General features: G+C 33.7%; 45 protein-coding genes (1 of these 45 running past the window's edge). 20 read left to right on the forward strand and 25 right to left on the reverse strand.

The annotated features are described in order from the left end of the window. Nucleotides 1-42: 42 nt before the first annotated feature. The 9 genes from rpsS to rpsL form a co-directional block, all read right to left on the reverse strand. Entirely contained in the window at nucleotides 43-321 is a 279-nt protein-coding gene (gene rpsS, locus FUA24_RS21010; RefSeq protein WP_013869040.1) for a 30S ribosomal protein S19, read from the reverse strand. Nucleotides 322-324: 3 nt separating this feature from the next. Continuing rightward, nucleotides 325-1,152 (reverse strand): 50S ribosomal protein L2, encoded by an 828-nt coding sequence (rplB, locus tag FUA24_RS21015; protein WP_148545048.1) that lies wholly within the window; start codon nucleotides 1,150-1,152, stop codon nucleotides 325-327. 10 nt (nucleotides 1,153-1,162) lie between these two features. Continuing rightward, nucleotides 1,163-1,453: a 50S ribosomal protein L23 gene (rplW, locus tag FUA24_RS21020; protein ID WP_148545049.1), complete on the reverse strand. Its 291-nt coding sequence runs from the start codon at nucleotides 1,451-1,453 to the stop codon at nucleotides 1,163-1,165. 7 nt (nucleotides 1,454-1,460) lie between these two features. Further along, nucleotides 1,461-2,090: a 50S ribosomal protein L4 gene (rplD, locus tag FUA24_RS21025; protein WP_148545050.1), complete on the reverse strand. Its 630-nt coding sequence runs from the start codon at nucleotides 2,088-2,090 to the stop codon at nucleotides 1,461-1,463. After that, the gene (gene rplC, locus FUA24_RS21030; RefSeq protein WP_148545051.1) at nucleotides 2,090-2,707 is read right to left on the reverse strand and encodes a 50S ribosomal protein L3; all 618 of its coding nucleotides are present in this window, start codon (nucleotides 2,705-2,707) and stop codon (nucleotides 2,090-2,092) included. The genes rplD and rplC overlap by 1 nt, the downstream gene beginning before the upstream one ends. 194 nt (nucleotides 2,708-2,901) lie before the next feature. After that, nucleotides 2,902-3,207: a 30S ribosomal protein S10 gene (gene rpsJ, locus FUA24_RS21035; protein ID WP_007650482.1), complete on the reverse strand. Its 306-nt coding sequence runs from the start codon at nucleotides 3,205-3,207 to the stop codon at nucleotides 2,902-2,904. An 11-nt stretch (nucleotides 3,208-3,218) separates the two neighbouring features. After that, the gene (gene fusA / locus FUA24_RS21040) at nucleotides 3,219-5,345 is read right to left on the reverse strand and encodes an elongation factor G (protein WP_148545052.1); all 2,127 of its coding nucleotides are present in this window, start codon (nucleotides 5,343-5,345) and stop codon (nucleotides 3,219-3,221) included. Between the two features lie 6 nt (nucleotides 5,346-5,351). Then, nucleotides 5,352-5,828 carry a 30S ribosomal protein S7 gene (gene rpsG / locus FUA24_RS21045; protein WP_148545053.1) on the reverse strand — a complete coding sequence of 159 codons (477 nt, stop codon included), beginning with the start codon at nucleotides 5,826-5,828 and terminating at the stop codon, nucleotides 5,352-5,354. Nucleotides 5,829-5,851: 23 nt separating this feature from the next. Next, entirely contained in the window at nucleotides 5,852-6,226 is a 375-nt protein-coding gene (gene rpsL, locus FUA24_RS21050; protein WP_148545054.1) for a 30S ribosomal protein S12, read from the reverse strand. Between the two features lie 179 nt (nucleotides 6,227-6,405). Here rpsL and FUA24_RS21055 point away from each other — a divergent pair, with 179 nt between their 5' ends. From FUA24_RS21055 to rlmB, 6 genes are all read left to right on the forward strand, one after another. After that, nucleotides 6,406-8,097, forward strand: coding sequence for a POTRA domain-containing protein (locus FUA24_RS21055; RefSeq protein WP_148545055.1), 1,692 nt, complete (start codon nucleotides 6,406-6,408; stop codon nucleotides 8,095-8,097). Nucleotides 8,098-8,245: 148 nt separating this feature from the next. Then, a complete protein-coding gene (locus tag FUA24_RS21060; protein WP_148545056.1) occupies nucleotides 8,246-11,422 on the forward strand; it encodes a SusC/RagA family TonB-linked outer membrane protein in 3,177 nt (1,058 codons plus the stop codon). Nucleotides 11,423-11,428: 6 nt separating this feature from the next. Beyond that, nucleotides 11,429-12,883: a RagB/SusD family nutrient uptake outer membrane protein gene (locus FUA24_RS21065; protein WP_148545057.1), complete on the forward strand. Its 1,455-nt coding sequence runs from the start codon at nucleotides 11,429-11,431 to the stop codon at nucleotides 12,881-12,883. Between the two features lie 389 nt (nucleotides 12,884-13,272). Beyond that, nucleotides 13,273-16,476: a SusC/RagA family TonB-linked outer membrane protein gene (locus tag FUA24_RS21070; RefSeq protein WP_148545058.1), complete on the forward strand. Its 3,204-nt coding sequence runs from the start codon at nucleotides 13,273-13,275 to the stop codon at nucleotides 16,474-16,476. Nucleotides 16,477-16,490: 14 nt separating this feature from the next. Further along, nucleotides 16,491-17,972 (forward strand): RagB/SusD family nutrient uptake outer membrane protein, encoded by a 1,482-nt coding sequence (locus tag FUA24_RS21075; protein ID WP_246147130.1) that lies wholly within the window; start codon nucleotides 16,491-16,493, stop codon nucleotides 17,970-17,972. 114 nt (nucleotides 17,973-18,086) lie between these two features. Continuing rightward, on the forward strand, nucleotides 18,087-18,827 hold the full coding sequence (gene rlmB, locus FUA24_RS21080) for a 23S rRNA (guanosine(2251)-2'-O)-methyltransferase RlmB (protein ID WP_148545060.1): 741 nt from the start codon (nucleotides 18,087-18,089) through the stop codon (nucleotides 18,825-18,827). 10 nt (nucleotides 18,828-18,837) lie between these two features. Here rlmB and FUA24_RS21085 read toward each other — a convergent pair whose 3' ends face one another. Then, nucleotides 18,838-19,563 carry a rhomboid family intramembrane serine protease gene (locus FUA24_RS21085; RefSeq protein ID WP_148545061.1) on the reverse strand — a complete coding sequence of 242 codons (726 nt, stop codon included), beginning with the start codon at nucleotides 19,561-19,563 and terminating at the stop codon, nucleotides 18,838-18,840. Between the two features lie 144 nt (nucleotides 19,564-19,707). On the opposite strand from FUA24_RS21085, the gene FUA24_RS21090 reads away from it, so the two are divergent. Next, nucleotides 19,708-20,985, forward strand: a complete 1,278-nt coding sequence (locus FUA24_RS21090; RefSeq protein WP_148545062.1) for a replication-associated recombination protein A — start codon at nucleotides 19,708-19,710, stop codon at nucleotides 20,983-20,985. A 3-nt stretch (nucleotides 20,986-20,988) separates the two neighbouring features. On the opposite strand, the gene FUA24_RS21095 is transcribed toward FUA24_RS21090, so the two are convergent. The 8 genes from FUA24_RS21095 to FUA24_RS21130 all read right to left on the reverse strand — a co-directional run bounded on the left by FUA24_RS21095 (nucleotide 20,989) and on the right by FUA24_RS21130 (nucleotide 29,458). Continuing rightward, a complete protein-coding gene (locus tag FUA24_RS21095) occupies nucleotides 20,989-21,864 on the reverse strand; it encodes a hypothetical protein (RefSeq protein ID WP_148545063.1) in 876 nt (291 codons plus the stop codon). Then, entirely contained in the window at nucleotides 21,854-23,269 is a 1,416-nt protein-coding gene (locus FUA24_RS21100; RefSeq protein ID WP_246147131.1) for a DUF5723 family protein, read from the reverse strand. The genes FUA24_RS21095 and FUA24_RS21100 overlap by 11 nt, the downstream gene beginning before the upstream one ends. A 1-nt stretch (nucleotide 23,270) precedes the next feature. Then, nucleotides 23,271-23,801 (reverse strand): hypothetical protein, encoded by a 531-nt coding sequence (locus FUA24_RS21105; RefSeq protein WP_148545064.1) that lies wholly within the window; start codon nucleotides 23,799-23,801, stop codon nucleotides 23,271-23,273. Between the two features lie 48 nt (nucleotides 23,802-23,849). After that, nucleotides 23,850-24,536 carry a YjjG family noncanonical pyrimidine nucleotidase gene (locus FUA24_RS21110; protein WP_148545065.1) on the reverse strand — a complete coding sequence of 229 codons (687 nt, stop codon included), beginning with the start codon at nucleotides 24,534-24,536 and terminating at the stop codon, nucleotides 23,850-23,852. Further along, entirely contained in the window at nucleotides 24,529-25,830 is a 1,302-nt protein-coding gene (locus FUA24_RS21115) for a polysaccharide deacetylase family protein (protein WP_148545066.1), read from the reverse strand. Before FUA24_RS21115 ends, FUA24_RS21110 begins: the two co-directional genes overlap by 8 nt. Next, nucleotides 25,831-26,529, reverse strand: coding sequence for a RadC family protein (gene radC, locus FUA24_RS21120; RefSeq protein WP_148545067.1), 699 nt, complete (start codon nucleotides 26,527-26,529; stop codon nucleotides 25,831-25,833). A gap of 68 nt (nucleotides 26,530-26,597) precedes the next feature. After that, nucleotides 26,598-28,340, reverse strand: coding sequence for a PAS domain-containing hybrid sensor histidine kinase/response regulator (locus FUA24_RS21125; RefSeq protein WP_148545068.1), 1,743 nt, complete (start codon nucleotides 28,338-28,340; stop codon nucleotides 26,598-26,600). Continuing rightward, nucleotides 28,334-29,458, reverse strand: a complete 1,125-nt coding sequence (locus FUA24_RS21130; RefSeq protein ID WP_148545069.1) for an FIST signal transduction protein — start codon at nucleotides 29,456-29,458, stop codon at nucleotides 28,334-28,336. The genes FUA24_RS21125 and FUA24_RS21130 overlap by 7 nt, the downstream gene beginning before the upstream one ends. 191 nt (nucleotides 29,459-29,649) lie before the next feature. Between FUA24_RS21130 and FUA24_RS21135 the strand changes: the two genes are divergently transcribed. After that, entirely contained in the window at nucleotides 29,650-30,102 is a 453-nt protein-coding gene (locus FUA24_RS21135) for a DUF1569 domain-containing protein (RefSeq protein ID WP_148545070.1), read from the forward strand. 72 nt (nucleotides 30,103-30,174) lie between these two features. Next, the gene (locus FUA24_RS21140; RefSeq protein WP_148545071.1) at nucleotides 30,175-31,335 is read left to right on the forward strand and encodes a vWA domain-containing protein; all 1,161 of its coding nucleotides are present in this window, start codon (nucleotides 30,175-30,177) and stop codon (nucleotides 31,333-31,335) included. A 9-nt stretch (nucleotides 31,336-31,344) separates the two neighbouring features. On the opposite strand, the gene FUA24_RS21145 is transcribed toward FUA24_RS21140, so the two are convergent. Continuing rightward, nucleotides 31,345-32,802: a hypothetical protein gene (locus FUA24_RS21145; protein ID WP_148545072.1), complete on the reverse strand. Its 1,458-nt coding sequence runs from the start codon at nucleotides 32,800-32,802 to the stop codon at nucleotides 31,345-31,347. A 56-nt stretch (nucleotides 32,803-32,858) separates the two neighbouring features. After that, nucleotides 32,859-34,013: a helix-turn-helix domain-containing protein gene (locus FUA24_RS21150; RefSeq protein WP_148545073.1), complete on the reverse strand. Its 1,155-nt coding sequence runs from the start codon at nucleotides 34,011-34,013 to the stop codon at nucleotides 32,859-32,861. Between the two features lie 206 nt (nucleotides 34,014-34,219). Here FUA24_RS21150 and FUA24_RS21155 point away from each other — a divergent pair, with 206 nt between their 5' ends. From FUA24_RS21155 to FUA24_RS21175, 5 genes are all read left to right on the forward strand, one after another. After that, nucleotides 34,220-37,831 carry a glycosyl hydrolase 115 family protein gene (locus FUA24_RS21155; protein WP_148545074.1) on the forward strand — a complete coding sequence of 1,204 codons (3,612 nt, stop codon included), beginning with the start codon at nucleotides 34,220-34,222 and terminating at the stop codon, nucleotides 37,829-37,831. Nucleotides 37,832-38,026: 195 nt separating this feature from the next. Then, a complete protein-coding gene (locus tag FUA24_RS21160; protein WP_148545075.1) occupies nucleotides 38,027-38,692 on the forward strand; it encodes a hypothetical protein in 666 nt (221 codons plus the stop codon). Between the two features lie 161 nt (nucleotides 38,693-38,853). Beyond that, the gene (locus tag FUA24_RS21165; protein ID WP_148545076.1) at nucleotides 38,854-39,486 is read left to right on the forward strand and encodes a hypothetical protein; all 633 of its coding nucleotides are present in this window, start codon (nucleotides 38,854-38,856) and stop codon (nucleotides 39,484-39,486) included. Nucleotides 39,487-39,712: 226 nt separating this feature from the next. Next, nucleotides 39,713-40,258, forward strand: a complete 546-nt coding sequence (locus FUA24_RS21170) for a TPM domain-containing protein (protein ID WP_148545077.1) — start codon at nucleotides 39,713-39,715, stop codon at nucleotides 40,256-40,258. A 68-nt stretch (nucleotides 40,259-40,326) separates the two neighbouring features. Beyond that, nucleotides 40,327-40,560, forward strand: a complete 234-nt coding sequence (locus FUA24_RS21175) for a hypothetical protein (protein WP_148545078.1) — start codon at nucleotides 40,327-40,329, stop codon at nucleotides 40,558-40,560. Here FUA24_RS21175 and FUA24_RS21180 read toward each other — a convergent pair. Continuing rightward, nucleotides 40,550-41,908, reverse strand: coding sequence for a UDP-N-acetylmuramate--L-alanine ligase (locus FUA24_RS21180; RefSeq protein ID WP_148545079.1), 1,359 nt, complete (start codon nucleotides 41,906-41,908; stop codon nucleotides 40,550-40,552). The genes FUA24_RS21175 and FUA24_RS21180 overlap by 11 nt on opposite strands. 182 nt (nucleotides 41,909-42,090) lie before the next feature. After that, nucleotides 42,091-43,044, reverse strand: a complete 954-nt coding sequence (locus FUA24_RS21185; protein WP_148545080.1) for a tetratricopeptide repeat protein — start codon at nucleotides 43,042-43,044, stop codon at nucleotides 42,091-42,093. Between the two features lie 143 nt (nucleotides 43,045-43,187). Here FUA24_RS21185 and FUA24_RS21190 point away from each other — a divergent pair, with 143 nt between their 5' ends. Together FUA24_RS21190 and FUA24_RS21195 are read left to right on the forward strand one after the other, a co-directional pair. Further along, the gene (locus tag FUA24_RS21190) at nucleotides 43,188-49,754 is read left to right on the forward strand and encodes an alpha-2-macroglobulin family protein (protein ID WP_246147132.1); all 6,567 of its coding nucleotides are present in this window, start codon (nucleotides 43,188-43,190) and stop codon (nucleotides 49,752-49,754) included. Nucleotides 49,755-49,853: 99 nt separating this feature from the next. Next, a complete protein-coding gene (locus FUA24_RS21195; RefSeq protein WP_148545081.1) occupies nucleotides 49,854-50,225 on the forward strand; it encodes a DoxX family membrane protein in 372 nt (123 codons plus the stop codon). Nucleotides 50,226-50,305: 80 nt separating this feature from the next. On the opposite strand, the gene FUA24_RS21200 is transcribed toward FUA24_RS21195, so the two are convergent. Continuing rightward, on the reverse strand, nucleotides 50,306-50,827 hold the full coding sequence (locus FUA24_RS21200; RefSeq protein ID WP_148545082.1) for a DUF4136 domain-containing protein: 522 nt from the start codon (nucleotides 50,825-50,827) through the stop codon (nucleotides 50,306-50,308). A 61-nt stretch (nucleotides 50,828-50,888) separates the two neighbouring features. Here FUA24_RS21200 and FUA24_RS21205 point away from each other — a divergent pair, with 61 nt between their 5' ends. Then, nucleotides 50,889-51,989, forward strand: coding sequence for an alpha/beta hydrolase family protein (locus tag FUA24_RS21205; protein WP_187388356.1), 1,101 nt, complete (start codon nucleotides 50,889-50,891; stop codon nucleotides 51,987-51,989). An 80-nt stretch (nucleotides 51,990-52,069) separates the two neighbouring features. Here FUA24_RS21205 and obgE read toward each other — a convergent pair whose 3' ends face one another. Together obgE and FUA24_RS21215 are read right to left on the reverse strand one after the other, a co-directional pair. Further along, nucleotides 52,070-53,068 (reverse strand): GTPase ObgE, encoded by a 999-nt coding sequence (gene obgE, locus FUA24_RS21210; protein WP_148545084.1) that lies wholly within the window; start codon nucleotides 53,066-53,068, stop codon nucleotides 52,070-52,072. Nucleotides 53,069-53,157: 89 nt separating this feature from the next. Further along, a complete protein-coding gene (locus tag FUA24_RS21215) occupies nucleotides 53,158-54,267 on the reverse strand; it encodes an adenylate kinase (RefSeq protein ID WP_148545085.1) in 1,110 nt (369 codons plus the stop codon). A 136-nt stretch (nucleotides 54,268-54,403) separates the two neighbouring features. Between FUA24_RS21215 and FUA24_RS21220 the strand changes: the two genes are divergently transcribed. From FUA24_RS21220 to FUA24_RS21230, 3 genes are all read left to right on the forward strand, one after another. After that, entirely contained in the window at nucleotides 54,404-55,558 is a 1,155-nt protein-coding gene (locus FUA24_RS21220) for a 5-(carboxyamino)imidazole ribonucleotide synthase (protein ID WP_148545086.1), read from the forward strand. 83 nt (nucleotides 55,559-55,641) lie between these two features. Then, entirely contained in the window at nucleotides 55,642-56,127 is a 486-nt protein-coding gene (gene purE / locus FUA24_RS21225; protein ID WP_148545087.1) for a 5-(carboxyamino)imidazole ribonucleotide mutase, read from the forward strand. Between the two features lie 151 nt (nucleotides 56,128-56,278). Next, nucleotides 56,279-57,671 carry the 5' portion of a M3 family metallopeptidase gene (locus tag FUA24_RS21230; RefSeq protein WP_148545088.1) on the forward strand. 647 nt of this gene lie beyond the right edge of the window, so 1,393 of the gene's 2,040 nt are visible here — the first part of the coding sequence; it begins with the start codon at nucleotides 56,279-56,281; its stop codon lies beyond the right edge, outside the window.

Consider the following 57,671-nt stretch of genomic DNA (forward strand, 5'->3'; position numbering starts at 1 on the left):
TAATAGCGTCTGCCATTTGTTTTTTACGACTTCCCATAGCTCTTATTTTTTACCTTTATTTTTTGCACCTGCATGTCCACGGAATGAACGCGTTGGTGAAAATTCTCCTAATTTATGACCTACCATGTTCTCAGTTACATATACAGGAACAAATTGACGGCCATTGTGTACCGCTATAGTTTGTCCAACAAAATCAGGAGTAATCATACTTGCTCTAGACCAAGTTTTGATAACAGTCTTTTTGTTAGCTTCAACGTTTGCAGCAACTTTTCTTTCTAATTTATAATGAACGTAAGGTCCTTTTTTTAATGATCTTGCCATGTCTTATTTCTTTCTACGTTCTACAATATATTTATTACTAGCTTTAGTTTTAGAACGGGTTCTAAATCCTTTAGCAGGAATACCGTTTCTAGAACGTGGGTGACCACCTGAAGCACGACCTTCACCACCACCCATTGGGTGATCTACTGGGTTCATTCTAACAGGGTTTGTTCTAGGTCTTCTACCTAACCATCTTGTTCTACCGGCTTTACCAGATACTAATAACTGGTGATCAGAGTTAGATACAACTCCTACCGTAGCCATACATGTAGTTAGTATTAAACGTGTTTCACCAGAAGGTAATTTTACTGTTGCAAATTTACCATCTCTTGCCATTAACTGAGCAAATGCTCCAGCACTACGTGCCATAACTGCACCTTGACCTGGACGTAACTCTAAACAAGAAATAATAGTTCCTAATGGAATTTGGCTTAATGGCATTGCATTACCAATTTCTGGAGCAATTCCTTCTTTACCAGATACAACATTTTGCCCTACTTGTAAACCATTTTGAGCAATAATGTATCTTTTCTCACCATCTTGATAGTTCAATAAAGCAATAAAAGCTGATCTGTTTGGATCGTATTCAATTGTTTTAACTTCAGCAGGAATTCCTGCTTTGTCTCTTTTAAAATCAATGATACGATACTTTTTCTTATGACCACCACCTTTGTAGCGCATGGTCATTCTTCCTTGACTGTTTCTACCACCAGTACGTTTTTTCGGAGCTAATAAACTTTTCTCCGGCTTATCAGTAGTAATGGCGTCAAATCCATTTACTACTCTAAATCGCTGTCCTGGTGTGATTGGTTTTAATTTTCTTACTGACATTTTTGTCTAATTACATATTAGCGTATAAATCAATCATCTCACCTTCCGCCAGTTGTACAATTGCCTTTTTAACAGCATTTGTTTTACCATGTTGAATACCCGTTTTAGTATAACGCGTTCTTCTATCTGGACGGACATTTATAGTACGAACTTTTTCAACAGAAACACCGTAAGTTGCCTCAACAGCTTTTTTGATTTCCACCTTGTTCGCCTTAGTATTCACCGCGAATGTATAGCAGTTTCTTAACTCGCTATCCGTAGTCGCTTTTTCCGTGATTATAGGTTTAATTAAGATACTCATCTGTTTCTTATTTACTTAAGTTAGATTCAATTCCTTCAATAGCACCTTCTAAAAGCACTATTTGATTCGCGTTTAAAACCTTATAAGTGCTTAATTCTGAAGAAGTTACAACCTCAGAACCTTTTAAATTGCGCGATGACAAATATACATTATTATTTGCCCCGCCCAACACGAATAAAGACTTTTTGTTTTCTAGGTCTAACGCCTTTAAAACTGCAGTAAAGTTTTTAGTTTTAGGAGCATCAAAACTGAAGTCCTCTAAAACCGTAATTGCCTTTTCACTGGCTTTAATACTTAATGCAGATTTACGCGCTAAACGCTTAACATTCTTGTTTAATTTGAAACCATAGTTTCTTGGTCTAGGACCAAAAATTCTACCTCCTCCTCTAAACACAGGAGATTTGATAGAACCTGCACGAGCAGTACCAGTTCCTTTTTGCTTCTTAATCTTACGAGTACTTCCAGCAATCTCACCTCTTTCTTTAGACTTGTGAGTACCTTGACGTTGATTAGCTAAATATTGCTTAACGTCTAGATATACCGCATGATCATTTGGCTCAATAGCAAACACATCTTTAGAAAGCTCCGCTTGTCTACCTGTGTCTTTTCCGTTTATATCTAAAACTGCTACTTTCATTACTTCTGAATAATTACATAAGCGTTTTTGTGTCCAGGAACACATCCTTTAACAACAAGTAAGTTCTTTTCTGGAACTACTTTTAACACTCTTAAGTTTTGTACTTTCACTTTTTCACCACCCATTCTTCCGGCCATTTTCATTCCTTTAAATACTCTTGCAGGATATGAAGCAGCACCAATAGAACCTGGAGCTCTTAAACGGTTATGTTGACCGTGAGTAGCTTGACCTACACCACCAAAACCGTGACGTTTTACAACCCCTTGAAATCCTTTTCCTTTTGATGTTCCAGAGATATCAACAAATTCTCCTTCAGCAAAATGATCAACAGTGATTGCATCTCCTAATTTGTACTCCTCATCAAAACCTTTAAATTCCGCGACTTTGCGTTTTACAGAAGTACCTGCTTTCTTAGCATGACCTAAGTCTGCTTTAGTAGCACTTTTTTCTGTCGCGTCATCGAAACCTAATTGAACAGCTTCATAACCGTCAACTTCTTCAGTTCTGACTTGGGTAACGATACATGGTCCAGCTTCGATTACTGTACAAGGAATATTTTTCCCGTTTTCATCAAAGATGCTGGTCATACCGATTTTCTTTCCAATTAACCCAGACATAATTTAATTATTAATTTATTTATTACTTATTTAAAAAATTTCAGGGACAAAATACGTTTCGTCCCTGAAATGTATTTTATCCGTTTTTCCCGCGACCGCATCGGTGGGACATGAATGCCCTGATATTGTTTCAGGGTCTTTTTTACCTTTTTCCTGAGATCCTGAAACAAGTTCAGGATTTCGATAAAAGTCTATTAGACTTTTATCTCAACCTCAACACCACTTGGTAACTCAAGCTTCATTAACGCATCAATAGTTTTTGATGACGAAGAGTAGATATCCAATAATCTCTTATAAGAACTTAATTGGAATTGTTCTCTTGACTTCTTGTTTACGTGTGGAGAACGTAATACAGTAAAAATCTTTTTGTGCGTTGGTAATGGAATTGGTCCAGTTACAACAGCACCAGTACTCTTTACTGTTTTTACAATCTTATCTGCAGACTTGTCTACTAAATTGTGATCGTAAGATTTTAATTTTATTCTGATTTTTTGACTCATTTTCCTAATTTTTAAGCTTCAACACCTTTAGCCGCCTTAATCACTTCTTCAGAAATATTTGAAGGAGTTTCAGCATAATGTGAAAATTCCATTGTAGAAGTTGCTCTACCCGAAGATAATGTACGTAATGCAGTTACATAACCAAACATCTCTGATAAAGGAACATTAGCTTTAACAACTTTTGAACCAGCTCTATCACTCATGTCATTAACCTGACCACGACGTCTGTTTAAGTCACCTACTATATCACCCATGTTTTCTTCTGGAGTAAGTACTTCTAATTTCATAATAGGCTCCATAATTACTGCTTTTGCAGCTTTAGAAGCAGCTTTAAATCCTAATTTAGCAGCTAATTCGAACGATAACTGATCAGAATCCACATCATGGTAAGATCCATCTGTTAAAGTTACTTTCATAGCGTCTATCTCATATCCAGCTAAAGGACCATTTTGCATAGCCATTTTAAATCCTTTCTCAACTGAAGGGATAAATTCTTTAGGAACGTTACCACCTTTAATCTCAGAAACAAATTCTAAACCTTGTTTACCTTCTTCAGCAGGCTCTACAGTAAATACAATATCTGCGAATTTACCACGTCCACCAGATTGTTTCTTATAAACTTCTCTGTGCTCAGCACGTTGTGTAATATTCTCTTTGTACTCTACTTGAGGTTGACCTTGGTTTACTTCAACTTTAAACTCACGTTTTAAACGGTCTACAATTACATCTAAGTGAAGCTCACCCATACCTGAAATAATAGTTTGACCAGAAGCCTCATCTGAACGCACTGTGAAAGTTGGATCTTCTTCAGCTAACTTAGCTAAACCAACACCTAACTTATCAACGTCAGCTTTAGTTTTAGGTTCAACAGCAATACCGATTACTGGATCAGGGAATTCCATAGATTCTAAAACTATTGGTGCTTTTTCATCTGATAAAGTATCACCTGTTTTAATAGATTTAAATCCTACTGCAGCTCCAATATCTCCAGCTTCAATAAATTCAATTGCATTTTGTTTGTTAGCATGCATTTGGTAAATACGAGAAATACGCTCCTTTTTACCAGAACGGTTATTCAACACATAAGAACCTGCATCTAAACGACCAGAATAAGCTCTAAAGAATGCTAAACGACCAACAAAAGGATCTGTAGCAATTTTAAATGCTAAAGCAGCAAATGGCTCATTTACATCTGGTTTACGTAAAATATCTTCTCCTGAATTTGGATCAGTACCTACGATACCTTCTTTATCCGTTGGAGAAGGTAAGTAACGACATACAGCATCTAATAAGAACTGTACACCTTTATTTTTAAAAGCAGAACCACAAATCATTGGAATGATAGCCATATCCATTACAGCAGCTCTAAGTGCAGCATGCACCTCTTCTTCTGTAATAGAATCTTCATCTTCCATGAATTTTTCTAATAAGTTCTCATCGTAAGTTGCAACTTCTTCAATTAAAAGCGCACGGTACTTACGAGCTTCTTCTTTCATATCTTCTGGAATGTCAATAACATCAAAAGTAGCACCTTGTGTTTCATCATGCCACACAATAGCTCTATTCTTAACTAAATCTACAATTCCTTTAAAATCTGCCTCATCACCAATATTTAATACAATTGGCACTGCGTTAGACTTTAACATATCTTTTACCTGTTGACAAACACCTAAAAAGTTAGATCCTTGACGGTCCATTTTGTTTACGAAACCAATTCTAGGAACTTTATAGTTATCCGCTAATCTCCAGTTAGTCTCAGATTGAGGCTCAACACCATCAACCGCAGAAAACAAGAATACTAAACCATCAAGTACACGTAACGAACGATTTACTTCTACCGTAAAATCAACGTGACCTGGAGTATCAATAATATTAAAATGATACCCTTTAGCATCTGGAGTTGGCTGTCCATTCTCAGTTGGGAAATGCCAAGTACAAGTTGTAGCAGCAGAAGTAATTGTAATACCTCTTTCTTGCTCTTGCTCCATCCAGTCCATAGTTGCAGCACCATCATGCACTTCACCTATTTTATGAGACACTCCCGTATAATATAATATACGCTCTGTAGTTGTAGTTTTACCTGCATCAATATGAGCAGCAATACCAATGTTTCTAGTGTATTTTAAATCTCTAGCCATTTCTTATTAAAATCTAAAGTGTGAGAATGCTTTATTTGCTTCAGCCATTTTATGAGTATCAACTCTTTTCTTAACAGCAGCACCTTCTTCTTTGGCAGCAGCTAAAATTTCAGCAGCTAACTTTTGAGCCATTGATTTTTCATTACGCTTACGCGCAAAACCAATTAACCATTTCATTGCTGTAGAAATTTTTCTATCTGGACGTATTTGCATTGGAATTTGAAAAGTAGCACCACCAACACGACGACTACGTACTTCTACGTGAGGCATCACATTTGATAAAGCATCTTTCCAAAGCTCTAAAGCAGTTTTTTCTTCATCTGTTTTTTTAGCATCTACAATATCAATTGCATCATAGAATACTTTGAACGCTACAGACTTCTTTCCATCCCACATTAAGTTGTTCACAAAACGCGTTACCAATTGATCGTTAAATCTTGGATCTGGTAAAAGAGGTCTTTTTTTCGCTTGTCTTTTTCTCATGTCTTCTTGTTACAAAGTTTTAATTACTTCTTAGGGCGTTTAGCACCGTACTTAGATCTACGTTGCGTTCTACCTTGCACACCTGCTGTATCCAAAGCACCACGAACAACATGATATCTAACACCTGGTAAATCTTTTACCCTTCCACCTCTAACCAATACTATCGAGTGCTCTTGTAAATTATGTCCTTCACCACCGATATATGCATTAACCTCGTTACCGTTTGTTAAACGAACCCTAGCAACCTTCCTCATTGCTGAGTTTGGTTTTTTAGGCGTTGTTGTGTAAACACGAGTACATACACCACGTCTTTGCGGACAAGAATCTAAAGCAGCCGATTTACTCTTCTTGGTTATTTTGGCTCTTCCTGTTCTTACTAATTGTGAAATTGTTGGCATATAAATTATTATATAAATTTAAAATCCTCTTCTTAGAGGGCTGCAAAGGTAGTAATTAAAATGAATAATTCAAATCCTAATTCATTAATTTTCAGAAGAATTTAATTTTAAACTCATCCCGCATATTAGGTCTATTTATTTTCCGTTAGATTTACATAAAAAATCAAGCTGTCTTTTCTGTGAGGAAATCCTTTTTTCTATACCTTATTATATATGCTATTTTTTCATCTGAAAGTTTTAGCCAAAATTTTAGATTAAAAATTAACGGAAACAACGCTATCGAAACCAAAATTATAGATTCGTTAGAATATAAAAAGTTTCATAAAGATTTGCTTTCCATAAAAGCCGAAACAGATTCAGTGCAGCAATTACTTTTTAAAAAAGGATTCGTTGAATCTAAAGTTATTCATATAAACAAGATTAACGATTCGGTTTTCAATGCGAAACTCCATTTAAAAAGAAGACTTAAAACCATAACCGTTTATTATGACAAAAATAGTATTGAAAAATCTGTTTTAACTAAAATCACACCTATTACAAATGAAGATTTTTTTGTGGTAGAATTTTCGAAGATTGAAAACATCCTAAACAACCTTAATCAAGAAATCTCAAAAGAAGGGCTCCCTTTTTTAAAACTTAAACTAGACCATATAAAGATAACAAACAACAACACGCTAACCGCCGAATTAGTACTAGACCGCCCAAAAAAAAAGAGAACAATTAATGACATTATTATAAAAGGTTACGAAAAGTTCCCAAGATCTTACCTTAAGCATTTCTTAAAAATCAAGACAAATAGTTTATTTAGCCTAAATGAAATTAAAACTAAAACCAAAAATTTACAAAACTTAAGATTTGCAAATGAAATTAAGTCTCCCGAGGTTCTATTTTCTCAAGACTCAACCACCCTATACTTATATCTTAAGAAAGCACAGAGTAATGCCTTTGATGGCTTTCTAGGATTTGGTTCCAATGAAGAAACGAGTAAGATCCAATTTGATGGCTACCTAAACCTAAACCTCACAAACAACTTAAACTTTGGAGAGTCTTTTAAATTATTGTACAAGAGTGATGAAAACGACCAAAAAACGTTCCAAGCAAACCTCACGCTTCCCTACATATTAAAGTCGCCAGTTGGTCTAGATTTTTCATTAAACATCTTTAGAAAAGACTCTACCTTTTCTACCGTAAACCAATCAGCAAAGCTTCATTATCAAATAAATGCTAAACACAAAATTTTTGGTGGTATCATAAACGAAGAATCCAACAATCTACTTAACAACAGCTCCAGTTTACAAATAGCAGACTATACGAAAACCCTGTTTACCTTATCCTATGAATTTAATCGACCTCAAACAAACAATCTTTTCCCAGCAAAGACATATTTAAATGTAGCAGTGAATTCAGGAAACAGAAAAGATTCGAACCGAACAGAACAACAAAACATCCTGCGTTTTAAAGCTTTTAACATATTTAATTTCAATAGAAAGAATAGCATCTATTTAAACGTGGATGCCAATTACATGAGTTCCGATACTTTTTACGATAATGAATTATTTAGGTTTGGAGGTATTAACTCGATTAGAGGTTTTGAAGAAAACAGCTTGTTCGCTAACCTATTTGGAGTCATAAATTCAGAATACAGATTTCAACTTAATAATGCAATTTACTTACATACTGTAATTGACGCTGCTTATTACGAAAACAACATATCAAATACAACTCAGAAACTTTTCGGATACGGCTTTGGTTTTGGTGTTTTAACCAAATCAGGCTTATTTAAACTGACTTTTGCCAATGGCAAGAATGAAAACCAGAAGTTTAAGTTATCAAACTCAAAGCTTCACATAAGCCTAACTACATATTTTTAAAAAACGTTATTTAAAAATTCCAATTATCAATTAAAATTTAAATTTTCATTGCTTTTTTTCAGGTTAAAGACAAATTTTAACCATTATTTATTGTTTTATTAACTTTTTATTATGATTTTTGACATTGACTAATTCAAATAATTATAAAATGAAAACAAAGTTTAGTGGAATTCTAACGCTAATACTAGCGTTTGTTGTGCATTTTTCTTTTGCACAAGAAAAGACTATTTCTGGTACGGTTATGGACGAATCGGGTTTACCTCTGCCAGGAACAACAGTCTTGGTAAAAGGTACCTCAACTGGTACTTCATCAGATTTTGACGGTAAATACTCAATTAGCGCTAAGCAAGGCGATGTTCTTGTATTTAGTTTTGTTGGGTATACAACACAAGAAATCACAGTAGGATCTTCTAGTACGGTAAATGCTACAATGAGTGAAGATGCATCAGCTCTTGAAGAGGTTATTGTTGTTGCTTATGGTACTCAGAAAAAAGAAGAAATTACGGGATCTGTTACAACCATAAAGACTGAAGAACTAAATCAAGTGCAAGCAAGTAGTATTGCTCAAGGTTTAGTTGGTAAAGTTTCTGGTGTACAGATTATTAATCAATCTGGTCAACCTGGAGAAGATCCTTCAGTAAGATTTAGAGGTATTGGTTCTATCAACTCATCGAGCGCTCCGCTTTATGTTGTTGATGGTGTTGTTTTTAACGGTAATATAAACTCTATTGCAACTCAAGATATTGAGTCTATGACTTTCCTTAAAGATGCTTCTGCAAATGCATTATACGGTAGTAGAGGTGCAAACGGTGTAATTATTGTAACTACAAAAAAAGGGAAAAAAGAAGGTGTTGAAATTACTTTAGATAGTAGAATTGGTTTCAACAGAAGGGCAGTTCCAGAATATAGTGTTATTAGAGAACCAGGTCGTTATTATGAAGCTTGGTACAACGCTTGGAGAGTTGGTTTAATAGACCAAGGAAGCACTCCTGCCGATGCCGCTGCTGCAGCTAATGCAGGGTTAATTTCTAATGGAGATTTTTCATTAAACTACAACAGCTACAACGTAGCTAACGATGCTTTAATAGACACTGCTACTGGTCGTATTAACCCAAGTGCACAACTTCTATATCAAGATGATTGGGACGATGCTTCTTTTAGCACAGGAGTTAGAACTGAAAACTATTTAAGCTTAAGAACAAGAAGTGAAAAATCTAATTCATTCTTTTCTTTAGGTCACTTAAAAGATGAAGGATACGCTTTAAAATCTGGATTCGAAAGAATTACAGGACGTTTATCTACAGAGTACACACCAAACGAATGGTTAAAGGTTGGAGGTAACGTAAATTATGCTCACACTTCTCAGGATTCTCCTATTCAAGGCTTAGGAAGTACAACTCTTAGTAATTTATTCTATTGGGCAAGAAGTGTAGCTCCTATTTATCCTATATATGGAAGAGATGCTAATGGCGGATTAGTTTTAGATAATGCTGGCAACAGACAATACGACTATGGTGATGGTACTTTTGGTCAAAGACCAGCGTTTGTTTCTAACACAAACCCAATAGGAACATTAAACCTAGGACTAGACGAAAATGTTGTGGACAACATTTCTAGTAGAGTTTTTGCTACGGTTAATTTCTTAAAAGATTTCTCTTTTACTTATAACTTCTCAGCAGATATTACTCTTGGTAATTTATCACAATTTGATACTGGTGAAGGTGGATCTGCTGCAAATGCCAATGGTAGAATCACAACAAGATCAAACAGAGGTATCACTACTACTAACCAACAGTTATTAAATTGGAGTAGAGATTTCGGCGATCATTCATTCTCTGTTTTAGTAGGTCATGAAAGCTTCGATTACAACTTCAAATTACTTGGTGGTGAAGTTACTGAAACAGTAATTGGAGACCTACCTGTTTTAGATAACGGTGTTAATATTCAAGAAGTAATTGGATATAGAAAAGATTATAAAGTAGAAGGCTATTTATCTAGACTAACTTATGACTATGCTGATAAGTACTTCATAAATGCAAGTTTTAGAAGAGATGGTTCTTCTGTTTTTCATCCAGATAACAGATGGGGTAACTTTTACGGTTTAGGTTTTGCTTGGTCTGTTCACAAAGAGAACTTTTTAAGCAACGTAGATTGGTTAAGCAACTTACGTATAAAAGCTAGTACAGGTCAACAAGGTAATGATGCCTTATTATATGAAGACAACAGAACAAGAAATCCTGGCGATAGAGATAACAGAAACTACATTGCTTACCTAGATCAGTTTGACATCGTAAATGCAGGTGGAAACACTCCTGGTGTTACATTCTTCCAATTAGGTAACGAAGATTTGGTTTGGGAAACTTCAACAAATACAAATGCTGGTTTTGAAATTGGATTATTTAACAACAGAATTAACATTAACGCAGAGTATTTTGAAAGAAAAGTAGAAGATTTATTATTCTACAACCCTGTACCAACATCTATAGGAGTAGGTTCTAAACCTGAAAATATTGGTGATATGGAAAACAAAGGTTTTGAAATTGAACTTAATGCAGGCATCATAGAAACCGAAGATTTCCAATGGAACTTTAGCATTAATGCTACTCACTATAAAAATGAAATTACAAGTCTGCCAGACGAATTCATCGACGACCCTATTTTAGCTAACTTCAGATTAACTAAAGGACGCTCAAGATATGATTATTTTATGAGAGAATGGGCTGGTGTTGATGAAGCAACAGGTAACGGACAATGGTATGTGGTTGATCCTGATACAGGTGAAAAAACAACAACTAGTGTACATTCGGATGCAACCGAAGTATTTGTAGACAAATCTGCAATTCCTGATGTTTATGGTGGTTTTAACACGTCTTTTGCCTACAAAGGCTTTAGCTTAAATGTAGGTTTTGCTTATCAAATTGGCGGATATGGTTATGATGGTGTTTACCAAGGATTATTATCTGCATCGTCTCCAGGTAGTAACTTCCATACAGATATTTTCGATTCATGGACTCCAGAAAACACTTCTGCTACCATTCCTAGAATAGATGTCTTTAAAAGCGACCAAAATGACACTTCGGATTATTTCTTAGTTGACGCTTCTTATTTAAGTCTTAATGATATTACACTTGGATATGATTTTGATAAGAAATTTACAGATATGTTAGGCATTACTTCACTAAGACTTTATGCTTCTGCAAACAATGTAGCATTATGGTCTAAAGCTAGAGAAGGTTACGACCCAAGACTTAGCGTTTCTGGTAATGCTACAAACGAGTATTCTTTAATAAGTACAACTTCTTTCGGATTAACTCTTAAATTTTAAAAAGCTATGAAAAACACAAGATTTTTATTAACATTTATTTTTGCACTTGCAATGTTTGTAAGTTGTGAAAAAGATTTTCTTGACACCGAACCAGGTGGTGCTATTTCCTCAGAACAAGTTGCCACTTCTGCAGCTGCCAATGAAGCTTTAGTAAATGGTATTTATGCTAGTATGAGAACTTGGCAGATAGGTGGAACTACAGGTCATACTGATTTTGGACATAAGTGTTTAATGGGTGCCTATGATATGATGGGGCATGACATAGTTCTAAACAACTTTAACTGGTATATCTTTTATTATAATTTCCAAGGACGTGTTGAATCTTCTTCTAGAACAGGAATAATTTGGACAACCTATTACACTTTTATTGCTGATGCAAATATTGTAATTAACGGTTTAAGAAGTCTAGAAACTTTAACAGATGAACAAGAAGCTTTATTAGGACAAGCGCTTGCTATTAAAAGTTTCTCTTTATTCAATCTAGTAAGAGTATATTCGGATACGTATAGAGGAAATGAATCATCTCCTGGTATACCTTCCCCTGATAGATTGAACTTTGATGGCGCACCTAGAGGTACTGTTCAAGAGGTTTATGATGTTATTATTCCAGGATTACAGGAAGCTGTAACTTTATTGGAAGGATACTCTAGATCTAGTAAACAACAAATCGACCAAAGTGTTGCTCAAGGCTTACTTGCTCGAGTTTATTTAGAAACAGGAAACTGGCAAGGAGCAGCCGATATGGCAAATGCTGCTAAAGCATCATACGCCCTGATGACTGGAGATGAATGGGTTGCTGACGGATTTAGTGATATCAGTAACAAAGAATGGATGTGGGGAGCAGATATAGATAGTGAATCTACAACTGTTTTCGCTTCTTTCTTCTCTCACTTTGACAGCACAAATGGTGGATATGCCGGAGCTCTTGGAGGTTATAAGTTAATTGATTCTAGACTTTATGATATGATTCCTGCAACAGACTCTAGAAAAGATGCTTTTGTAGACCCAGTAAATGGTAATGCAACTTACCCAGACATTCCTGCTTACGCTAACCTAAAGTTTGTTGACCCTTCATTCTTAGAAGGAGATTACTCTTATATGAGAGCATCAGAAATGCATTTAATTGAGGCTGAAGCTTTAGCTAGACTAGGAAACAACTCTGCCGCTCAAGTTCTTTTTGACTTGGTTAGTTTAAGAGATTCAGGATACACTCTTTCTGCTAATACTGGTAACGATTTAGTTGAAGAAATCTACACTCAAAGACGTATTGAACTTTGGGGTGAAGGATTTGGTTATTTTGACCTAAAACGTTTAGGTAAGCCTTTACAAAGAACAGGAGGTAACCATAAAGGATTTGGGCTTCAGGATGAAGTTGTTGGAGGTCCATTATTTAAATGGCAGATTCCAGACGACGAAATAAACTCTAATCCAATGATTAACGCAGAAAATCAAAACGATTAAAATAGGTTACATTTTATAATTAAAAAAAGAGACTGTTTTTCACGGTCTCTTTTTTTTACAACAAAAAACGATACAATTTCAGCTAAATCATACTTTAAAGTTTCCCTAAAGCATATTTTTTTATTTTTTTTAAAAATTTTCCTTCTTAACATATTTACATTTATTTGATTTTAAGTAAAATCCAAATTACCCCTCAAATTAGCAGCATATATAACCTTTTGTTAAAAATTAATTTATAGCTAAAAAGATACTTTTCAAATTCAATTATTCTCAGTTTACCATCTTTTGATTACTGATTTTGGTAAATCCTGCGAATTTTAACCCTAATTTATTGTTTTATTAACTTTTTATTATGATTTTTGGATTTGACTAATTCAAACAATTATAAAATGAAAACAAAGTTTAGTGGATTTCTAACGCTAATCCTAGCGTTAGTTGTGCATATTTCTTTTGCACAAGAAAAGACGATTTCTGGTACCATTATTGACGAATCAGGACTACCCCTTCCGGGAACTACTGTCTTGGTTAAAGGATCATCTTCTGGTACTTCTTCAGATTTCGATGGTAAATATTCTATTAAAGCTAAACAAGGCGATGTTCTTGTGTTTAGTTTTGTTGGATATACAACCAAAGAAGCTACAGTAGGATCTTCTAGTATACTTAATGTAACTATGAAAGAAGATGCATCTGCACTTGAAGAGGTAGTTGTAGTAGCCTACGGTACTCAGAAAAAAGAGTCTATTACAGGATCTGTTAGTGTTATCAACGCAGAACAAATTGAAAATGCTACTTTCTCCAACCCCGTTAAAAGTCTTGAAGGTTTAGTTTCTGGTCTTAGAGTAATTCAAGCAAACGGACAACCAGGTTCTGATCCAATTATACGAATTAGAGGTTTTGGTTCTATTAATGCAGATAGTGCACCTCTTATTGTTTTAGATGGAGTTCCTTATACAGGAAGTTTAAGTAGTATAAACCCACAGGATATTGAATCTACTACGGTTCTTAAAGATGCATCGTCCACTTCTCTATTTGGTAATAAAGCATCTAACGGTGTTTTATTAATTACTACGAAAAAAGGTAAGAAAAACAGAAAACCTAGTATCAGTGTAGATACAAGATATGGTATAACTCAAAGAGCTACCAAAGAGTATAATATCATAGACTCTCCTGGTAAGTTTTACGAGTCTTATCATAGTGTACTTGCAAACTCTGAGTTTAATAGACAAAATGAAGCTGGTACACCTATTACTATTGCTCAAGCAAGACAATTTGCTTCAGATAATTTAATTGACAGGTTAGGATACAACGTTTACGATGTTCCAGACACAGAATTAATTGACCCTACAACTGGTTTACTAAATAGCTCTGCTACCTTATTAATGAATGATAAATGGGAAGATGAGTTATTTAGAGATTCTGCAGACTTTACTTCTACCAACCTAAATATTTCAGGTGGATCTGAGAATATAGATTACTACTTTTCTTTAGGTACTGAAGAGAACAACGGATATACTGTTAGAAGTAACTTTAAAAGACATACAGCTCGTTTAAAAGTTAATGCGAGTAATATTGCAAAAGTAATAACTTTAGGAGGAGATGTTTCATATGCAAAATCTAATAGCCAGGCAGTACCTAGTACTTTAAGTGCAGCAGGGGTACCTACAACAAACTTTGCAAACGCATTCTTTTGGAATAGAAGAATTGCTCCTATTTATCCAGTTTACAGATACGACCAAAACTGGAACCCTATTCTAGACCCTAATGTCCCAGGAGGTCGTGCTTTTGATTTTGGTTCTCCTCAAATTTTTGACGACGGATCATCAAGAGGTCCTAGAAACTATGCGGTAGGTGAGCATCCTCTTGCAGTAATTCGTAATACTACTGAAACAAACGAAAGAGACAATTTTAACACGGCTTTAAGAGCGTCAGTAGACTTACCACTTGGTTTCAAGTTCCAATATGTTATGAACTATTTAACAGAAATAGATCAAGGTATTGATTTTACAAAACCGGGAGCAGGTGCATTCGCTGCAGCTAATAACGGTTTATTAACTAACAATAAAGACAATTTTTCTGCTTTTACGAATCAGCAGTTATTAACTTGGAAAAAAGAAAATGACCGTCATAGTTTTGATGTTCTTTTAGGGCATGAGACTTACACTGAAAAGTTTAACACGTTATCTCTATCTAAAAGAAATATTATTGGAAACTTTAGTCCAATCTTAGATAATACATCTGTATATGCAAGTGCAAGTAATTATAACACTAAATATACTACAGAAGGTTATTTCTCTAGATTCATTTATGGCTTAGATAATACCTACTACTTAAACCTTACGGGTAGGTATGATGCTTCATCTGTTTTCCACCCAGACGAGCGTTGGGGAGCATTTTGGTCTGCTGGTGCTTCGTGGATTCTAAGTAACGAAGACTTTATGAGTAATATAGATGCCATAAACTATGCTAAACTTGCAGTGAACTACGGTACTACGGGTAATGATAGAATATTCTACGAAGGTACTACAACTAGAAACCTTGTAGCGTATGAAAATCAATATCAAATTGGAGAAAATAATGGTGAATTAACTCAAACATTATTTAGTTTAGGAGGAAGAGATATCACTTGGGAGAAAGCTGCCAGTCTTGATATTGCTTATGAAATGAGCTTATGGAATAAAATAAACCTTTCTCTTGGTTACTATAGAAAAAGCTCTGAAGATTTACTATTTAACAATCCTTTACAGTTATCTACAGGACAAGCTTCTAGACCTGAAAACTTTGGATCTATGGTAAATAGCGGATTTGAAGCAGAATTATCTGTAAATGCAGTACAGAAAGAAAATCTTAATATATCTTTTAACGCTAACGTCTCTACATTACACAATGAGATTACTGAATTACCTAGAGATTCCATCCAAGTTGGAAACTTTAGAAGAGTAGTTGGTAAGAGTATTTTTGACTATTTCATGGTTCAATCTGCTGGTGTTAATCCTGATAATGGAAACGCTCAATACTACACAAAAGACCCAAGCACAGGAGAAAAAATTATTACGGAAGATTACGCTACTGCAGTAAGAGAAGGACGTGAATTCCTTGGTAAAAGAGCTATTCCTGATGTAACAGGTGGTTTTGGAACTAACATCCAAGTTGGAAACTTTTCTTTAGGACTTCAATTTGCTTACCAAATTGGTGGTTATGGAATTGATAACGAATATTTTGGACTTTTAAGTGCAACTCAAAATGTTACTAATTTCCCAGATTACAACAAAACTTGGACAGTAGACAATCCTACAGCTAGTCTACCTAGAGTAGATCCACTTAGCCCAGATCAATATAGACTTTCTGACCTTTGGTTAGTTGACCAAAGTTACTTGAGTTTAAATAATATTAACTTTGGTTATCTATTACAAAATGATGCATTACAAAAATACCATATAGACAGTATAAGAATATATGGAACTGTAAATAACGCATTCTTATTATACAGAGCTAGACAAGGTTACGATCCTCGTCTTAATTCAGTGGGAAGTTCTTCCGCAGAATATGGTGCCAATAGAACTATTGCTTTTGGTGTTAATATTAACCTTAATTAAAAAAAACTATGAAAATGAATAAATTTATTAACTTAAGACTAGACAAATACTTTGTCTTTATCTTAACAATAGCGCTTTTTGCGTCTTGTTCTGATATAGATGACAGAGATTTTGAAGATGAAAGATATTTAACCGAATCACACGCAGCTGCTATTAATGAAGCTGGAGGTACAATTGGTTTACAAGCTTTAGACGGTGCTATCTTATCATATTTAAGAGATGGTGAAAACGGTGCTGGAAGTACTGATGAATTTGGCTTAAAAGCAGTAGATTTAGGTATGGACCTAAGAGGTAATGACATGGACATGAGTAGAAATACTTGGTTTGGTGCATATAACAATTATGATAATGTTATCTTAACATCAAACGATAATGACTTTATCTGGGAGTTCTTCTACAAAGTTATTAATAACGCTAATGGAATAATAAATACAATTCCTGATACCTCTCCTGAAGAGACACTTGTATTTAAATATAAGTCTCATGCGTACAGAGCAATTGCTTATTTCTATTTAATTAGAATCTATCAGCACACTAGAGCAGATGATTCTACGGAGGCTATTCCTATTGATTTTGGAGATTTCGTAGGTCAGCCTAACTCAACAGTAGGTCAAGTAAAACAACAAATAATTGACGATTTACTTATAGCTTACAATGGTTTAGATGGTTATGCAAGAGCTTCTAAACAAGAAGTTGACGCTAGTGTGGTAGCAGCTTATTTAGCGCGTTACTATCTAACTTATGAAAACTGGGTTGAAGCAGAAAGATTTGCAGACATAGCCATGTCTGTTGGAAGTATTGAAAGTGATGTAACTCATGGATATGACGAACTTTCTCTTTCTGAAGTAATCTGGGGTTCTGAAGTTACAGAAGCTACTAGTGAGGTATACGCATCTTTCTTCTCGCATATGAGTCAAATTAATGATGGCTATAGTGGATGGAATCACTTTAAAACGGTTAATTCTAACCTATATGATATGATTCCTGCAACGGATAAAAGATTAGCTTGGTTCGCAGATCAACAGTATGGGCCAGGAGTTATATTAGTTCCTGACACATGGGGTCACTATAACATTACACCTAAGTACACTAGTTTGAAATTTATCTCTCAACCTGGTCCAGGAGTATTTATTGGTGATTATATTTACTTGAGAAACACAGAATTCTACTTGACAAAAGCTGAAGCTTTAGCTAGACAAAATAAAGATTCTGAAGCACAACAAGTTTTATACGATTTAAATAGTGTTAGAGATGACAGCTATACTTTATCAACTAATACTGGTCAAGATTTAATTGATGAAATTTTAATGTACAGACGTATTGAGCTATGGGGAGATGGTGTTGCATCTTTTGACATGGCAAGATTAGGTGTAGGTCTTAATAGAAAAGACGGAAGAGAAAACTTAGTTATGCCAGGTGCAGATTTAGATATTGCTCCTATGGATGCTAGAATGATCTTTCAGATTCCAATTAGAGAAATTGATGCCGCTAACTAAGCCTATGGCATAGTAGTTTTCAATAATATATAAAAAACCAGAGAAGTAGTTCTTCTCTGGTTTTTTTGTTTTAATTGGTTGTCATGATAATCAAAAAACATTTAATTTAGCTCTATGAAACAAGAAACAACAGTTTTTGGAATAAGAGCTATTATTGAAGCTATAAACTCCAATGAAAGTATAGACAAAGTATTTCTACAGAAAGGACTAAAAGGAGAACTATTCTCTGAACTTGAAACTCTAATAAGAAAGAATGGTATTAATAGTTCCTATGTTCCTGTTGAAAAATTAAATAGACTTACTAATAAAAATCATCAAGGTGCAGTTGCCAATATTTCACCTATAGCTTTCTATAATATTGAAGACTTAGTTATAAGCGCGTTAGAATCAGAAAAGACACCACTTTTTCTATTACTGGATCAACTGAGTGATGTTCGAAATTTTGGTGCCATAATTAGAACTGCTGAATGTACCGGTGTTACTGGTATTATAATTCAAAAAAAGGGAGGCGCTCCTGTAAACGGAGATACCATAAAAACTAGTGCAGGAGCAGTTTTTAAAGTTCCTCTTTGTAAAGTAGACCATATAAAAGACGCTGTATTCCACATGCAAGCTTCTGGAATTAAAGTTATTGCTGCCACCGAAAAAACAGACAATACATTATATGATGTTTCCTTTAAAGAACCTTGTGCGATTATAATGGGATCTGAAGGTAGAGGGATAAACCCTTCTACATTGAAAGTTGTAGACGAAAAGGCCAAATTACCTTTACTTGGGGAGATAGAATCCTTAAATGTGTCTGTAGCCTGTGGTGCATTTTTGTATGAAGCCATCAGACAAAGATTTGAAGGTTGAGAATAAACAATTAATCCCCGTTTTCTTTATATATGTAATTTATTTCTGTTCTGCTCTCTTCATCTTCCGATTCAATAGTTTCAATAAAATTACCGTTTTCATCAAAATGCTTTAAAAAAGGATCATCTTCCTCATTATAGGTATCCTCTTGCCATTCATACTTTTTCGGTTTGGCAATTCTATTTTTGAATAAAAAAGCGAATAACAGTCCCGTTATTAGTCCTGCTAAATGACCTTCCCAAGACATTCCTTCTTTAATTGGCAACACATACCAAACCATACTTCCATAAAGAAAAATAACCAGCAGTGATAAAGCTATAAGGCGAAAGTGTTTTGCCATTACTCCCTTAAAAAAGGTAAAACTTACTAAAACATAAATTAATCCACTGGCTCCAATATGATACGAAGGCCTTCCCATGCACCAAGTTAAAAAACCAGAGACCAATATTCCTAATATTAAAATTTTCCAAGCTATTGCACGGTAGAAATAAAAAAGCGCCATGGTTAATACAAAAAGAGGTACTGTATTATGGTAAAGGTGCTCTATACTACCATGAATAAAAGGACTTAAAAAAACACCTCTTAACCCTTTTAAAGTTAATGGATATATACCATACTCATTGAAGTTAACATTAAACTTAATTTCAAAGGAAAGCACAGACCATATTATTAACACAAAAAATACGGGATAAATTACAACCTCTGGTGTAAACTTAAAATGTTCCTCTTTCTTCATATAACTAGAAGTAGCAAATAATCATCCAAACTTACTCAAAATGCTAAATTGGCAGTCTATAAGTTAGAAAACAGATCAAAATTTGGTGGTTCTTATCAGTTAATTTAACACACTTAAAACAAAAAATACGTTAATTTTACACATATGAATGAACCCTTAGCCGAAAGATTACGTCCAAAGACCTTAAGCGATTATGTTAGTCAAAAGCATTTAATTGGTGAAAATGGCGCATTAACACAAAGCTTAAAGCAAGGCCTTATTCCATCTATGATCTTTTGGGGACCTCCTGGAACTGGAAAAACAACTTTGGCTAATATCATTGCAACCGAATCTGGCAGACCTTTTTACACTTTAAGTGCCATTAGTTCTGGCGTAAAAGATGTTAGAGATGTTATTAACAAAGCAAAAGAAAGTGGAGGATTGTTTACTACAAAAAACCCTATTCTTTTTATTGATGAAATTCATAGATTCAGCAAATCTCAACAAGATTCTTTATTACAAGCTGTAGAAAAGGGTTGGGTAACGTTAATTGGAGCAACTACAGAGAATCCAAGTTTTGAGGTTATTTCAGCATTACTATCACGTTGTCAAGTTTATATCTTAAATGCCTTTAATAAAGAGGATTTAGAGACACTTTTAAAAAGGGCAATTGAAAATGACGAGTTAATCTCTAAGAAAAATGTAAAACTAAAAGAAACAAGTGCTCTTTTAAGGATTTCTGGTGGTGATGCTAGAAAACTTCTTAATGTTTTCGAACTATTAATTAGCTCTTTTGAAGAAGATAACATTGTAATTACTGACGAAATAGTACTGGATAAAATTCAAAATAATACTGTTCGTTACGATAAAACCGGAGAACAACATTATGATATTATTTCAGCATTCATAAAGTCAATTAGAGGAAGTGACCCAAATGGTGCCGTATATTGGCTAGCAAGAATGATTGAAGGCGGAGAAGACTTAAAATTTATTGCCAGAAGACTTTTAATTTCGGCAAGCGAAGATATTGGTAATGCAAACCCCACTGCCCTAGTAATAGCAAATAATACATTTCAGGCTGTCTCAACAATTGGGTATCCTGAATCCAGAATTGTTCTAAGTCAATGTGCTACCTATTTAGCATGTTCCCCTAAAAGTAATGCTGCCTATACAGCCATTAATAGCGCACAACAAACTGTAAGAGAAACGGGAGATTTAAGTGTACCTCTTGAGATTAGAAATGCTCCAACAAAGTTAATGAAAGAACTTGGTTATGGCGATAATTACAAGTACGCTCACAATTATGCAAATAATTTTGCCGAACAAGAATTTCTGCCTGAAGGTTTAAAAAACACAACATTTTATGAACCTGGCAATAACGCTAGAGAAAATGCGCAGCGCGATTTTTTAAAACAACGTTGGAAAGATAAATATAATTACTAGCCGTTAAAACTTGACTTTTACTATTTCTTTTTGGGCTTTTCCGTTTACATAAAACTCCAAAACCCAATCAGATTCTTTTTTGTATAAAATGGCGCTCTTACCTTCAACTAAAAACACATTATCCAAACCTGTCTTCTTAACTCTGTAAACTACTTTAGGTGTGTTATCAACTAACTGAAATCCGTTTTCGATTTCCTGGGCGTAAAGCACTTTTGATTTTTCTGTTTCCTTAATAGGTTCTATTTCCTTTTCAGGGACAACCTCCTTTACAGGCTCTGGCTTTTGTTCAGCTACTAATACTTTAGGTTCTTTTGCTTTAACCTTTTCTTTCTTTAAATTCTCAATTTCAGCCTTAAGCTCTTCAATTTCTTTAGATACTTTTTCATTATTTCCAGCATTAGCTTGAGTTCTAGTTCCAGAGGAGAGCCCAATAATATTATCGTCTGGCACATAGGAGTAATTTAACCCTTCTAAATAGCCAAAAGCTTGTCTAAGTGCTAAATTATAAGCCTTCTTATATTCTTTTTCTCTACTCTCTCCCATGGCAGAAGTATAAACTACTTTATCATTACAATCTTTAAGTTGCACTTGCAATTTAGTTTTAAACATTCCAGACTCCTTTAAAACATCGGAGCGTAAAGCCAAACACCTATTATTTAGTAAATCTTCAGGATAATCGTCTCCTTCCATTAAGGCAGTAAAACCATATTTTTTAAAAAGAAATTGAGCCAATCCATTTAACTGATACTGATTCTTTTCTTTAAGAAAATCAAACTTGTTAGGTACAATGACGTATTTGTAACTATTTAAATTAGTTTGTGCAAATAGGTTGGAAATTATTAAAAAGAATACTCCTGTAAATATTAGTTTAATTTTCATTTTTATTAAAGATATAATTAATGCCTAATTGTAAAGATACGCTTTGTGCATCATATAGATTCTTAAAATTAAGAAAATTATCGGCCATTACATAAATATTAAGTCCACCCATATTTGCAGAGATACCAGCACCAATATTACTAAAAGAAAAAGAGTCTATAGTATACGTAGCCTTAATATCTAAGCCTCTAAACAACCTCCTGTAGTAATATGTTGTTAAGGCCAATTGCGGTCCTTTAGGTCTGGCTATACCATAAAGTTGAGCGCCAACAGCATTTAGGTATCCACTATCTTCCTTTATACAATTGCAATCTTCTTCTTGTTTTTTACCAAAAGAATAATTTAATGATGTATTAAATTTAATTGGTCTCATTGTGGTATACTTGGTACTTGTGGTGTCAATGCTAAATAACTCATCAAAATCGTCTTCAATTTCGGTCCAGTACTCATCAGCACTTCTTCCTGCGTTATCTGGAAATAAAGGATCAATTCCTTCAAAAACATAATCACCTTTTAACTCGTAATTCTCAATATCTTTTCTATGTGAAATAAACCCAATATCAATTAAAGAGGCATCCCAATACCATTGATCATTCAACTGATAAGTAAACCCAATATCTAGACCAAGACCCATATTTCCACCGAAAAGGATATTCTTCTTTAACGAAGAGATGTCTTCTTCTTCAGTACTGGGATCATCATCACTATACATTTGTGCCAACCCCGAACTTCTAACACCTCCATCTAAGCTAAAAACGTGCCTTAATAGATTATCATCACCAGGCTCTGTTACAAATCCGCCTTTATTATTTGTAGAATTTATATTAGCTATACTAGAATATAACTTTCCTCTAAAACCATAAGTAAAGTCCTTGTTAACCTTTTTATTAAAGCCAACATGTAAAACGGAAATTACTTCCGCATTAAAATTTAAATGATTTGCTTTAAACAGTCTACTGGTATTGTTAAAATTCCCTTCGTAAGCTAAAATGGCATAATCCTTCGGGAAATAGCCTATAAAATCAAGCTCTTGATAAAACCCAAAACTTATATATTTATTCTTTTCATAGCTATCTCCATAAGCAAAACCACCAGATAATATCTCCAATTGTTGATTAACTGTAAAGAAATCATTTGGCTGCATTCTATAAATGGCCTGTCTAAGTTTTTGATTAAAATCTATATTATCATTTGCAAAAAGATCATATACAGTTAACTCTGAAGATCCGATATTTGCATGAATATGAGAAAGTAAAGGCACTCCAAAATACCAATCATTGTTCACTTTACCTCCTGGATTTAACATTAGAGATTGGGGTAAATCCTTAAATCCATAAAGCACCTGTTTATTCTGAGCAAAACTTAAGCATGAAATGAATATGATTAAAGCACTATATTTCTTCATTCTAAGCCTCAATATTTAAATAAAACACTCCTTTAGATTTTAGTGTAACCTCACCAGTACTAGATGATGTTAAAGGAACACCCGAGGAGGTTATCAGTTGAATGGTATAGGACAATGACGAAATAGTTTTAAGCAACTCTAAATCAGCACCCTCAAAAGTTATTATATGCGGTGATGAATCTGCCGTAGAAAAGGAAAAGGTTTCAAATTCAATTAAAGCATCATTAATAAAACCTATTGTAAATTGGAAGTCTCTTGACAATGTATTTTCTGTTTCAAAAACTAAATCTACTCTAGTTATATTGTCATTAAACGATTCATCATTAAAAATGTCGATGTCTATAGCATCGAATGTTGGTGCAGTTATTTCAAAACCATTTATAAGAAAATCACTGGCATTAGCAGATGTAAATGCTAAACTAGCTTCGGCCGTTGGTGTTAATATTATATTATTTGCTTGATCAAAATCTACATCTTTTGTGCAGCTAAATAGAAAAAAAAGAGACAATAAGATGGGGCTTAATATTCTCATAGACTAAGTTTTATTATATAAACGCTAAAAAAAACATTTATTACTACATTACAAAAATTCTTTCAACATTAAAAGGTTATTAATTTTTTTAACTCCGTTTGACTGGACTGAATTCCTCAGATCAAAAAATATGGCATCCATACCAAAATCTAAGGCTCCCAAAACGTCTGCTTCATAGCTATCGCCTATCATTATGCTATTTTCAATATTAGCACCTGCTAGATTTATAGCAAAATCAAAAATTTTAGGATTTGGCTTTTTAACACCTACCATTTCTGAATTAGTTACAGTTTTAAAAAAACCATCAATACCGGATCTCACCAGTTTTTTATGCTGCACTTCTTCGAATCCGTTTGTAATAATATGAAGTGTATACTTATCTTTTAGATAATTTAAAATGTCCTTAGTGTCATCAAATAAATGATTGAAGGTAGTTAAATAGGTAATGTAATCATCCGATAACTTAAGTATAATATCTTTGTCTATTTTTACTCCAATTGCAAGAAAAGCGTCGTTCAATCTTCCAAATCTAAGAGATTCTTTATCTATTTTATCTTCCCTATATAATCTCCAATATTCTAAATTTATAGGTTTATAATACTCGAGAAATTTATCTACATCTACTTCTAACGTATTGAGATTAAATATCTTTTTAAAAGTAAGCGCTGAGTTCCTATCAAAATCCCAAAGCGTATGATCTAAATCAAAAAATACATCGGTAATTCTATTATTCATTATGAGCCGATTCTAAAATTATATTGAATAGTTCCTTAAACCCCTTCCAGCGTAAATTATCTGAAAAGGTATAATTATGAAAAACTGGTATAAATTCACCATTTACTTTTCTAACCTGATAAATTATTTCATTTAGGGCCTTCTTTTTATCTAAAAGCGATTTATTTTTTAAGAGCGCATAGTCCATTAAATGATACGAGTTTATCATTAAAGGTGTTTGCACCTCATAATCTAAATCATAAAATAGAAATGGCGTGCAAGAGCCAGCTCTAAAGCCTATGTGGTTTACATAGCCCATAGTATAATCTTCTTTTATCTCTAAATCTATTAAACTTCTATAGGATTCTGGTAAATTTAGTTTAGAGAAAGATTGTCTTGAAGCTTTTAAAGGTCTATTAATAATATCCTCAATTCTATTTCTCTCCTTTTTTAGCGTTTCTTCATTTTCTATAGCAAAAAAGGACACTTTTAACCCTACAAAACAATAGTCTGCAACATGTTTAATTAGTGAAATAAAATTCTTCTTATTGGCGTTAATACCTTTGTCGTAGGTTGAATAATCTCCTATTAAAAAGAAAAACAAAAATTTAAATTTACTATGTCTTTGCCTATTTATGATATACTTGAATGTATCATGAGGATCATGTTTAAAACCGAGTAAAACAGCAAATCTAAAGTACAAACCCCTAAATCTAAATCTGGCTAGATCTTTTAAAGTCCCGCCAAAAGTCCTCATAATTCCCTTAAGTTTATAGGCATAAGCACTTGGAACATCTATAAGCGGTTTTATACGATAGGTTTTAGTAGGAAATTCAAATTCTGGAAACTGTTTTTGCAAGGCATCTTTAAATTTATATGCCCAAATATCAACAACTGGTTGATGCAAAAAACCGTACTTATAAGCTATACTTTCGGATGCTGGGAAACGCCCATATTCATCTTTTACATGAGGTAAGTATTCTTCATAACGCGAAAGCAAATAAAATGAGGCCGAAAAAATATCAAAAGGTAGTGCACTTTTCTCTCCAGTAGAAAAGAAACATTTGGTATCTCCCCAATCTTGTACATTAACATCTACATCAGATAGACCTTGTTCAAACATAATCTCATTGCTTTTTATAAAAAATTCATTACCTAACTGTTGTTTGGTATAAGACATTTTTAAGCTATCATGAGCAATGAAATTTTCAATGGTTGTTGTAAAACCAACCTCTATACCTAAAATTCTAGTACAAATATGTCTGAATGCATACTTAACTCTTGGTGAAATTTTATGGGTATATACTAATAGCATTTACAAAATAGATTCATCTGCAAAACTAAAATAGGCTTTTTCGGTTATAATTAGGTGATCTAGAACTTTAATATCTAAACTTTCTGCAGCATTTTTTAATCTATTGGTAATTTGCTTATCGGCGGTGCTTGGTTTTAGTGTACCAGATGGGTGGTTATGTGCTAAAATTAATGATGTAGCCCCAACCTCTAAGGCTTGTTTAAATACCAAACGAACATCCACTAAAGTACCTGTTATGCCTCCTTTACTAAGTTGAATTTTTTGAAGTACTTTATTAGAATTATTCAAATAAATAATCCAGAATTCTTCGTGATTAAGCTCTCCAATAATTGGTTGCATTAACTCAAATGCTGATCTACTTGAAGTTATTCGCTTTTTTTGTAAAGCCTCTTCTCCTCTTCGCCTTCTACCCAACTCTAATGCCGCAGCAATGGTAATGGCTTTTGCCTCTCCAATTCCCTTGAATTCTAAAAGTTGCTTTATGGATAGTTTTCCTAATTCGCTTAAATTATTATCTACACTGCGTAAAATACGTTTACAAAGTGCAACGGCACTTTCATTTCTATTACCCGAACCAATTAATATAGCTACCAACTCGGCATCGCTTAGTGTTTCCTTTCCTTTATACAGGAGTTTCTCTCTGGGCTTATCATCTATTGACCAGTTTTTAATTGAGAATGAAGTGCTTTTTTCTGACATTTTGTAAATATAAATATTACAAGTATACGAATCAAGCTACACACCTCTAAGCCTTATAAAAATCTAAGTTAAACACATTTATTTATTGACTGATCTTTGTAAAACCTTAGTAGATTATAGAGTTTAGCGGGATCAAAGGGTTTGCTCATAAAACCATTCATTTTATATAACTGTGTCTTCTCTTTAACATCGGTTTGCGCAAAGGCAGTTAAAGCAATAATAGGGACTGTAGATTTAAATTGATCTTTAAGATTTCTGATTTTTTTTGTGGTTTCGTAGCCATTTAATACGGGCATTTGAAGATCCATTAGGATGAGATCAAAGTCTTTTTCTTCAATAATATCAAGCACTTCTTGACCATTATTGGCAATGGTTAAATCAATATTCCATTTAGCGAAAATTTTCTTAACAATTAAAACATTCATTTTATTGTCTTCGGCTACTAAAACCTTCAAATTTAGTGGCTCAAATTTAGTTTGCATTTGCACCATTTCGGGTTCATATTGACAAAGTCTATTACTCAGTTTAAATTGTAATTTAAATGAAAACGTTGCGCCTTGCCCCAAGGTACTTTTCACCTTTAAGTCACTGTTTTGAATACCCAATAGTTGTTTGCAAATGGAAAGCCCTAGTCCGGTTCCTCCGTACTTAACGGAGATATCTGAATTGGCCTGCACAAAACTTTCAAAAATGGACTTTTGTTTTGCTTTAGAAATACCAATTCCAGTGTCAATAACCTTAAATCTTAGAGTAACTTTGTTATTCTCGGTTTGAAGCTTTTTAATTTTTAAAATAATACTCCCCTTTTCCGTAAACTTTAAAGAATTACTCAATAGGTTTTTTATAACCTGAGTAAGTTTTAATTGATCTCCAATAATATATTCTGGTAAATCATTCTCTTTAATAACATTAAAAATAATGCCATTTTTTTCCGCTCTAATTATAAAATGAGACTTAATGTTTTCTAATAATGCAGTAAGATTGAAGTCTTTCTCATTAAGTTTTATTTTACCAGATTTAATTTTATCAAAGTCTAACAAATCATTAATTAGACCCAATAAGTGCTCACCGGAATACTTTAATGCTTTTAGATTTTCCAATTGATCTGGAAGATGTTCTTCCATTAACAAAATATTAGTCAATCCCGTAACTGCATTTAAGGGCGTTCTTATTTCATGAGACATTGTGGAAAGAAAAGCATCTTTGGCCTTACTAGCTTTATGCAACTCAATTTCTGTTTCTTTTAAATTAGTCACTTCAGAAATGGTACCAATATAACCTGTAAATCTACCAACTTCATTTTCTATGGATTTGGCCTTTAACTCAAACCACATAAGTTTGTCTTTATTTTTATGCTTGAAGATAAACTTTATTTTATTCCGTTTTTTTCCAAAAATCTGCCTAATGCTTTTATCGCCATCAATATCCTCTTCCTTTAAAAAATCTAAAAAGTTCTTTCCAATGGTTTCATTGATTGAATATCCGGAGTAGGTTTCCCAAGCATGATTAACAAAAGTAAAATTCCCGATAGGGTCAGTTTCAAAAATTACACCACCAATATTATCAACTAAATTTGCTAGTTTATTTTTTGTCTTATCCCTTTCTATGATAAGTTGTTTGTTAGCGATTACTAACTCCTTAGAACTTTGTTCTAAAATATTCTCAATACGGTTTAAATCTCTATCAAAACTAAAATAAGCACTATTAATAAACTCCAAAAATTTGGCAAAATTAGGATCACTACTTAAATGTTCTAAATTAGATTTTTTAAGTTGCCTTTTAAGGAGTCTATGTTCCGGATTGTTTAACATTCTAACAGTGTTGTTATAGTCATTGTTTGATTGTGCAATTCACAGGGAGAAAACTCTTGAAAAGGAGCAATTTCACCATATGAATAAAATCCTGTAATATTAGGAATATCCCCTATTGTTTCACGAATAACCTCAACCTCTTCTTCCACAAGTTGTTTTAAGACCAAGCGCCTACCCACACAACTAATCAATATAGCTAATTGCGCTTTCTTGGCAGACTTTAACGCAGACTCAGCAGAGTCTTTTGCTCCGTCAATCAACCTATCTGCATTAGCCTTCATTAATCTTACATAAGACCCCTCCGGAATATTTCCGGCAAAAGTTAAACTTTGGTCATCCTCATCTACATTAAGTATAGATCTTACCAAAGGTTCTTCTCTTCCTAAAGTTCTCATGCTTAAAGGAAATAATAAGCCCGAACCTGGTAAATTTTTGGCCTCTTCTCCTAAATACGACTTATAAATTTTAAGTGCTGGTTGTCCATCTAGCTCATATAATACATTGTCTTTAGATTTGGTTACAAGTCTTTCAATACCAAAACTGTCCCAGCCCCCTTTTGAGCTAAAACCAACTTTAAGACTCTCTCCATACAGGCCTAAGCCTACTATAGTTTTATCAAATAAGCCTTCATTATCTATAACAAAAGTTTCATTAAAATCTGCGCCATCGGCGGCTAAACCACCCGTTATACTAACATCTGGAATTTTAGATTTTAGACCAGAAACCAATTCGGCTCCATTAACATTTAGGCCATCACTCAATACAATTACATGTTTTAAATTGTCTTTTTTTAGCTTACTTGCTATGGTCTTACCTGCTTTGAAGCTACATTCTTTATCTTGTACTTTTACTGATACTTTTTTTAGCTGCGTTTTTTCGAATTCAATAGCTGTTAAAGAAACGGTTTCATCTTTAACTGTGACTCCAGATATTTCGCCAGCAGTAGAGCAACCAATAAAAATGGCATCAGGAAAACTCTTATTTAAGAAGTCTAAAACTTCGTTTTTTCTAGTAAAATGTGGTGAGATGAAAAGAATGCATAGATTGGGTTTTATATCTATAGTAGATAATGATTCTTTCCATCCAACAGTGGTTAGGGATAGTTGGATTGTCTTCATGGTTGTAATTTAGGGACTACTAATATATGTATTTTATCTGACATTTTATACATTTTGACGATAAAAAATTCAATAAAAGTTATTTTTACCTACAAAACGTTTGCGATAATCCTATTTTTTTTAATCAAATACAACCTTGATATTAGTTCAAAATACACTACTTTTCAGAAACAATTTAAACCATATTTTCCATGAAATCTTTATTTGAATCGGAAGCGTTAGAGGAAGTATTACTTCGTATTAATAAACTTAAGTCAAGCTCAAAACCAAAATGGGGTTCTATGAATGCTAGTCAGATGGTAAAACATTGTCATGGCCCTATTGAAGTTGCCATGGGCACCAAACAGTTAGATGCGAATATTGGCTTTATGAAAAAACTAGTTTTTAGATTATTTAAATCTGCACTTTATAATGATAGGTCCTACAAACAAGGCATTCCAACAGCACCGGAATATGTAGTGCGAGACACCCCTGTTTTTAAAACAGAAAAAGATCAGCTAATTACTTTGGTTAAAGCATTTAATGGCTTAAAAGACAAGAAAGAGTGGAATACTCACCCGCTGTTTGGAAAACTTACCGCAGAACAATGGGCAAAATCTCAATACAAACACCTTGACCATCATTTACGACAATTTGGTGTTTAAAATTTATACAGAAGTAACGCAACCCAATTCTTAAAATAGCATCTTTTCTTAAAACACCTCAATAAAAAGACTATGAAAACTATTTTAAGATTAACGCTATTACAGATTTCACTATTTCTTTTTGCCTGTACTGGCGATGGTACATCGGAATCAGGCCCAACAGATTTTGCTTCATCAGAAGACGCTTCGGGAGGTGGAGGTGGCGGACAGCAAGGACAAGCTGGATTAGTAACCGCTGGAGAATGGAATGATTTAACCAATTGGGACTTCTGGAATAATATCTTAAATGAGAAAGATTACTCAGAAATGCCTGCTTATTGGAGTTTTTACCATAAAAACAGAATTTCTTTTATTGTTCAGAATAACAATACACCGATTAACAACGCAACAATAGAGCTTATTAGGAATGATGCCGTTATTTGGGCAGCCAAAACCGATAACTTTGGGAAAGCCGAGTTATGGGCTGGAATTTTTCAAGATGAACACCTAACCGATCTGAATAATCTTAGTCTAAAAATTAATGGTGTTCTAATCAATCAAAATTTAGTTTTGTTTAAAGATGGCATAAATGAAATTGACATTACACCCAATACTCAAAATTTAAATAACGTTGAGTTGTCTTTTATTGTTGATGCAACAGGATCAATGGGAGACGAACTTGAGTTTTTAAAAGAAGATTTAAAAAGTGTTATTAATAAAGTAAAGCAAGACGACGCTAATCTTGATATTTTTACATCAACAGTATTTTATAGAGATGAAGGTGATGCTTATGTAACTAAAGCTTCGCATTTCACTAACGATTTAGACGAAACTATTGCATTTATAAATGAACAAAGCGCAAACGGTGGCGGCGATTTCCCAGAAGCAGTTCATAGTGCTTTAGATTTAGCAATTAATGACTTACAATGGTCCGATAGTGCAAAAACAAGAATTGCATTTCTATTATTAGATGCACCTCCACATTATACACCAGTTATTGTAGAAAATATTCAAAACACCATTAAGGCAGCTGCTAAGAAAGGTATAAAAGTTATCCCTATTACGGCTAGTGGTATTGATAAAAACACAGAATTCTTAATGCGGTTTATGGCCATTTCTACAAATGCAACTTATGTATTCATAACCAACGATAGTGGCATTGGAAATGATCATTTAGAACCAAGTGTTGGACAATATGAGGTTGAAAAATTAAACGATTTAATGGTACGATTGATTAAAAAGTACTCTGAATAGAATCATATTTTAAGGTTCTTTCGATACAATAACATATACGGGGTATTTTCGTCTTAATCGTATTTGTTCATTTCTATAAGCCTTATAACAACTTTCATCAAAACAATCTTGATCAGATGAAATAGTTTGTTCTTGTTTCCTTAATTCAGAAACGGCTGTATTATGTACAGTAAGCATATTTATATAATCTTGGTACGTTGCTCCTTTAGTAATTTTATATAGGTACACCGTTTTAGTATTAATGTTTTTACTAAACTTCTTTTGAATTGCAGATAAGCGCATTGGTTTATCTTCAAACCTCGGTTGTTTGCCAATAGAAACTTCTACTGTATCAAACTTATCAAAATATGGTTCTGGTGGATGAAGTGGCAATGGAGGAAGTAATATACTTTCGAGGCTATCTGTTCTTTCAAATTCCCCATCGAACTCTAGAACAGGAGCGTATAACCTTTTCTTTATTAACCCATTTCTAAATTCTTTGGCATATAGCTCTTCATTTCTAATTTCATAATTAACCATATGAATCCCTGCTCGATATAATTTTGCTTCAAATGTTTTAATAAGTCCTAAATTCAAGTCTTTATCAGCAAGAATATTTACACTTAGAAAAGGGATTAACTCTTCTCTAAAAGCGTGTTTTTCAGCAATTACATAATACTCAATATCTCCTAATCCTATTTTTTCCCTACTTTCTGTATAAATATCCAAGTTACCCGCCTCATTGCGTTTAAGTTTAAATCCCATTGTTCTATTTCTAGTATACCAAGGTGCATCATTTTTATCGTAAAATGAAGATTTAGGAAAATCTATTATTGGATTGTTTTTTACCGAAGCCTTGTCTAAAGCCTTATAATTGACAACATCTATTTTACTTAAACCTAATGATAATACAAGTAGTATTAACAAATGCCCGGATTGAATAATTAACCTCCTCTTTTTTATTACAAGTGACAGATTCTTCCAAGTCTCAAGATATAAAACGAACAAAAACAAATAAGCAATTGGTTTAAAGTATGGCAAATATTCTAATTTTAATCCTGCTATGGCAAAAACTCCTACTGCTAAACCAACCTTTGTAATCCAATACAAAAAATTAAAACTCAGAAAGACTTGATCATTCAATACTCTCTTTCTTCTAGAATCAAATCGATTTAAAATATTGTTAGGTCCACTAAAAATAAAAAGAACAGCAACAGAATTTCCTAGTATTAATGACAAACCAGAAAAAAACAAATTATAAAAATTTCTATTCTCCTTAGGTAAGATAAATTCATCATTAAAAAAGCTATGAAAACCATAATCATTGAATCCAAGAATCATCAATCTAAATGATTCCCTAATCACATAGAAAAAACTATAAATAACAAACGCAGATAATAATCCTAATACAATTCCTATGACAACTTTCTCAGTTGTTATTTTTTTAATATCAACTCTGTTATCATAAAAAAGCCTTCGAAATTTCATAGTACCTAAGTTAGTAATTAATAGGTACATTTTGAAAGTAAATCGTTACAAGAAATCTAGTTTTTATCCAATAACACAAACTCCATATCATAAGATTTACGTTGCCATCCAGTTACCTTAAAAAGCGCAATAAAATCTTCATCTTTTTTGATATGATGCCTATTGTAGAAGGCTTTAACAGAATCGTTTTGAGTAAAATAATCCAAGGCACTTATGGCGCCACAATCTTGATCCGATAAGAAAAAACGCATTTCATTACCTGTTGGCATTGAAATTTTTGCAACAATAGTGTAGTCAATAATTTTGTCATTGTATGTAACCACATCCCCATAAACTGTGGTTTCGTTAGTTTTTGGGTCTTTACGCTCTAAGCGTTGACTCTTGTAGGTGTAGTTAGGAAATTTTTCTACCAAAATATTCTTTAACACCCCCATGGATTTAGACTGTCCGAAATACACCAAATTCTCTTTTTCAATTTGAGAAACACTCCATTCAGATACTTGGGTAATATTAAAAGGATAGTCATATACTCCCCAAAATTCGGTAATAGTTCTACTGCAATAAGGTGCCATCCAGTTAAAATAATGATGCTTACTAGCTATTAACTTACTAGCTTGTTCGGGATGCTTTTCTAGATACTTTTCAAGCTCTGCTTCAGAGTTAATCTCATAATCTCTTATAATGCCCTTCTCACTAGTGGTTATTGGTCCTTCAATAGTAAAGTAATCACCAAAAACAACGGTAGTTGAAAGTTCATTTTTCATTAAATCCGCCCAAAACGTGTTAATTGGCTTCTTATAAACAAATACGGCAATTGAAGAAAAAACAATGATAGTTCCCAACATATACCACCATTTTGATGAAGTTTCTTTTTCTAATGTGGGGGCTTTGAATGCTTCAAAACTAACTTTATACTGCCCTTTATCAATGGTAAAAACAATATCCTCGCTAGTGGCTGAATTACGGTAATAATCTTCAAGTTTTTTTCTTAAATGGTAGATATATACCCTAACCTTATTATCTGATTTTATAGGGTCGTATTTCTTGCCAAAAAATTCGGTACCTATAACAGTTTCTTTTAAGTCTCTACCTTCTAACGTAGATTGGACTAAAAACCTTAATAATCGCACATTTATTTTAGAACGAGAGAACGTCTTGTCTGATACAATTTTATCCAGTTGAGCCCTTATTTGGTCTTCAGTAAACCTCATTTAACAGTTAAATATTTCAAAATTACTGAACAATTTACAATTTTCCGAATTAACAACCCCGCACTTTAAACATCGAATTAAAATATTTATAATCAATTATTTATCCTTATAATTAAACGGTTAAAAAACGTAATTTCGACTTTACCAATCTTTTAAGAAGAAAGCAATCTATAATTTTGATAGGAAACACCTAAAGAAGCACTTAAATGAAAAACCAACTATCACTAATCAGTATTTCTTTCTTTTTATTATTCTTAACAGGTTGCTCTAAAGCTTTAGATAAGAACAGCTTTGCATTGTACAAAAACGGAAAGGTAGCATGTATTTATGTATCCGACACAGAAGCGCCGCAGATTCTTCGTGCTATAAATGATTTACAGCATGATATTGAAATGGTTACAGGAATGAAACCTGAGATTATCCATTCTTTAGAAAACGTTAACCAAAATGTGATTATCGTTGGTACTTCCAACAATCAAGATATTTTAACCCTTCAAAAAAATGGAAAGTTAAATGAGTTTACTGGCAAGGATTCATTGCAGCAGGCCTTTCTACTAAAATCTATTAAAAGCCCTACTAATACTATCAAAAGTGCATTGGTGGTAAATGGAAGTGATGCCTTAGGAACGGTGTATGGCATTTATGAAATATCAGAACGTATTGGAGTTTCTCCATTGTACTGGTGGTGCGATGTTACCCCTAAAAAACAGAATGAAATAGTTTTGAATAACGTATTAACCCTGCCAAAAGAACCTTCGGTAAAATACCGTGGCATTTTTATTAACGATGAAGAGGCTTTAATCCAGTGGAGTGAAAAAACAACATCTAATCAATACAACACACACATAAGTCCAGCTGTATACAAACGTGTCTTTGAGTTGTTACTTCGTTTAAAGGCAAATTCAATCTGGCCTGGAATGATGCAAGCCGGAAGTTATTTCTTTGAGGCAAAAGACGAAAACGGCGTGCCTATAAACCCAAAAAATGCAAAAGAATACGGTATTTATGTTGGCTCATCGCATTGCGAACAAATGGCACGAAATAATTATGCTGAGTGGCATGATTGGGCAGAAGAACACAAAAATATGTACGACGCTAAAGGCGTTCCTGTTTGGGATTATACGGTAAACCCAAAAACCATTGAAGCCTATTGGCAAGAGCGCTTAGATGAATCCAAGGATTTTAACATGATTTACACCTTAGGCATACGCGGTGTGCATGATTCTCCGTTTGAATATGCAAATCTTAAAAATCCAACCTTAGAGAATAAAGTAAAACTTCTTCAAAAAGTTATTGACCGTCAGCGAGAGATGATTAAAGAAACTTTTGGTTCGGAAGATGCGGTTACACAGATTTTTGTTCCATATGAAGAAACCGGAGAACTTTATAATGGCGAAAGTAAAGATGGCAAAGAACAATGCGAAGGTTTAAAACTTCCCGAAGATGTTATAATGGTTTGGACAGAAGACAATTTTGGTTATGCAAGACAGATACCAAGACCACATGAGCAAAAGCGTCCTGGTGGAAACGGACTGTACTATCACTTAGCCTACCAAGGTGGAGCTACTTATGACTGGCTCTACACTACACCACTTCCGTTAATACAAGAGGAGTTATTAAAAGTATACAATGAAAATGTTCGTGATTTCTGGATAGTAAATGTGGGCGATATTAAACCTGCTGAAATGGGTCTGCAATTTTACATGGCCTTGGCCTATGATGTTGACTCCTATCCAAAAAACACAACAAAAGCCTTTATTCAAAAAAGTGCAAAACAGCAATTTGGCGTTAACGACACTAATGCAAAAGAAATTGCAAATTTGCTTACAGCGTTTCATAATCTTTGTCGTCCTAAAAAGCCAGAACACCTTTTCCCATTCTGGGACTGGAAGTACGAGAATAATTGGAGATACAGATTTTATAGTCTTTATGATTTTGGTGACGAATCTTTAAGACAAATTCAAACTGCAAATGCATTAGAACAAAAAGCAAAGGCTATTTATGATAAACTAGACGAATCGGCCAAAGCTCCCTTCTGGCATTTAGCGTACTATCCAATTCGCTCTTCAAGATTAATGTTAGAAAAAACGCAGTTTTACAGAAAAAATGTTGCCTATGCAAAACAAGGTCGTTATGCAAGTGTAAATGCCTATAAAACCTTATCTGAAAACGCCGAAGCGGCCATTCAAGCCGATCTAGAGACCTATAAAACAATGGAAAATGGTAAGTGGAACGGTATTATGGATCCATATGCACTTTACAATTTTAAGGAACGCATTTTTGATGTGGCTAACATTCCGAATAACCTTGTTTATGATGAGCATTTTAAAGAAGAAGCTGTTAATGGCATTGGTTCGGTTTGTGAAGGACAAGCCATTGGGAACGAAACAATTGAATTACGTTTTTCATCATTTGAAGACAATATTCGTTTTATTGATGTCTTCAACAAAGCTATTGAAGCCAACCAATGGACTATTCAAAGTGATGCAGATTGGGTAAAATTTTCAAAAGCCTCTGGCAGCGTTCTCATAGAAGACCGTTTGTATGTTAGCATTGATTGGGGCAAAACAACATCGGGAGAAAACAAGGCTACAATAACCGTAAAAGACGCACACGGATTTTCAAAATCGTATCCTGTAAAAGCTACAAAATATGATTTCAAATTAAAGGACAACTCATATATAGAAGGTAACGGATTTGTTGCTATTGAAACTGAAAATTACACGTCAAAGCAAAACGGAAAAGACGCTAAATGGGAACCTTACGAGAACTTTGGCTACTTCGGCTCTTCAATGTTTATTAAAGGAGGTACTAAAATAGAACAGGAGATTGCAACCAATGCCGCTCGTTTGGAATATTCTGTTTATTTTGAAAACACAGGTACGTTTTTCGGGCAACTATACCGTATACCAACACTTAACGAAGGAAAAGGTAAAACTTGCCAAATTGCAATTGGTGTTGATAATCAAAAACCGCAAATTCTTAATGGTGTTCGACATAAAGGCCAAAGAATGTCTAAAAAACTAACTGATGGTAGCACTGAAAACTGGAGTTGGGAAAACAATATTTTATCGGGTATGGAAAAAATACCTTTTGAAATTACAGTAGAAAAATCGGGGTATCATACCATAAAGCTTTATCAAGTTAATTCAGGGATTGGCGTAGATAGATTCGTAATTTGTACCGATGCGCAAGCTAAAGCAACACAAAAAAGGGGATTAATTGGTGCGCCAGAAAGTTATAACAACATCAGTAGTTACACGTCACCTAAAAAAGTAATTGCACCAAAACTCACGAAAGAAATCGCCGCAATAAAAAGTTATCCTAAACCAGAAGCGTTAACTGAAATAAAATTAAACTTTGCATTATATTCCATGATTGATGCCCTTGGCTTTACTCCAGTAAATCAACGCCATGTTTATGATCCAAATAAAAATCAATTCGGTTGGCGTGCATCAGATGTTGATAACATCTGGTATCATCATAATGAAGCTTCAGAGCGTGTTGTATTTTGGCAAAGAGATGGACTAACTGGTAAAAAAGAAGCAAAGTTTTACGTAAGACTTAAAAAAGGTACTTACAACATAAAGTACTATATGGGCGACGCTAGAATAAAGGCTGAGATGATTTACTTTAAAGGGGCTACTTTTAATATGTCTTTTGCTATTAACGGTAAAACACTAATGACAAATGAGAAAGTCTACTCTGGAAAGCAAAAAATAGAAACCATTGAGGTTGAAATTGGTGATGACGAACTATTAGAATTAACTCTTGATGGTAAATGGATTATTAATGCTTTAGAAATAGCACCTAAATAGATTATAAATAAGTATTTTACCAAACAGGTATAGTCTTTTAAAATTGACAAAAATATACACTCATGTAGTCCTTAAACAAGTTTTCTGACATAAAAGATTTATTATTTTAGTGTTTTTATAGTATATATATATGATTACCTTAGTAATCATATACACACGTTACCTGCAATATTACAGAACTCATAAAATCATAAGTTGAACAAAAACAATCTCATACTTTACATATTCTTTTTAGCCAGTATTTTAGGCTGTAAAGAAAATTCAAAATACATTAATGAAAGTGGTTCTTGTGAATTAATACTTCACACTGATTCAACATATGAATTTACCTTACCCAATTTTTTTGGACCTAAATCAGAAATTGGAACCTTTGAAATAACTAATGACCGACTTAATTTACTTCGGAAATCATTAAATGATATTGATAGTATTAATACAAGTTGTTCTTATCCATGGGATAAAGCAGAAGCCGATTCATTATTATTAAGATTTAGAGATTTACATCACAATCCAGTACATGTAAAAATTCAACTAAATAATTTCTCGCAAAAATTTGAAACTACTGAATCTGGTATAATACATTTGACTTATCAAGAGTTAGAAGGTTTTGGAATTGTAAATACTAATGAAAAGGTTGAAAAACTAGCGATTGAATATCTAGGGAACTATTATATACCTGACTTGAGTTATTTCCAAGATTCTGAGAGACCGAAAAAAATGGACTTTACGTTGAATCAATTCGTCGGACAGGAATACGTAATACTAAACAGAAATTATCGAATTGAAGGCGATACAATTTATATAAATGATATTTCAAGAAAATCATTAGGCAGATATAAAAAACTTATAAGACAGAAATAAATACAGCAGCTAACAATGTAGATAGTTCATTGCTAGTCAAAGCTTACAACGGAAATTCCTGCGGAATTTCCTCGTCGTTTTGTACTTGCGAAGTCAATCGCTAAATTTACGCAACGAAACCATACACTGTGACGTTAGCCTTCATCCAAGAAACCAAATCTATGGAATTAGATATAATCAAAAAGTTAAATAATATTAGTGAAAATGATTTTATAAATTTTGATAATGACATTAAAATTCTTGAAAAAAATATTGGAGTAAAGTTTCCAAAAGTATTATTTGATTTTTACAAAAAAATAGGAATTCATTCTAATCTTTTTAAATCAGTTTTAAATGGTTTAGAAATCAATAATTATGGGATTTTGGAACTTCATATTGATGAACAAACAGGCGAAAAATGGGGTTTAAATATAAATAATAATTGTAACCTATTATTCAAATCAGATAAAGGAAAATGGACTAATGTCAAATACTCCGTTAATGATTTTCTATTTAACGAGATTTTGAAAACTTCATGCTTTTCTCAAAAGTATTCTGCTATGGGAAAGTGTTCGATTGAAGATATTAAAATTGCTACAAATAATGGTTTCTTGCATAGAATAAAAATTGAACCTATTGATTTAGAAATAGCGAATATTCATGATTTAAAAATGTATTTTTATCAGTCTTGTCCGAATGATATTATTGCAGTTGGCAGGGATAATATTTATTTTGGAGCTAACAATAAATCAGATTTTGAAAGTTTTATATCATCGTTTGGAAAAAATTGGCACGCTCCATGGTTAGGTCTGTAAAATGATAAATGGTGAAAGGCTAACACGGTTTACAGAACATAGCTAATAAGTGCTAAACTGAAAGGTTTGTGTATATTTTAGAAAGTCCGCCAAATTTTTAATTTGGCTTTTAAAAAGAGAAAATTAAAAACAAAATATAAAAATTCGGCTCTGTGTTAGCCCAATAAGTTAGTGTTTTTTTGCACGCTAGGTTTTATACACAAATCCATTTTACACAATACCTAAAATGAAAATCGGAACTAAAATATTAATCTTGTTTCTAACCTTGAATTTGTTTTCTAGTAAAGGTTCAGCACAAGAAACTGAAACAAACAAATCAATTCCCCAGTTTGACTTCTCAACTATTGAAAAATTCAGAGAAACAAAACTCAAAGGACTAATAATAAATGATTACGACAGTATTTTTAGTCCCTCACAAAGAAAAGAACTGTCGGATATGTTATATGATTACAACATTGAAACAACTCGACAAATAGTTGTTGTGACAATTGATAATATTTCGCCTTATTTAAATATCCAAAAATATGCAACTGATTTAAGCAATTATTGGGGAGTTGGACATGCTGAAAAAAATAACGGACTTACAATTGTTATGTGTAAGCCTTGTAGACAAATGGGAATTGTAACTGGAACTGGAACCGAACTGATTTTGACAGACGAAATCTGTAAAAATGTAATTGAACAAACTATGATTCCTGAGTTTAAAAAAGGAAACTTTTATGATGGAATTAAAAATGGAGTGACGGAATTAATAAAAAAATGGGATATATAATATGTAAAATTCACGGAGGTAATGTCGCTAGTTTAATATCCGAATATCACGCTGAGAAGATTAACAAAATGGAGGAATCCATTGATTTTGAGATTATCACTATTGAAGTATTGGACAAAAAGGGACTTTTTAACGGACACTATATCGTGGATCCAACTTTGGTAAACGAAATAGGAATTAAAGAGTCAAAAATTGACGTGGAATCGGAATTGGAAAAATATGAAATGATGTTTGATAAACTCTCCCCTATTTGCCCGAAATGCCTAAATAATTATTTAAAAAAGAACAAAACTACCCAATAACCACACTCTTAACCTCATCAAAATCTAAACCACCATAATTACCAGAACTCATGAGTAGTAAGGAGGAATTAGCAAAATCTTGGTTAAAAAGATAATTCTTAAAATCATCTGGATTGGTATAAATTATTAAATCCTCTCGCTGAAAAGCATCTGCTATTTGCTTATGCGTTATGCTGTCTAATTTTTTAATTTCCACCGCATGAGGCGAGTAAAACACAACTGCAACATCGGCAGCATTAAGTGCCCCTTTGTATTCCTTTAAAAATTCAGCATTTAAACTGCTATAGGTATGTAATTCTAAACAAGCCACTAACCTTCTATTTTTATACTGTTCCTTTACGGCTTTAGTAGTGGCTTCTACTTTACTTGGAGAATGGGCAAAGTCCTTGTAAGCAACACTTTTTGAGCTTTCAGCTATTTTTTCTAGTCGTTTGCTCGCACCTTTAAATGTTGCTATGGCTTCATAAAACTCATCCTCTTGAATCCCCATGTGCTGACAAATCCACTTTGCTCCAGCCAAATTGTTAAGGTTATGTTTCCCAAAGACTTCAATAGGCAAATCGCCTTCTGGCGTTTCTAAAAGTGTTTCTCCATCTTCAACACGATATTCTGGCGTTTGGTATGGTAGTTTTCTAATGGTGTTGTCACTGGCTTCAACTACACGTTTTACTTCTGGGTCTTCTTCGTTATAATTAATACTTCCTCCGCTTACAATAGAATCTACAAAAATGCTAAACTGCTCAACATAATTCTCATAAGTCGGAAATACATTAATATGATCCCAAGCAATACCGCTTAACAACGCTATATTAGGCTTATATAAATGAAATTTTGGTCTTCTATCAATAGGAGAACTTAAATACTCATCGCCCTCTAGTACAATAAAATCATTAGTTTCAGTGAGTTTTACCATTACATCAAAACCTTCCAATTGTGCACCTACCATATAATCTACATCTTTATCATGGTAATGCATAACATGAAGAATCATAGACGTAATTGTAGTTTTTCCATGACTACCTCCAATAACTACACGGGTTTTATGTTTACTTTGTTCGTACAAAAACTCAGGATAACTATAGATTTTTAAACCCAAATCTTGTGCTTTCAACAATTCAGGGTTATCCTCCTTAGCGTGCATTCCCAGTACAATAGCATCTAAAGCAGGAGTGATTTTCTCAGGATACCATCCAAAAGTTTCTGGTAGTAACCCCTTAGCTTCTAACCTCGATTTTGAAGGTTCAAAAATAGTATCATCACTTCCTGTTACTTGGTATCCTTTGTTGTGTAATGCTAATGCTAAATTGTGCATTGCAGCACCTCCTATGGCTATAAAATGTACGTTCATACAACAAATATCTGCTTATAAGCTTAAAGTTCAAAGTTTAAAAGTTGAAAAGTGCAATGCATTAAAGCATTGGTCTCAAATAGAAGATGGTTTCTTTTGCGTTAGGGATTGAGGCATTTGTTGGAACTCCTCGCAGAGAGTGACTGCCGAAAGCCCGACCCCTTGTGGGTAACGCCCATAGATTAAAGCCTTAATATTTTAGCTTTTTCTTCTTCGGCTTGTTTAAAATTTGCTCTAGTAGCAAGTGCTTTATCTATCCATTTTAAAGCTCCCGTTTTATCCAGTCTATTTTTATGAATTTGGGCTAATCTAAAATACGCCCACTCTATAGGCACACCATCTTTTACAGAGTGGTTTTTTATGAATGCCAGTAAACACTTTTCTCCTTTTTCTAGCTGAATATTATAATCTGCACACACCTTGCCAATTTGATAGTGCATGGCATTTCTGTTATGCTTTTCATAAGCTTTCTCAATATTCTTTATGGCCTTTTTGGGTTGCTTTTGGTTTTCGTAGAAACTCGTTAACTTTTCAAAACAAGTTACAGAGCCACCTGTATCTAAAGCAAGCTTATAAAACTTCTCTGCTTCTTCTGGTTCTTTATCATACTCATAAATATAACCTTTAGCCAAGTAGCCATCAACCTTAGATAGATTCTGTAATTCATCGGCATATTTGAGTGCCTTACTTTTACTGCCACCAATAATTCCAGGTAATTGTATATAAAGTTCTACCAAGGCCCAACGTGCATCTACATGATCTGGGTCTAATTCGGCTGCCTTTAAAAACGCCTCTTTAACATCTCCAATTATACCAAGCGCCTTAAACTTATTAACTGTTAAGGCCTTCATACCAAGTGCCCCACCGTGTTTATAGTGGTAATTGGCATTCTGGTCATCAAAATCCACTAATTTTTTATACTTAAGTATGGCTTTATCCCATTGTTTTTGATAAGCATAAGCATCTCCAAGATACTCAAGCCCCAAAATATTATTAGGGTTTTTGGTTATAAATGGCTCTAAAATCTTTTGGGCTTCCGAATACTTTTTCTCTTTTAATAAGACACCTGCTTTATCTAGATCTTGCTGACTAAAGCATAATATTGGGACTAATAGTAGATAGAGAAATTTATTCATAAGTTTTATGTCGGAATCACAAAGTTAAACATTACAGTTCTCTTTAAAAATGAGTAAATTCACTCAAGCAAAAAAGAGCTTCACTCATTGGCTATTTTTTGGTATGGCTTTTGGAAATACTTTAGATGTAAATTTAAAAACTAATGAAAAACGTTGCACTTTTTTTAATGATAATATTATTCTCCAGTATACAAGCACAAAACAAGAGCTACGAAGACCTCTGGAAACAAGTTGAACATTTTGAGATTGAAGGGTTACCTAAATCTGCCCTTAAAATTGTTAATACCATAGCGGCTAAAGCAGAAAAAGACAAAAGTGTGGCTCAACTTGTTAAAACCCTTATTTTTAAGAGCAAATTCGCATTAGTTTTAGAGGAGGATGCTCAATTAAGTATAATTAACGACTTTAAAACCGAAATAGAAAAAAGCGCGTTCCCCACAAAAAACATTTTAGAAAACATGTTAGCCAATTTATATTGGCAATACTTTAATCAAAACAGATATAAATTTTACAGACGTACCAAAACTTCTAAAAAAGTAGATACCGTAGATTTTAGAACATGGGATTTACAAACCTTATTTAATGAAATTCATTTGCATTACCAGAATTCCCTTAAAAATGGTTTAATGCTGCAACTAGAGTCTTTAGATAATTATAATGCTATTTTAAACACGAATAAAGATTCTAAAGCATACAGACCTACCCTATTCGATTTTTTAAGTCATAATGCCCTAGAATTCTATAAAACCAACGAAACACATATAACAAAACCAGAATATAAATTTGAAATTGACAACCTAAATTATTTAAGCGATGCTAGTACTTTTGCTTTGTTAAAAATTACATCTAAAGACAGTACTTCATTACAACTTCAGGCTTTAAAAATATATCAAGACTTAATCCAATTTCATTTAAAAGATGATAATCCAAAGGCCCTTGCTTTTGTAAATATTGAACGCTTAAAATTTGTTGAAAAACATGCTACGTTTCAAAACAAACAAGATATTTTGCTACGAGCCCTAAAAACAGAAAGTGAAAAACATAAAGGTGATGAAGTTTCGGGCTTGTACAATTTTGAAATAGCCTCCATTTATTATACTCAAAGCAAAAGCTACACCCCTAAAACTAATGAAACAACACGTTGGAAAGCTAAAGAAGCACTTTATCTATGTAACGAGGTACTCCTGTCTTTGCAAGAACTAGGTGCCGAAAAATGTAAAGTCTTAAAGCATCAAATAGAACACCCCACATTACACTTAACCGCCGAACGTTATATTCCTACACAGCAAAACTCTAGATTGTTAGTGCGTTATAAGAACCTAGATTTTCTACAATTTAATGCATTTAGACTTAATGAAAATCAGTTTAAGGTATACAGAAAAACTTATAATCAAGATGATAAATGGGAGTTCTTAAATAAGTTAAAAGCCAGTGCAACTTGGGAAGCAACGCTTAAAAATGAGTATGATTTTCAAACACACACTACCGAGGTATTAGTGCCTAAATTAGATAATGGTAGATATGTAATTCTAGCTACTACCAAAGAAAACACCAATGAATTTTATGGTATAGCGGATTTGCAGGTTACCAACTTAGCTGTGGTAGAAAATGAAGACGACACCCACAAAATATTTCAAGTTGTAAATAGAAACAATGGTTCTCCTATTGAGAATGCCAATTTGCAATTGTCTTTTTACTCCAGAAGAAACACCATAAAATCTAAAAACTACACTACTGATAATTTAGGTTTTGTAAAAATTAAGAAAACAAAGGACTATTATAGAAATATGTCTATTAAAGTTTCATCTGGCAATGACACTGCTTTTTTTGGGGATTATTGGGTAAACAGATTCTATGACAACACCAACAAAGAGGCAGATTATAAAGCATTCCTATTTACTGACCGCAGTATCTATAGACCTGGGCAAACGGTTTATTTTAAAGCGATAGCCATGACTACTGAAAATGGTAAAACGGAAGTCTCTCCAGATGAACTTCTTTGGGTTTCATTATACAACACAAATGGAGAAGAAGTTAAAGAACTAGAATTTACTACCAACGAATACGGCTCGGTAAGTGGCGAATTCATTCTACCAAATACGGGATTAAATGGTCAATATTACCTGGAACTTGACTATGATGAAGAGTATACAAGACATTATTTCTTTGTAGAAGAATACAAACGCCCAAAGTTTGAAACCAAATTTGCACCAATAAAAGACACTTATAAAATCAATGATTCCGTTACGATAAAGGGGAATGCCATCGCATTTTCTGGTAGCAATGTTACAGACGCTAAAGTTGTTTATAGGGTTCATAGAAAAGTACAATACCCACGTTGGTATTATTGGTACCGACCAAATTTTAACAGTGAACCACAGGAAATAACACACGGTGAAGGCATTACAAACGATAAAGGCGAGTTTGAAATTACATTTAAAGCTATTCCAGACAAAAGTGTTGATAAAAAGAGCCAGCCAATTTTTAAATATGAAGTTACAGCCGACGTTACTGATCTTAACGGAGAAACCAGAAGTGCCACTACTATTGTAAATGTTGGATATCATGCTTTAGTAGCCAATATAAATATTACCCCTCAACTTGATAAAACTAAAAAGGATTATACCATAACGATAGACACCAAAAACTTAAACGGTGAATTTGCTCCAGCCAAGGGCACGGTTAAAATATATAAACTAAAAGCGCCAAATTCCGTTTTAAGACAAAGGCCTTGGGCGGCTCCCGATTATCAGGAATTTACTGAGGAACAATTTAAACACCTATTCCCACATGACGCTTATACTGATGAACATGATTCTAAAAACTGGAAAAAAGGTGAGTTAGTTTTCAATGAACCTTTTAATACCAAAGACTCCAAATCGCTTAAATTAGGAAAGCTAAAAAAATGGAAATCTGGACAATATATCGCTATTTTAGAAAGTAAAGATAAGTTTGGGCAAGAGGTAAAAGACGAAGCAAAAATTACATTGTTTAATGAAAAAGATGAAACTTTAGCAGATAAACAACTCTTCAATATTTCATCTAACAAGTCTACCTATGCTTCTGGTGAAACGGCGCAAATAACGCTAGCTACTGCCGCAAATAACATCGCTGTAACAGTTGTAATTGAAAAGGATCGAAAAATTACAGACACAAGGCTTATTCAGTTAAGTGCTAACAAGAAAACATTTAGTATTCCTGTAACCAGTAAAGATTTAGGTGGTTTTGCTGTTCATTATAGTTTTGCCGCTTTTAATGGTTCTAAATCTGGCACCTTAGCAATTCAAGTCCCTTACCCTAAAACCGATTTACAAATAGAAACCCATACCTTTAGAGACCGTTTACAACCAGGAACAGATGAAACTTGGAGTTTCAATATTAAAGGCCCTAAAGGTGATAAAGTAAGTGCTGAATTATTGGCAAGTATGTATGATGCCTCGTTAGATCAGTTTACCCCACATTCATGGAATTTCAACCCAATTAATAACCCTATTTATTATCCATCTTACAGAAGTAACATGCATCAAAGTTTTGGCAATAGAACCTTTAGAGTATACAATACTAACAGACCTAATTTAAATTATCCGAAACAGCATTTTGATTCTTGGAATTGGTTTGGGTTTAGCTTTTCTGGCCATCGATGGATTTATAACAGATATATTAAATCTTTAAGAAATAAACATCATGATGTAACTTTAGTATCAAAATATGATGAATCCATTAAAAAAGGATTTGTTAAGGGCACTGTACTAGATGATACTGGTGAAACCTTACCAGGAGCCAATGTTATAGTAAAAGGCACTTCTATAGGTACAACAACAGATTTTGATGGCAAATTTACAATTGAAGCTAGACCTAAAGACGAATTAGTGGTCTCTTTTCTTGGCTACAATTCAGAAACCGTACTAATTAAGAAAAATAATCTTCTTACCATTTCTTTAACTCCTAATAACGCAAGTTTAGACGAAGTTGTAGTTGTTGGCTATGGTACTCAAAAGAAAAAGGCGTTAACTGGAGCGGTTTCTAGAGTCTCGTCAGAGGAAATTTTGGCTGCTCCTGCTGAAGATTTAGACAAAGCCTTAGAAGGAAAAATTGCTGGGGTTTCTATTAAAAATGAGTCCAAGATAAAAATTAGAGGCAATGCATCAATTTCAGAAAAACCACCATTATATGTTATTGATGGTAAACTCGTTGAAGGTAACCCAAATATAGATCCGAAGGATATACTTTCTGTAGACGTTCTTAAAGACGCCGCTTCAACCGCAATTTATGGTACAAGAGGAGCAAATGGTGTTATTATCATAACCACTAAAAAAGGCTTACAAGAACTTACAAATGTACAAGCCCGTAAAAACTTAAAAGAAACCGCTTTTTTCTTTCCGCATTTAAAAACAGACGATGAAGGCAATGTGCGTTTTAGTTTCACAACTCCTGAAGCATTAACCCAATGGAAGTTGCAATTGTTAGCCCACACTAAAAACTTAGAAAGCGCTACAAAAACATTAACTACCGTAACTCAAAAAGAGTTAATGGTAACACCAAATGCACCTCGTTTTTTACGTGAAGGTGATAAGATTACGATTAGCTCTAAAATTTCTAACCTCACGGAAAAAGAACTATCAGGACAAGCCATATTACTTTTAACAGATGCTGTTTCAGGAAAAGATATAACACATAAGTTGCTTAGTTCTCCCCTTTCGGGAGAGTTAGAGGGGGTTTCTTTTATGGTCTCTCCAAAAGGTAACACCCAAGTATCTTGGAATTTATCTATTCCAGAAGATATTCAAGCAGTACAATACAAGGTTATTGCAAAAGCTGAAGACTTTAGTGATGGTGAACAAAACGCCTTACCTGTACTTTCTAATCGAATGCTGGTGACCGAAACTTTACCAATGTGGATTAGAAGTAACGAGACCAAAACCTTTACTTTAGATAAATTAAAGCAGGCGTCTTCAAGTTCTTTAAAACATCATAAGTTAACTCTTGAAATGACCTCAAACCCTGCATGGTACTCAGTTCAGGCATTACCATATTTAATGGAGTATCCATATGATTGTAATGAGCAAACCTTCAGTAGGTATTATGCTAACGCCTTAGCAAGTCATATTGTTAACTCTAATCCTAGAATTAAGACTGTATTTAACCAGTGGGCTTCTCAGGACGCCCTTATATCTAATCTTGAAAAAAACGAAGAATTAAAGTCAATTTTAATTCAAGAAACACCTTGGTTAAGAGATGCTCAAAGTGAAACCGAACAGAAAAAGCGTATTGCTTTGTTATTCGATTTAAACAAAATGAATAACGAGTTGCAATCGGCTTTAAGTAAATTAAAAACTAACCAAATGTCATCTGGCGCATGGCCATGGTTTAAGGGAGGTTACGAAAACCGTTGGATAACACAACATATCATTACTGGTTTCGGCCGTTTAAAACATTTATCTGTCATTCAGAGCGATAGCGAAGAATCTAGTATGATTAAAAAAGCAATCCAATATTTAGATGCTGCATTCATTAAGGAATACAAAGACTTAAAAAAATATAATAAAGATGTAGATTTAAGTAAAGACCATTTGAGTTATACGCAATTGCACTACTTGTATATGCGTAGCTTCTTTCCTCAGATAAAAACATCTAAGGAAGTAGAAGAGATTCGTGACTACTACCACTCACAAATCAAAACATATTGGTTAAAACGTTCGTTATATGCCAAAGGGCTTATGGTTCTAATTTCTCATAGAAACGGGGAAACTAAAACGGCACATAAAATTTTAAAATCTTTAAAAGAAAATAGTATCACCAGCGAAGAATTAGGAATGTATTGGAAAGCCAATTCTAATTCTTGGTTCTGGTACCAGGCACCAATTGAAACACAAGCCTTATTAATTGAAGCCTTTTCGGAAGCCGGTAATGTTTTTCAGAGCGAAGCGAAAAATCTAGAAACCATTGATAATCTAAAAATCTGGTTACTAAAAAACAAGCAGACCAACAGATGGAAAACTACAAAATCTACCACAGAAGCTGTATACGCATTATTACTTCAAGGTAGCGATTGGTTAAGCGTAACCGATATGGTTGATATTACTTTAGGCAATAAAACTATAACACCTTCAAAACTTGAAAATGTAAAAGTTGAAGCGGGAACGGGTTACTTTAAAACGTCTTGGAATACTTCCGAAATAAAACCAGACATGGGAGACGTTACACTTACCAAGAAGAGTGATGGTATAGCTTGGGGTGGTTTATATTGGCAGTATTTTGAAGATTTGGATAAAATTACTTCAGCAGAAACACCTCTAAAACTTAAGAAGAAATTATTCTTAAAAAAGAATACCGACACAGGTGAAGAAATCACAGAAATAACTAAAGAAACCGAACTCAAAATTGGTGATTTAGTTAGAGTTAGAATAGAGCTTAGAAGTGACAGAGCAATGGAATTTGTGCATATGAAAGACATGCGAGCCTCTGGTTTAGAACCCGTGAATGTTCTTTCAAAATACAAATGGCAAGATGGATTAGGCTATTATGAAAGTACAAAAGATGCAAGTACTAATTTCTTTTTCGATTATTTACCCAAAGGTGTTTATGTTTTTGAGTACGACTTAAGAGTTAATAATGCAGGAAATATGAGTAACGGTATTACCACTATTCAAAGCATGTACGCTCCAGAATTTAGCAGCCATAGTGAAGGTGTCAGGCTTAGCGTAAACTAATGAATTTTGTTAGTTGCTTTAAGGTGATACGACCTAAGAAAGCAAGTGATTTATTTTTAAATCACTATATTTCAATATACTAACTATAAATTTATTATTATGAATTCAAAAGTTTTTATGGTCGTAAGAATACTTCTTGGGCTTTTTGTACTGGTATTTGGTCTTAACAAATTCTTTCATTTCATTCCTTTTGGAGAAATGTCTGCAGAGGCAGGTGCATATTTTGCTGCTTTATCTTCTGCTAAAGTGATTACCCTAGTGGCTGTTGTTGAAATTGTAGCTGGTCTAGCCCTTATTCTCAATAAGTATGGCGCTTTATTGACCCTTATTTTGATGAGTGTTTCTGTGAATGCCCTTTTATTTCACCTCATGTTGGCACCAGAAGGTTCTGGAGGTGCAATTGCCTTAATTGTTTTAAATATTGCAGCTCTCATTGGCTATAAAGACAAGTATAAAGATTTACTTAGTTAAAATAAAAAAGAGGCTTTAAAAGCCTCTTTTTTATTTTATTAACGTTGTTTTGATGAATTGCGATTAAGCTAAACGTTTAACTAAGATTTAGGAGAAAGTTTTTCAAAGACCTTTTCTACAATAGCATTTAAGCGTTCTTCTCGTTTCTCAGGTTTATCATTTTGTTTAAAACTAGATTCACTCACCGCTTGCCAAAATAAACCTTTACCTTTTTCGTCTACAAAGTCAATTGTAATTTGTCTGCTCATAGGCGTGCCTCCAACAGGAATACCTATTGAAACACCTCCACCAGCATTTCTTCCGCCACCACCTAGACCTACACCAACAGTTTGTCTGGGCGCTCCTTGAAACTCCACACTTTTAATATCAATAAGAAAATCTGGATTTTCGGAGACCGTAAACCCCAAGCTCGTCATTTTAGTATCGATAGCATCAAGCAAACGCTTGGTATCTAACTGGCTTAAACCCGTTTTCATATCGCCATAGTACTGATAGGTTTTATATTTAGAAAAGTCAACGGTCTTATCGAAATCGTAGTTCACTTTTATTGGAGCGCAGCCTACAAATAAAATGGCAATAAATAATAGTCTTAGTAATTTCATCTTCCTTTTTTAAGTAAATTTAATCAAAAATTATTCCATTAAACCATAGATGTATTGTCCCATGAAACGTTTACCTATTTATTCAACCATACTACTCCTTCTATTCTGCCTTTCCGCATTCGCCCAATCCAAAAGACCCCAGAACCCTGAACCTCCTTTTAATTATAGCTCTCAGGAAGTTTCATTTGTTAACTCAAAAACAGATAGTATTGTTCTATCGGGTACTTTAACCTTACCCAACAATATTAAAAAACCACCAGTTGCAATTTTAATAAGCGGTTCCGGACCTCAAAATAGAGATGAGGAACTAAAAGGACATAAACCCTTCTTAGTGCTTGCTGATTTCTTAACCAAAAATGGCATTGCTGTTTTGCGTTATGACGACAGGGGCTTTGGTAAATCTACTGGCTCATTTAAAGGTAGTACAACTTATGATTTTGCAACAGATACAGAAAGTGCTATAACTTTTCTTAAATCTAGAACCGATATTGATACCAATAAAATTGGTTTAATTGGACACAGCGAAGGCGGACTTATTGCCCCCATCGTTGCTTCGACAAATAAAGACGTGGCCTTTATTGTTTTATTAGCAGGACCAGGTGTTGATGGTGCCAAGGTGTTAACATCTCAATCTAAACACATGGGCAAACTAATGGGCATGGCTGAAGAATTTTTAAACGAAAATGAAAAACTGGCTAGTAGCATCTACAAAATAATTCAAACAGACACGGACAAGGAAGTCATTAGGACTAAAATCACAAATGCTTTAAATGGTTACAAGGAGAAAAATCCAGATTCGCCAGTTGTTAACTTCATTAATCCAATTATGATTGAACAACAGCTTAAAATTTTAGATTCTAAATGGTTGTTAGAACTTATAAGGATAGACCCCAAAGTCTTTTTAGAAAAAACCACCTGTCCTGTACTTGCGATAAACGGAAGTAAAGATTGCCAAGTTTTACCAGCATTAAATCTAGAAGGTATTAAAACTGCCCTAGAAAAAGGAAAAAACAAAGACATTACTATTAAAGAACTAGAAGGATTAAATCATCTTTTTCAAACCGCCGATACAGGAAATATTACGGAATACGAAACCATTGAAGAAACCTTCTCCCCTATAGCTCTTAACCTAATTAAAGATTGGATTTTAGAGCGCTTTTAGAGATTAGAACTTAAACGTGTTTTTTTACACACTTCTATCTCAAATACTGAAACACATTCAGCGCGACATAAGAATGAGGTTTAGTCATTTAAAATATTCCAAAGTGTATCCTTAAGTTCGGTTATGCCTTGCTGTGCTACAGATGAAATGAATAGATAAGGAATTGGAAGTTCGTTATCTAATTCGGTTTTTAACTCAGCCTTTAACTCCTCATCAAGCATATCGCACTTAGAAATGGCTATAATCCTTTCTTTATCAAGCATTTCGGGATTATAGCGCCTTAATTCATCAAGTAGAATGTCGTATTGCTTCTTGATATCATCGGCATCGGCAGGAATTAAAAAAAGTAATACCGAGTTTCTTTCAATATGACGAAGAAAATAATGCCCCAAACCTTTTCCTTCCGCAGCTCCCTCAATAATTCCCGGAATATCCGCCATAACAAAGGTTTGATAATCTCTGTGTTTTACTATTCCTAAATTTGGTTTAAGCGTAGTAAACTCATAATCGGCAATTTTAGGTTTTGCTGAAGTTATTACAGAGAGTAATGTAGATTTACCTGCGTTAGGAAAGCCCACCAAGCCAACATCTGCCAAAACTTTAAGCTCTATGGTAACATATTTTTCCTGAATAGGCATTCCAGGTTGAGCGTAACGAGGTGTTTGATTTGTAGATGATTTAAAATGCCAATTACCTAAACCACCTTTACCGCCTTCTACCACAATCTGTTCTTGACCATGTTCGGTAATTTCAAAAAGAACCTCATTAGTTTCTGTATCTCTTACCACAGTTCCTAAAGGCACATCTATATAAACATCTTCACCATCGGCTCCAGTACTTCTACTTTTACTACCATGTTCGCCATGGCCAGCTCTAATATGCTTTTTAAATTTAAGGTGAAGTAAAGTCCACATATTTTCTTTACCTCTAACAATAACATGTCCACCACGACCACCGTCTCCTCCATCTGGACCTCCTTTTTCTATATATTTTTCTCTATGTAAATGCGCAGAACCTTGTCCGCCTTTACCAGAGGCAACATACATTTTTACATAATCTACAAAATTCCCTTCTGTCATTGTATAAAACTATCATTCCCGCCAAGGCGGGAATCTTTTAATTTAGCAGTTAAATAATCGGCTTCTCGCATTCGCAAGAATGATAAAACCTATAGTGCGTCTATAACTGCACTTAAACGTTTTGTTATTTCTTCAATACTACCAACGCCATCAACACCGAAGTATTTATTCTGCGCAGAGTAAAAATCTTTTAATATGGCTGTTTTACTGTAATATTCTTTGATTCTATTTCTAATAATAGATTCATCGGCATCATCTGCTCTACCACTAGTTTTTCCTCTTTCTAATAAACGTTTTACCAAAACTTCATCATCCACCTCTAAGGCAATCATTGCATTAATAGCAGAATCTTTGGTATCCATTAACTCATCTAAAGATTTAGCTTGAGCATCAGTTCTAGGAAAACCATCAAAGATAAATCCGTTAGCATCAGCATTCTTTTCAACCTCTGCATTTAACATGTCAATAGTAACTTGATCTGGCACTAACTCACCTTTATCAATGTACGATTTAGCAAGCATTCCTAAAGCAGTTTCATTTTTAATATTATATCTAAAAACATCCCCTGTAGAAATGTGTACAAGATTATATTTTTCTTTTAAAAACTCTGCCTGTGTTCCTTTACCTGCTCCCGGAGGGCCAAATAGCACTAAATTTGTCATGTGTTGTGTTTCTTTTATTTGATAAACTTCTGGTAAATCCCTTCCTAAATTATCATAATCTAAGCCATAACCTACTATGAATTTATTTGGAATTTCAATACCTATGTAATGTAATTTAAAATCTTTCTTGTAAGCTTCTGGTTTGTAGAAAAGTGTTGCTATTTTTAAACTCTTAACCTTTTCATTTTTAAAAATACGGTGTACTTCTGCTAGTGTATTTCCCGTATCAATAATATCTTCTAAAATTACAACAGTTCTTCCTGTAAGATCTTGTGTTAACCCAATTAAGCGTTGAATATCTTCTGTAGATTTAACGCCTTCATATGAGGCCAATTTTATGAAAGTAACTTCACAGGGTTTCGGATACTTCTTTACAAAATCACTTGTTAGCATAAAGGATCCGTTTAGAATACCAATAAAAACCGGGATTTCATCTCCCATATCATTGGCAATATCTTCTACCATTTTAGAAATGGCATCATCTATTTTAGCCGCAGAAATAAACGGCTTAAAATATTTGTCGTGTAATTTTATCACCCTAAACTTGTTTTAAAGATGCAAAGATAAATAAATGATTTACGTTTTACGTTTTTTTGAATTATGATTTAGAAGCAAATTTCATTTTTAAGTGTATTTTTGCGGTACATTTAACAGCTTCATAAACACAATTTTAATGAACTATTTTTCTTCAGATTTTAAACTGGGTATTTTAGGTGGTGGTCAATTAGGTAAAATGCTTTTGTACAACACCAGAAAGTTTGATATAAACACAAGTATTTTAGACGGAAGTAATGAAGCGCCCAGCAAGATAGCCTGTAATGCATTTACACTTGGTGATTTAATGGATTATGATGCCGTTTATAACTTTGGAAAACAAGTTAATGTTTTAACTATTGAAATTGAAAACGTTAATGTTAATGCTTTAGAAGACTTAGAAAAAGAAGGCGTTAAAGTGTATCCAGCTTCCAAAACTTTAAGGACAATTCAAAATAAAGCTACTCAAAAGTTATTTTATGTAGATAATGCTATTCCGACAGCGCCATTTTCTAGATTTGCGTATACTTCTGAAGTTAAAGAAGCTATTAATAATGGTGGTGTTACATTACCTTTTGTTTGGAAAAGTGCTCAATTTGGATATGACGGTCAAGGTGTTAAAATAGTAAGAACTATTGCGGATTTAGACGGGTTACCAAACGTAGAATGTATTGCAGAAACTTTAGTACCTTTTAAAAACGAATTATCGGTAATTGTGGCTAGAAGCGCTTCTGGCGAAGTTAAGAGTTATCCTGTTGTAGAAATGGAGTTTCATCCAGAAGCAAATCAAGTAGAATACGTTATTTGTCCTGCCAGAATTGATGCCGAGGTTGCAAAAAAAGCAGAAGCTGTAGCTTTAAAAGTATCAAAATCGTTTAACCATGTTGGTTTATTGGCTGTTGAAATGTTTCAGACTGAAGCCGATGATATTTTAGTGAATGAAGTAGCTCCTAGACCGCATAACTCCGGACATCAAACTATTGAGGCAAGTTTTACATGTCAGTTTGAACAGCATATTCGTGCTATATTAGATTTACCCTTAGGAAGAACAGATAGTAAAGTTGGTGGTGTTATGGTAAACTTAGTAGGTGCTGAAGGCTATACTGGTAATGTCATTTATGAAAATATTGATGCCATTATGAAAATGGAAGGTGTTACACCGCATATTTATGGCAAGAAACAAACCAGACCTTTTAGAAAAATGGGACATGTTACTATTGTAAATGAGGATTTAAATGAAGCCAGACGCGTGGCCGAAGAGGTTAAAAAAGCAATAAAAGTTATAAGTGCATAAAAGCACATTAAGCAAACATCAAATTCCACACAGCAAACTAAGTAAATTTGGAATTTGAAAATATTGGAATTTAAAATATAATTATGAGTAAAGTAGGCGTAATTATGGGAAGTAAAAGTGATCTTCCTGTTATGCAAGATGCTATAGACATCTTAAAAGAACTTAAAATAGAGGTTGAAGTAGATATTGTTTCGGCACATAGAACCCCAGAAAAACTTTTTGATTACAGTAAAAATGCGCATACCAAAGGATTTTCTGTTATTGTTGCTGGTGCTGGTGGCGCTGCACATTTACCAGGTATGGTAGCATCATTATCACCATTACCAGTTATTGGTGTACCTGTTAAAAGTAGTAATTCTATTGATGGTTGGGATTCAGTGTTGTCTATTTTACAAATGCCTGGAGGTGTACCTGTAGCAACTGTAGCTCTAAATGGAGCAAAAAATGCAGGGATATTAGCTGCTCAAATTATAGGTTCTAATGACAAAGCTGTTTTAGACAGAATAATTGCTTACAAAGAAGGACTAAAAGCTAAAGTACACGAATCTGCTAAAGATTTGCAACAATAAAAAAACCTCGAGGTTATAAAATCTCGAGGCTTTTTAGCTATTAACATATAATTCTTATGAGTTAGTCACTCTTAAAATCTGTCAGTACAAATATATTGAAAATTTACTATGCACGCATAGTAAATTTAAATTTTAACATATTTCTTACAAAATGTTCGATAAAATTCTACTAAACTCCTACGAAACACCATACCAAACGGCTCCTTTTTCAAAAATTAAGGATGAATTTTACTTACCATCATTTAAAGAAGCTATACAAAATGCTAAAAATGAGATTGATGCGATAACAAACAATCCTGAAACGCCCAGTTTTGAAAATACTATTGAGGCTTTAGACTTTTCTGGAGAACAACTGGATAGAATTTCAAGTATCTTCTTTAATCTAAATTCTGCTGAAACTAATGATACTATTCAAAAAATAGCACAAGAAGTTTCTCCACTACTTTCTGAGTTTAGTAACGACGTTACTTTAAATGAGGACTTGTTTAAGCGTGTAAAAGCTGTTTATGATAAAAAGGACACCTTGAATTTAACCATTGAACAGCAAACGCTACTTGATAAGAAATACAAAGGCTTTTCTAGAAATGGGGCGAATTTACCAGAAGACAAAAAAGAAGAATTAAGAGAAATTGATAAAAAGTTAAGTCAATTAAAACTAAAGTTTGGCGAAAATGTATTAGCTGAAACTAATGCGTTTGAAATGCTTATTACAGATAAGGCTGACTTATCTGGCTTACCGGATGGTGCAAAAGAAGCTGCAAAGCAATTGGCAGAATCTAAACAAAAAGAAGGCTGGTTATTTACTTTAGATTATCCGAGCTACATTCCTTTTGTAACCTATGCTGATAATAGAGAATTGCGTAAAAAAATGTCTCTAGCAGCAGGAAGTAAAGGGTTTAAAAATGACGATTTAGACAATCAACAAATTGTTTTAGATATTGTAAACCTTAGGCACCAACGTGCCAACCTTTTAGGCTATAAGACACATGCCCACTTTATTTTAGAAGAACGTATGGCAGAAACGCCAGAGAACGTTAATAACTTTTTAAATGAGCTTTTAGATAAAGCTAAACCTGCAGCAACTAAAGAATTTGAAAATCTACAAAACTTTGCCAAGGAGCTAGATGGTATAACCTCTTTAGAAAAATGGGATGGGGCTTATTATTCTGAAAAACTAAAACAAAAATTATTTAGTTTAGATGATGAGCTTCTAAAACCATATTTCAAATTAGAAAACGTAATTGATGGTGCTTTTACTGTTGCCACTAAATTATTTGATCTTCAATTTGAGGAAATTGATACTATAGATAAGTATCATGAAGATGTTTTAACTTATAAAGTCACTAATACTAATGGCGATTTCATAGCCGTGTTTTATGCCGATTTTTTCCCAAGGGCAGGTAAACGAAATGGCGCATGGATGACTTCGTATAAGCCACAGTACATTAAGAATGATGAAAACTCCAGACCTCATGTTTCTATAGTCTGTAATTTTACGAAACCAACAAAGAGCAAACCGTCACTATTAACTTTTAATGAAGTGA

The organism is Seonamhaeicola marinus (genome assembly GCF_008085455.1).

Coding starts and splice junctions, on each gene's coding strand:
- FUA24_RS21110 (WP_148545065.1), bottom strand. CDS start 24,536: ATGAATAATAGAATTACCGATGTATTTTTTGATTTAGATCATACGCTT.
- radC (WP_148545067.1), bottom strand. CDS start 26,529: ATGTCAGAAAAAAGCACTTCATTCTCAATTAAAAACTGGTCAATAGAT.
- FUA24_RS21090 (WP_148545062.1), top strand. CDS start 19,708: ATGAATGAACCCTTAGCCGAAAGATTACGTCCAAAGACCTTAAGCGAT.
- FUA24_RS21175 (WP_148545078.1), top strand. CDS start 40,327: ATGGAGGAATCCATTGATTTTGAGATTATCACTATTGAAGTATTGGAC.
- FUA24_RS21150 (WP_148545073.1), bottom strand. CDS start 34,013: ATGAGGTTTACTGAAGACCAAATAAGGGCTCAACTGGATAAAATTGTA.
- rplD (WP_148545050.1), bottom strand. CDS start 2,090: ATGAAAGTAGCAGTTTTAGATATAAACGGAAAAGACACAGGTAGACAA.
- FUA24_RS21165 (WP_148545076.1), top strand. CDS start 38,854: ATGGAATTAGATATAATCAAAAAGTTAAATAATATTAGTGAAAATGAT.
- FUA24_RS21105 (WP_148545064.1), bottom strand. CDS start 23,801: ATGAGAATATTAAGCCCCATCTTATTGTCTCTTTTTTTTCTATTTAGC.
- purE (WP_148545087.1), top strand. CDS start 55,642: ATGAGTAAAGTAGGCGTAATTATGGGAAGTAAAAGTGATCTTCCTGTT.
- FUA24_RS21155 (WP_148545074.1), top strand. CDS start 34,220: ATGAAAAACCAACTATCACTAATCAGTATTTCTTTCTTTTTATTATTC.
- FUA24_RS21115 (WP_148545066.1), bottom strand. CDS start 25,830: ATGCTATTAGTATATACCCATAAAATTTCACCAAGAGTTAAGTATGCA.
- FUA24_RS21125 (WP_148545068.1), bottom strand. CDS start 28,340: ATGTTAAACAATCCGGAACATAGACTCCTTAAAAGGCAACTTAAAAAA.
- rpsL (WP_148545054.1), bottom strand. CDS start 6,226: ATGCCAACAATTTCACAATTAGTAAGAACAGGAAGAGCCAAAATAACC.
- FUA24_RS21205 (WP_187388356.1), top strand. CDS start 50,889: ATGAAACGTTTACCTATTTATTCAACCATACTACTCCTTCTATTCTGC.
- rlmB (WP_148545060.1), top strand. CDS start 18,087: ATGAAACAAGAAACAACAGTTTTTGGAATAAGAGCTATTATTGAAGCT.
- rplC (WP_148545051.1), bottom strand. CDS start 2,707: ATGTCTGGGTTAATTGGAAAGAAAATCGGTATGACCAGCATCTTTGAT.
- FUA24_RS21195 (WP_148545081.1), top strand. CDS start 49,854: ATGAATTCAAAAGTTTTTATGGTCGTAAGAATACTTCTTGGGCTTTTT.
- FUA24_RS21135 (WP_148545070.1), top strand. CDS start 29,650: ATGAAATCTTTATTTGAATCGGAAGCGTTAGAGGAAGTATTACTTCGT.
- FUA24_RS21065 (WP_148545057.1), top strand. CDS start 11,429: ATGAAAAACACAAGATTTTTATTAACATTTATTTTTGCACTTGCAATG.
- FUA24_RS21060 (WP_148545056.1), top strand. CDS start 8,246: ATGAAAACAAAGTTTAGTGGAATTCTAACGCTAATACTAGCGTTTGTT.
- rpsJ (WP_007650482.1), bottom strand. CDS start 3,207: ATGAGTCAAAAAATCAGAATAAAATTAAAATCTTACGATCACAATTTA.
- rpsS (WP_013869040.1), bottom strand. CDS start 321: ATGGCAAGATCATTAAAAAAAGGACCTTACGTTCATTATAAATTAGAA.
- FUA24_RS21070 (WP_148545058.1), top strand. CDS start 13,273: ATGAAAACAAAGTTTAGTGGATTTCTAACGCTAATCCTAGCGTTAGTT.
- FUA24_RS21220 (WP_148545086.1), top strand. CDS start 54,404: ATGAACTATTTTTCTTCAGATTTTAAACTGGGTATTTTAGGTGGTGGT.
- FUA24_RS21085 (WP_148545061.1), bottom strand. CDS start 19,563: ATGAAGAAAGAGGAACATTTTAAGTTTACACCAGAGGTTGTAATTTAT.
- FUA24_RS21130 (WP_148545069.1), bottom strand. CDS start 29,458: ATGAAGACAATCCAACTATCCCTAACCACTGTTGGATGGAAAGAATCA.
- FUA24_RS21145 (WP_148545072.1), bottom strand. CDS start 32,802: ATGAAATTTCGAAGGCTTTTTTATGATAACAGAGTTGATATTAAAAAA.
- FUA24_RS21190 (WP_246147132.1), top strand. CDS start 43,188: ATGAAAAACGTTGCACTTTTTTTAATGATAATATTATTCTCCAGTATA.
- fusA (WP_148545052.1), bottom strand. CDS start 5,345: ATGGCTAGAGATTTAAAATACACTAGAAACATTGGTATTGCTGCTCAT.
- FUA24_RS21185 (WP_148545080.1), bottom strand. CDS start 43,044: ATGAATAAATTTCTCTATCTACTATTAGTCCCAATATTATGCTTTAGT.
- FUA24_RS21180 (WP_148545079.1), bottom strand. CDS start 41,908: ATGAACGTACATTTTATAGCCATAGGAGGTGCTGCAATGCACAATTTA.
- FUA24_RS21170 (WP_148545077.1), top strand. CDS start 39,713: ATGAAAATCGGAACTAAAATATTAATCTTGTTTCTAACCTTGAATTTG.
- FUA24_RS21200 (WP_148545082.1), bottom strand. CDS start 50,827: ATGAAATTACTAAGACTATTATTTATTGCCATTTTATTTGTAGGCTGC.
- rplW (WP_148545049.1), bottom strand. CDS start 1,453: ATGAGTATCTTAATTAAACCTATAATCACGGAAAAAGCGACTACGGAT.
- FUA24_RS21075 (WP_246147130.1), top strand. CDS start 16,491: ATGAATAAATTTATTAACTTAAGACTAGACAAATACTTTGTCTTTATC.
- FUA24_RS21100 (WP_246147131.1), bottom strand. CDS start 23,269: ATGAAGAAATATAGTGCTTTAATCATATTCATTTCATGCTTAAGTTTT.
- rpsG (WP_148545053.1), bottom strand. CDS start 5,828: ATGAGAAAAAGACAAGCGAAAAAAAGACCTCTTTTACCAGATCCAAGA.
- FUA24_RS21140 (WP_148545071.1), top strand. CDS start 30,175: ATGAAAACTATTTTAAGATTAACGCTATTACAGATTTCACTATTTCTT.
- rplB (WP_148545048.1), bottom strand. CDS start 1,152: ATGTCAGTAAGAAAATTAAAACCAATCACACCAGGACAGCGATTTAGA.
- FUA24_RS21095 (WP_148545063.1), bottom strand. CDS start 21,864: ATGAAAATTAAACTAATATTTACAGGAGTATTCTTTTTAATAATTTCC.
- obgE (WP_148545084.1), bottom strand. CDS start 53,068: ATGACAGAAGGGAATTTTGTAGATTATGTAAAAATGTATGTTGCCTCT.